This window comes from Desulforapulum autotrophicum HRM2 (assembly GCF_000020365.1).
In the GTDB taxonomy this organism is placed as follows: Bacteria; Desulfobacterota; Desulfobacteria; order Desulfobacterales; family Desulfobacteraceae; genus Desulforapulum; species Desulforapulum autotrophicum.
In genome coordinates this window covers 460,923-518,593 of sequence record NC_012108.1, presented here as the reverse complement: position 1 = coordinate 518,593, position 57,671 = coordinate 460,923, and the positions used below count along the sequence as shown (strand labels likewise).

Annotated in this window: 50 protein-coding genes, 4 tRNA genes, 1 other RNA gene, 2 pseudogenes and 1 riboswitch (1 of these 58 only partly in view); of the genes and pseudogenes, 30 read left to right on the top strand and 27 right to left on the bottom strand. The window is 49.2% G+C overall.

All coding sequences use genetic code 11. From position 1 onward, the window contains the following. From aprA to HRM2_RS02205, 5 genes are all read left to right on the top strand, one after another. A protein-coding gene (gene aprA, locus HRM2_RS02225) for an adenylyl-sulfate reductase subunit alpha (protein ID WP_012662815.1) crosses the window boundary here: on the top strand, nt 1-104 show its final stretch. Its footprint begins 1,858 nt before the window's first position; 104 of the gene's 1,962 nt are visible here — the last part of the coding sequence; its start codon lies off the left edge, out of view; it ends in the stop codon at nt 102-104. 280 nt (nt 105-384) lie between these two features. Then, the gene (locus HRM2_RS02220; protein WP_012662814.1) at nt 385-1,659 is read left to right on the top strand and encodes a CoB--CoM heterodisulfide reductase iron-sulfur subunit A family protein; all 1,275 of its coding nucleotides are present in this window, start codon (nt 385-387) and stop codon (nt 1,657-1,659) included. A 7-nt stretch (nt 1,660-1,666) separates the two neighbouring features. Next, nucleotides 1,667-4,003 carry an FAD-dependent oxidoreductase gene (locus HRM2_RS02215; RefSeq protein ID WP_012662813.1) on the top strand — a complete coding sequence of 779 codons (2,337 nt, stop codon included), beginning with the start codon at nt 1,667-1,669 and terminating at the stop codon, nt 4,001-4,003. Nucleotides 4,004-4,038: 35 nt separating this feature from the next. After that, nucleotides 4,039-5,214, top strand: coding sequence for a quinone-interacting membrane-bound oxidoreductase complex subunit QmoC (gene qmoC / locus HRM2_RS02210; protein WP_012662812.1), 1,176 nt, complete (start codon nt 4,039-4,041; stop codon nt 5,212-5,214). 198 nt (nt 5,215-5,412) lie between these two features. Continuing rightward, nucleotides 5,413-5,613: a cold-shock protein gene (locus HRM2_RS02205; protein WP_012662811.1), complete on the top strand. Its 201-nt coding sequence runs from the start codon at nt 5,413-5,415 to the stop codon at nt 5,611-5,613. A gap of 98 nt (nt 5,614-5,711) precedes the next feature. On the opposite strand, the gene HRM2_RS02200 is transcribed toward HRM2_RS02205, so the two are convergent. Beyond that, complete coding sequence (locus HRM2_RS02200; RefSeq protein ID WP_012662810.1) at nt 5,712-6,029, bottom strand: hypothetical protein; 318 nt, start codon at nt 6,027-6,029, stop codon at nt 5,712-5,714. Between the two features lie 238 nt (nt 6,030-6,267). Between HRM2_RS02200 and HRM2_RS02195 the strand changes: the two genes are divergently transcribed. The 3 genes from HRM2_RS02195 to leuB are packed head-to-tail and all read left to right on the top strand — an operon-like array spanning nt 6,268 to nt 10,288. Continuing rightward, nucleotides 6,268-7,050, top strand: coding sequence for an enoyl-CoA hydratase/isomerase family protein (locus tag HRM2_RS02195; RefSeq protein WP_012662809.1), 783 nt, complete (start codon nt 6,268-6,270; stop codon nt 7,048-7,050). Continuing rightward, on the top strand, nt 7,050-9,179 hold the full coding sequence (locus tag HRM2_RS02190; protein ID WP_012662808.1) for an acetate--CoA ligase family protein: 2,130 nt from the start codon (nt 7,050-7,052) through the stop codon (nt 9,177-9,179). Before HRM2_RS02195 ends, HRM2_RS02190 begins: the two co-directional genes overlap by 1 nt. Before the next feature lie 32 nt (nt 9,180-9,211). Next, nucleotides 9,212-10,288 (top strand): 3-isopropylmalate dehydrogenase, encoded by a 1,077-nt coding sequence (gene leuB / locus HRM2_RS02185; protein ID WP_012662807.1) that lies wholly within the window; start codon nt 9,212-9,214, stop codon nt 10,286-10,288. 58 nt (nt 10,289-10,346) lie between these two features. Here leuB and HRM2_RS02180 read toward each other — a convergent pair. The 6 genes from HRM2_RS02180 to tig form a co-directional block, all read right to left on the bottom strand. Next, a tRNA-Asp gene (locus tag HRM2_RS02180) sits at nt 10,347-10,424 on the bottom strand. 24 nt (nt 10,425-10,448) lie between these two features. Then, nucleotides 10,449-10,524: transfer RNA gene (locus HRM2_RS02175), tRNA-Val, on the bottom strand. A gap of 66 nt (nt 10,525-10,590) precedes the next feature. Then, a complete protein-coding gene (lon, locus tag HRM2_RS02170; RefSeq protein WP_012662806.1) occupies nt 10,591-12,957 on the bottom strand; it encodes an endopeptidase La in 2,367 nt (788 codons plus the stop codon). Nucleotides 12,958-13,017: 60 nt separating this feature from the next. After that, nucleotides 13,018-14,274 carry an ATP-dependent Clp protease ATP-binding subunit ClpX gene (clpX, locus tag HRM2_RS02165; RefSeq protein ID WP_012662805.1) on the bottom strand — a complete coding sequence of 419 codons (1,257 nt, stop codon included), beginning with the start codon at nt 14,272-14,274 and terminating at the stop codon, nt 13,018-13,020. 1 nt (nt 14,275) lies between these two features. Then, entirely contained in the window at nt 14,276-14,893 is a 618-nt protein-coding gene (clpP, locus tag HRM2_RS02160; protein WP_012662804.1) for an ATP-dependent Clp endopeptidase proteolytic subunit ClpP, read from the bottom strand. A gap of 54 nt (nt 14,894-14,947) precedes the next feature. After that, nucleotides 14,948-16,300 (bottom strand): trigger factor, encoded by a 1,353-nt coding sequence (gene tig / locus HRM2_RS02155; RefSeq protein WP_012662803.1) that lies wholly within the window; start codon nt 16,298-16,300, stop codon nt 14,948-14,950. Between the two features lie 370 nt (nt 16,301-16,670). Here tig and HRM2_RS02150 point away from each other — a divergent pair. Beyond that, nucleotides 16,671-16,747: transfer RNA gene (locus HRM2_RS02150), tRNA-Pro, on the top strand. A 140-nt stretch (nt 16,748-16,887) separates the two neighbouring features. Here HRM2_RS02150 and HRM2_RS02145 read toward each other — a convergent pair. The 3 genes from HRM2_RS02145 to HRM2_RS02135 all read right to left on the bottom strand — a co-directional run bounded on the left by HRM2_RS02145 (nt 16,888) and on the right by HRM2_RS02135 (nt 17,957). Continuing rightward, on the bottom strand, nt 16,888-17,181 hold the full coding sequence (locus tag HRM2_RS02145) for a hypothetical protein (RefSeq protein ID WP_148214541.1): 294 nt from the start codon (nt 17,179-17,181) through the stop codon (nt 16,888-16,890). Between the two features lie 56 nt (nt 17,182-17,237). Next, entirely contained in the window at nt 17,238-17,546 is a 309-nt protein-coding gene (locus HRM2_RS02140) for an STAS domain-containing protein (RefSeq protein ID WP_012662801.1), read from the bottom strand. Nucleotides 17,547-17,636: 90 nt separating this feature from the next. Further along, a complete protein-coding gene (locus HRM2_RS02135; protein WP_012662800.1) occupies nt 17,637-17,957 on the bottom strand; it encodes a GIY-YIG nuclease family protein in 321 nt (106 codons plus the stop codon). 121 nt (nt 17,958-18,078) lie between these two features. Then, a riboswitch (TPP riboswitch) is annotated at nt 18,079-18,196 on the top strand. A gap of 48 nt (nt 18,197-18,244) precedes the next feature. Here HRM2_RS02135 and HRM2_RS02130 point away from each other — a divergent pair. The 5 genes from HRM2_RS02130 (at nt 18,245) to HRM2_RS02110 (ending at nt 21,954) form a co-directional block, all read left to right on the top strand. Further along, nucleotides 18,245-18,997: an ABC transporter ATP-binding protein gene (locus HRM2_RS02130; protein ID WP_012662799.1), complete on the top strand. Its 753-nt coding sequence runs from the start codon at nt 18,245-18,247 to the stop codon at nt 18,995-18,997. Further along, nucleotides 18,984-19,733 carry an ABC transporter permease gene (locus HRM2_RS02125; RefSeq protein ID WP_012662798.1) on the top strand — a complete coding sequence of 250 codons (750 nt, stop codon included), beginning with the start codon at nt 18,984-18,986 and terminating at the stop codon, nt 19,731-19,733. The genes HRM2_RS02130 and HRM2_RS02125 overlap by 14 nt, the downstream gene beginning before the upstream one ends. Before the next feature lie 28 nt (nt 19,734-19,761). Continuing rightward, nucleotides 19,762-20,700, top strand: coding sequence for an ABC transporter substrate-binding protein (locus HRM2_RS02120; RefSeq protein WP_012662797.1), 939 nt, complete (start codon nt 19,762-19,764; stop codon nt 20,698-20,700). Nucleotides 20,701-20,712: 12 nt separating this feature from the next. Continuing rightward, nucleotides 20,713-21,531 carry a bifunctional hydroxymethylpyrimidine kinase/phosphomethylpyrimidine kinase gene (thiD, locus tag HRM2_RS02115; protein ID WP_012662796.1) on the top strand — a complete coding sequence of 273 codons (819 nt, stop codon included), beginning with the start codon at nt 20,713-20,715 and terminating at the stop codon, nt 21,529-21,531. 117 nt (nt 21,532-21,648) lie between these two features. Next, entirely contained in the window at nt 21,649-21,954 is a 306-nt protein-coding gene (locus HRM2_RS02110; protein WP_041272994.1) for a hypothetical protein, read from the top strand. A gap of 261 nt (nt 21,955-22,215) precedes the next feature. Here HRM2_RS02110 and HRM2_RS02105 read toward each other — a convergent pair. The 4 genes and pseudogenes from HRM2_RS02105 to HRM2_RS02090 all read right to left on the bottom strand — a co-directional run. Continuing rightward, nucleotides 22,216-22,491 (bottom strand): annotated as a pseudogene (locus HRM2_RS02105) (aminotransferase class III-fold pyridoxal phosphate-dependent enzyme); the annotation flags it as partial. 150 nt (nt 22,492-22,641) lie between these two features. Further along, nucleotides 22,642-23,550 carry a glycyl-radical enzyme activating protein gene (locus HRM2_RS02100; RefSeq protein ID WP_012662793.1) on the bottom strand — a complete coding sequence of 303 codons (909 nt, stop codon included), beginning with the start codon at nt 23,548-23,550 and terminating at the stop codon, nt 22,642-22,644. Nucleotides 23,551-23,560: 10 nt separating this feature from the next. Further along, the gene (gene hypD, locus HRM2_RS02095; RefSeq protein ID WP_012662792.1) at nt 23,561-25,927 is read right to left on the bottom strand and encodes a trans-4-hydroxy-L-proline dehydratase; all 2,367 of its coding nucleotides are present in this window, start codon (nt 25,925-25,927) and stop codon (nt 23,561-23,563) included. 37 nt (nt 25,928-25,964) lie between these two features. Next, entirely contained in the window at nt 25,965-26,573 is a 609-nt protein-coding gene (locus HRM2_RS02090) for a short chain dehydrogenase (protein WP_012662791.1), read from the bottom strand. Nucleotides 26,574-26,725: 152 nt separating this feature from the next. Here HRM2_RS02090 and HRM2_RS28240 point away from each other — a divergent pair. Beyond that, nucleotides 26,726-26,860 (top strand): annotated as a pseudogene (locus tag HRM2_RS28240) (helix-turn-helix domain-containing protein); the annotation flags it as partial. Nucleotides 26,861-27,306: 446 nt separating this feature from the next. Here the strand turns inward: HRM2_RS28240 and HRM2_RS02080 are convergent. From HRM2_RS02080 to HRM2_RS02045, 7 genes are all read right to left on the bottom strand, one after another. Beyond that, complete coding sequence (locus tag HRM2_RS02080) at nt 27,307-27,897, bottom strand: hypothetical protein (RefSeq protein ID WP_041272993.1); 591 nt, start codon at nt 27,895-27,897, stop codon at nt 27,307-27,309. A 396-nt stretch (nt 27,898-28,293) separates the two neighbouring features. After that, nucleotides 28,294-29,634: an ankyrin repeat domain-containing protein gene (locus tag HRM2_RS02070; protein ID WP_012662788.1), complete on the bottom strand. Its 1,341-nt coding sequence runs from the start codon at nt 29,632-29,634 to the stop codon at nt 28,294-28,296. Nucleotides 29,635-29,831: 197 nt separating this feature from the next. After that, on the bottom strand, nt 29,832-31,262 hold the full coding sequence (locus tag HRM2_RS02065) for a transposase (RefSeq protein WP_232364173.1): 1,431 nt from the start codon (nt 31,260-31,262) through the stop codon (nt 29,832-29,834). A 196-nt stretch (nt 31,263-31,458) separates the two neighbouring features. After that, nucleotides 31,459-32,373, bottom strand: a complete 915-nt coding sequence (locus tag HRM2_RS02060; RefSeq protein ID WP_041272990.1) for an ankyrin repeat domain-containing protein — start codon at nt 32,371-32,373, stop codon at nt 31,459-31,461. Between the two features lie 10 nt (nt 32,374-32,383). Beyond that, nucleotides 32,384-32,923, bottom strand: a complete 540-nt coding sequence (locus HRM2_RS02055) for a hypothetical protein (RefSeq protein WP_012662785.1) — start codon at nt 32,921-32,923, stop codon at nt 32,384-32,386. A 6-nt stretch (nt 32,924-32,929) separates the two neighbouring features. Beyond that, nucleotides 32,930-33,595: a histidine phosphatase family protein gene (locus HRM2_RS02050; protein WP_012662784.1), complete on the bottom strand. Its 666-nt coding sequence runs from the start codon at nt 33,593-33,595 to the stop codon at nt 32,930-32,932. Nucleotides 33,596-33,676: 81 nt separating this feature from the next. Beyond that, entirely contained in the window at nt 33,677-33,994 is a 318-nt protein-coding gene (locus HRM2_RS02045; protein WP_012662783.1) for a hypothetical protein, read from the bottom strand. 314 nt (nt 33,995-34,308) lie between these two features. Between HRM2_RS02045 and HRM2_RS02040 the strand changes: the two genes are divergently transcribed. Beyond that, nucleotides 34,309-34,587: an ABC transporter substrate-binding protein gene (locus tag HRM2_RS02040; protein WP_012662781.1), complete on the top strand. Its 279-nt coding sequence runs from the start codon at nt 34,309-34,311 to the stop codon at nt 34,585-34,587. Here the strand turns inward: HRM2_RS02040 and HRM2_RS02035 are convergent. Beyond that, on the bottom strand, nt 34,584-35,825 hold the full coding sequence (locus HRM2_RS02035; protein ID WP_012662780.1) for a hypothetical protein: 1,242 nt from the start codon (nt 35,823-35,825) through the stop codon (nt 34,584-34,586). The two genes, HRM2_RS02040 and HRM2_RS02035, sit on opposite strands and share 4 nt — an antisense overlap. Nucleotides 35,826-35,893: 68 nt before the next feature. Then, nucleotides 35,894-36,937 carry a GNAT family N-acetyltransferase gene (locus HRM2_RS02030; RefSeq protein ID WP_012662779.1) on the bottom strand — a complete coding sequence of 348 codons (1,044 nt, stop codon included), beginning with the start codon at nt 36,935-36,937 and terminating at the stop codon, nt 35,894-35,896. A gap of 391 nt (nt 36,938-37,328) precedes the next feature. On the opposite strand from HRM2_RS02030, the gene HRM2_RS02025 reads away from it, so the two are divergent. Then, nucleotides 37,329-38,564 carry a radical SAM protein gene (locus tag HRM2_RS02025; RefSeq protein ID WP_012662778.1) on the top strand — a complete coding sequence of 412 codons (1,236 nt, stop codon included), beginning with the start codon at nt 37,329-37,331 and terminating at the stop codon, nt 38,562-38,564. A gap of 74 nt (nt 38,565-38,638) precedes the next feature. Beyond that, nucleotides 38,639-39,331: a Rossmann-like domain-containing protein gene (locus tag HRM2_RS02020; protein ID WP_202944681.1), complete on the top strand. Its 693-nt coding sequence runs from the start codon at nt 38,639-38,641 to the stop codon at nt 39,329-39,331. Between the two features lie 100 nt (nt 39,332-39,431). Here HRM2_RS02020 and HRM2_RS02015 read toward each other — a convergent pair whose 3' ends face one another. Next, a complete protein-coding gene (locus HRM2_RS02015) occupies nt 39,432-40,631 on the bottom strand; it encodes an aldo/keto reductase (RefSeq protein WP_012662776.1) in 1,200 nt (399 codons plus the stop codon). A gap of 397 nt (nt 40,632-41,028) precedes the next feature. Here HRM2_RS02015 and HRM2_RS02010 point away from each other — a divergent pair, with 397 nt between their 5' ends. The 9 genes from HRM2_RS02010 to HRM2_RS01975 all read left to right on the top strand — a co-directional run bounded on the left by HRM2_RS02010 (nt 41,029) and on the right by HRM2_RS01975 (nt 52,992). Continuing rightward, on the top strand, nt 41,029-42,471 hold the full coding sequence (locus HRM2_RS02010; protein ID WP_012662775.1) for a DUF3375 domain-containing protein: 1,443 nt from the start codon (nt 41,029-41,031) through the stop codon (nt 42,469-42,471). A 12-nt stretch (nt 42,472-42,483) separates the two neighbouring features. Continuing rightward, nucleotides 42,484-43,086: a DUF4194 domain-containing protein gene (locus tag HRM2_RS02005; RefSeq protein WP_012662774.1), complete on the top strand. Its 603-nt coding sequence runs from the start codon at nt 42,484-42,486 to the stop codon at nt 43,084-43,086. Next, complete coding sequence (locus tag HRM2_RS02000; RefSeq protein WP_012662773.1) at nt 43,086-46,463, top strand: ATP-binding protein; 3,378 nt, start codon at nt 43,086-43,088, stop codon at nt 46,461-46,463. The genes HRM2_RS02005 and HRM2_RS02000 overlap by 1 nt, the downstream gene beginning before the upstream one ends. Beyond that, complete coding sequence (locus HRM2_RS01995; protein ID WP_012662772.1) at nt 46,460-47,656, top strand: DUF3322 domain-containing protein; 1,197 nt, start codon at nt 46,460-46,462, stop codon at nt 47,654-47,656. The genes HRM2_RS02000 and HRM2_RS01995 overlap by 4 nt, the downstream gene beginning before the upstream one ends. A gap of 116 nt (nt 47,657-47,772) precedes the next feature. Further along, nucleotides 47,773-47,869, top strand: an RNA gene (gene ffs, locus HRM2_RS25785) — signal recognition particle sRNA small type. Between the two features lie 196 nt (nt 47,870-48,065). Continuing rightward, nucleotides 48,066-48,668, top strand: a complete 603-nt coding sequence (gene grpE / locus HRM2_RS01990) for a nucleotide exchange factor GrpE (protein WP_012662771.1) — start codon at nt 48,066-48,068, stop codon at nt 48,666-48,668. A gap of 17 nt (nt 48,669-48,685) precedes the next feature. Next, the gene (gene dnaK, locus HRM2_RS01985) at nt 48,686-50,599 is read left to right on the top strand and encodes a molecular chaperone DnaK (RefSeq protein WP_012662770.1); all 1,914 of its coding nucleotides are present in this window, start codon (nt 48,686-48,688) and stop codon (nt 50,597-50,599) included. 103 nt (nt 50,600-50,702) lie between these two features. Next, nucleotides 50,703-52,292, top strand: coding sequence for a class I adenylate-forming enzyme family protein (locus HRM2_RS01980; RefSeq protein WP_012662769.1), 1,590 nt, complete (start codon nt 50,703-50,705; stop codon nt 52,290-52,292). Further along, entirely contained in the window at nt 52,273-52,992 is a 720-nt protein-coding gene (locus HRM2_RS01975; protein ID WP_049770386.1) for a LolA family protein, read from the top strand. Before HRM2_RS01980 ends, HRM2_RS01975 begins: the two co-directional genes overlap by 20 nt. A 51-nt stretch (nt 52,993-53,043) precedes the next feature. Here HRM2_RS01975 and HRM2_RS01970 read toward each other — a convergent pair whose 3' ends face one another. The 3 genes from HRM2_RS01970 to radA are packed head-to-tail and all read right to left on the bottom strand — an operon-like array spanning nt 53,044 to nt 55,793. Beyond that, the gene (locus tag HRM2_RS01970) at nt 53,044-53,787 is read right to left on the bottom strand and encodes a YebC/PmpR family DNA-binding transcriptional regulator (RefSeq protein ID WP_012662767.1); all 744 of its coding nucleotides are present in this window, start codon (nt 53,785-53,787) and stop codon (nt 53,044-53,046) included. 12 nt (nt 53,788-53,799) lie between these two features. Continuing rightward, the gene (locus HRM2_RS01965; protein WP_012662766.1) at nt 53,800-54,411 is read right to left on the bottom strand and encodes an RlmE family RNA methyltransferase; all 612 of its coding nucleotides are present in this window, start codon (nt 54,409-54,411) and stop codon (nt 53,800-53,802) included. 20 nt (nt 54,412-54,431) lie between these two features. After that, nucleotides 54,432-55,793: a DNA repair protein RadA gene (gene radA / locus HRM2_RS01960; protein WP_012662765.1), complete on the bottom strand. Its 1,362-nt coding sequence runs from the start codon at nt 55,791-55,793 to the stop codon at nt 54,432-54,434. Between the two features lie 191 nt (nt 55,794-55,984). Here radA and HRM2_RS01955 point away from each other — a divergent pair, with 191 nt between their 5' ends. The 3 genes from HRM2_RS01955 (at nt 55,985) to HRM2_RS01945 (ending at nt 57,224) form a co-directional block, all read left to right on the top strand. Beyond that, on the top strand, nt 55,985-56,878 hold the full coding sequence (locus HRM2_RS01955; protein ID WP_012662764.1) for a lytic murein transglycosylase: 894 nt from the start codon (nt 55,985-55,987) through the stop codon (nt 56,876-56,878). Between the two features lie 10 nt (nt 56,879-56,888). Then, nucleotides 56,889-57,101 carry a PLDc N-terminal domain-containing protein gene (locus tag HRM2_RS01950; protein ID WP_012662763.1) on the top strand — a complete coding sequence of 71 codons (213 nt, stop codon included), beginning with the start codon at nt 56,889-56,891 and terminating at the stop codon, nt 57,099-57,101. Nucleotides 57,102-57,149: 48 nt separating this feature from the next. Further along, nucleotides 57,150-57,224: transfer RNA gene (locus HRM2_RS01945), tRNA-Glu, on the top strand. Nucleotides 57,225-57,671 lie beyond the last annotated feature (447 nt).

Sequence of the window (57,671 nt, the reverse complement as noted above, 5' to 3'; positions counted from 1 at the left end):
AGAATGATGAAGAGTGGTTCTGCTTTGTCAACTCGACCTACAACAAAGAGACCAACGAGTGGTCTTTGAAAAAGGTTCCGTACCAAAAGATCATTGCTGACTAGTATCAGAAACTGATCGTTTCAGGTATGTTCTTCTGAAAAGCTGACCTCCAGGTGCGATTTGTGTGCCTGGAGGTTTTTTCAGATTCTGGTGTGCGGGAATTTTTCCACCTCCTGTCTCCTTATTACAAGCCAAAGAAAAAGAGACTGGGAAACTAAAACTGGAGGCAACGTTCGAGTTTCAGGTTTCGAGTTTCAATTTTCAAGGAGGCAGGATGCCGGATTCCCGGCATCCTAAATTGTTCATAATATTAGTAATGTACTAAATGCACGGAGGGACAGCATGACAACAGATAATTCAGCCCCGACCAGTGGAAGCATCATGGTAGTTGGCGGCGGCATCAGCGGCCTGACCACTGCCCTGGAAGCTGCCGAAGTGGGGTATGAGGTCTTTATTGTTGAGAAGGAACCTTCCCTTGGCGGAAGGGTATCCCAGCTCAAACAATATTTTCCCAAACTCTGCCCGCCCACATGCGGACTTGAGATCAACTACAAACGCATCAAGGACAACCCCAAAATCACGGTCATCACCATGGCCGAGGTGGACAAGGTCGACGGCAAACCCGGTGATTACACGGTCAAGCTCAAGATCAGCCCAAGATACGTAAACGAAAATTGCACGGCCTGCGGAGAATGCGCAAAGGTTTGCGAATCTGAGATTTCCAACGAGTACAACCTTGGCATGGACCGCTGCAAGGCCGCCTATCTTCCCCACAACATGGCCTTTCCCCAGCGCTATGTCATGGCACCTTCCATGGCCCAGGATGACAGGGACCGTTGCAAGGAAGCGTGCAAATTTGACGCCATTGATTTTGACATGGAAGAAAAGAGCCTTGACCTCAAGGTCGGCGCCATTGTCTGGGCAACCGGCTGGCGTCCCTACGATGCTGCAAGGATCGATAACCTGGGCTTTGGACGCTACCAGAACATCATCACCAACATGATGCTTGAAAGGCTTGCCTCGCCCAACGGACCCACCAGGGGAAAGATCATCAGGCCCTCGGATGACAAGGCGCCTGCAACCATCGGCTTTGTCCAGTGCGCAGGTTCAAGGGATGAGAACCACCTGCCCTACTGCTCTTACATCTGCTGCATGGCGTCACTCAAGCACGCCACCTACCTCAGGGCCCAGTACCCCGAAGCAAAAATCTACATCTACTATATCGACATTCGGACCCCGGGCAGAAAGTACGAGAACTTCTACAAGAAGCTCAAAGAGGATAAGAACATCTTTTTCGTAAAGGGCAAGGTGGCAGAAGTTGGTGAAGAAGAAGGCACCGGTAACATCACCCTGGTCGCCGAAGACACCATGTCCGGCGACAAGGTTCGACAGACCGTTGACCTGCTCGTCCTTGCAACGGGCATGCAGCCCAATTCGGCTGTTGAACGGCCCAATGCCGATCTGACGTTCAACTCAGACGGCTTTATTGTGAATGACTTTAAAAAGGGCGGCATGTTTGCAGCAGGCTGTGCCAACAAGCCTGCCGATGTTGTAACATCCAACCAGAATGCCACCGGCATGGCCCTGAAAGCTATTCAAACGCTGGTGAGGAGGTAGACCAACCATGGATAAAAAATACGGAGTATATATCTGCACAGGGTGTGGCATCGGTGATGTCCTGGACATGGAAGCCCTTGTTGACGTACCCGATGAAGAGGGTGTGTACAACAAGACCCACCCCTTTCTCTGCGGCAAGGAAGGCCTTGCCATGATCCAGAAGGACGTGGATGAGGGTAAGGTCAACGCCATGGTGATCGGGGCGTGTTCCCGCAGGGTCAACTTTGACGCTTTCAAGTTCGACAATTGCATTGTCGAGCGGGTTAACCTGAGAGAAGGCGTGGTATGGCCCCATTCCAGGGAAAAATATCCGGCCCTTACCGAAGAGCAGAAGGATGACGAGGAGCATTTTGACCGCATCCAGATGAAGGCCGAGGATTACATCAAGATGGGCATGATCCGTGTTGAAAAGGTAACCCTGCCAACCCCCTACAAGACTGAAACCTTTTCACGAAAGATCCTTGTCCTGGGTGGCGGTATCACCGGTATTTCTGCGGCACTTGATGCAGCCAAGGCAGGCTTTGAGGTCACCATTGTTGAAAAGCAACCAAAGCTTGGCGGTTATGCCGCCTGCATGAGAAGCCAGATGCCGGTGGTCGAGCCCTTTGAGGAGCTGATCCCGACAGTGATTGCCGATAAGCTTGCCGAGCTTGAGAAGTACCCCAACATTGAGGTAAAAACCGCAACCGAGGTGGCCCGTATCGCTGGTCAGCCTGGTGAGTTTACCGTCACCTTTAAGAAACCTGGTGAAAAGATTCCTTTTGACGTACCCTTTCCCCTTCCAGAAGAGATGACCAAGGATGAAAAGGGTGAAGATCTGGACGCTGAAACCCTCCACGCCAAGTTCCTCGAATACAACGAAGGCCGGGTTGACATCCTCAAGCTCGATCCCAAAGGCGAACTTTACGGTGCCGTTGTTCTGGCTGCCGGCTGGCGGGCAGATAAACTTGAAGACGAGGCCTACGCCCACCTGGGTGTAAACCTTCCCGATGTCATTACCAACGATGAATTTGAACGACTTGCCGCAAAGGGCAAGGTGGTCAGGCCCTCGGACGGCAAAGAGGCAAAATCCGTTGTTTTTGTCCAGAGTCCCGGCAAGGATGAGGACGATGCTGATTTTCCCTACTGCGGTTCCGTCACAAGCCAGGTAGCCCTGAAACAGGCCAAGTATATTCGAAATGACTATGCAGACGGCAAGGCCTACATCATCTACCAGCACATGAGAACCCCAGGACTCCAGGAAAATTTTTACAAGAGTATCCAGCAGGACAACGGAATTTTCATGACCAAGGGTGCCGTGACGGGCGTCAGCCAGAAGGGTGACTCCCTGGTCGTAGAAGCGGCCAACACCCTCCTTGGCAAAGAGATTGCCATTGAGGCCGACCTTGTTGTCCTTTCCGCTGGTATGGTACCGGTCACGGTGGATGATCCCATCGTTAACCTTGCCTATCGCCAGGGCCCGGGCTTCCGGGACAACGACATCTTTGGCGGCTATGCCGACTCAAACTACATCTGCTTTCCCTATGAGACCCAGCGAACAGGGGTCTATGCAGCAGGAACCATCCGCCGTGCCATGACCATTGAAGAGAGCATGGAAGATGCAACTGGAGCGGCCCTTAAAGCGATCCAGTGCATCGAGTCCGCCCACAGGGGGGTTTCAGTACATCCCCGTTCCGGCGACATGACCTTCCCTGAATTTTTCATGCAGCGCTGTACCCAGTGCAAACGCTGTACGGTGGAATGTCCCTTCGGGGCCCTGGATGACGATGAAAAAGGTACACCCAAGATCAATCCCACCCGGTGCCGTCGTTGCGGAACCTGTATGGGTGCCTGTCCCGAGCGCATCATCAGCTTTGCCGATTACAGCATTGACAGTATCGGCTCCCAGATCAAGGCCATTGGCGTTCCTTCCGAGGACGATTTTGATGAGCCGCCATACAGGATTCTGGCCCTTGTTTGCGAAAACGATGCCTATCCGGCCCTTGATATGGTCGGCATGAACCGCATGGATTATTCACCGGATGTTCGTATCATCCCGGTCCGATGCCTGGGTTCTGTCAATTCCATCTGGATCAAGGACGCACTGGCCCAGGGAATGGACGGTGTTATCCTCATCGGCTGCAAACACGGTGATGATTACCAGTGTCATTTCATGAAGGGCAGCGAACTTGCCGAGGTCCGTGCCAACAAGATGGGTGACGCCCTTGCAAGTCTTGCCCTTGAAGAAGAGCGGGTAAGGTTTGAAGAGATCGCCATTGATGAATATGACAAGCTTCCAGGACTTTTGAGTGATTTTGTGGAAGAAATCGAAGGCCTTGGTCCCAACCCGTTCAAGGGTTTCTGAGTTAACCGTTATAAGAACCTAGGAGGTATCGCAGTATGAGTGATAAATACCTTGTTCAACCGGATCTGGCCTATATCAATGAGCTGGAAATGCTCGGGGCAGACACGCTGAAAAAATGCTTTCAGTGTGCCACCTGCTCCGTTGCCTGCCCGATTGCACCGGAAAACAGCCCATTCCCCAGAAAAGAGATGATCGCAGCATCCTGGGGGCTGAAAGACAAGCTGGTCTCCAATGGTGACATCTGGCTCTGCCATGAGTGTGGGGACTGTTCAGATCTCTGCCCCAGGGGGGCAAGACCAGGTGACGTACTCTCCGCCATTCGTTATACGGCCATCAAAGAGTATGCCCGGCCAAAATTTCTTGCCAATGCAGTGGAAGACCCCAAAAAGCTGCCGTTTCTCATTGCCATTCCAGGACTTTGGTTTGCACTCCTTGCCTATATCACCATGACGGCAGGAGACACCATGACCAAGATCTTCAGCACCTTTGGCATTGAATGGTCCCATGGCGGTCATGGGGAAATTGCCCATGCAAACTTCTTCTCCACCTGGTTTGTGGACATGACTTTTGTGCCCATTGCAACCCTTGTGGTGATCATCTTTGCCCTGAGCCTTAAACGATTTGTCACCGACATTCATCAGAATGCCGTTGATGAAGGCAAGACAGACAAAACAAGTATCGAGATCAAGGGTTTTCTGCAGTCCCTGATCAAGGTGCTGCCCGTTGTCTTGAAGCATGACAAATTCAACCAGTGCGAAGCGAACCATGACCGGGCAACTGCCCATATGATGGTTCTCTACTCGTTCATCGGACTGTTTATTGTAACGAGTATATTCTTTGTTGTTCTTTATATCTTCAGCATTCCCGGACCCTACTCACAGCTCAACCCGGTAAAATGGCTTGCCAACATCTCGGGTGCGGCCCTTGTGATCGGTGCGACACTGATGATCAAGAACAGACTTGGGAAAAAAGATCTGGTCTCTACCTACAAGGACTGGTATATCCTTGGCATCGTCCTATCCCTGGGCGTTACTGGGCTTCTCACTGAGATGACACGTCTTGCAGGTTATGCTGGAGTGTCTTACTTCATCTACTGGCTTCATCTGATCACTATCTTTAACCTGTTTGCATTTTTGCCCTTCTCCAAAATGGCCCATCTGGTCTACAGGACAACGGCAATGGCCTATGCGGAATATGCCAACAGAAAGTAACGTTTAACGGCGTTTAACAGCGCTTGATTTTGATTTGCATCAAGGGGTTGTGGTTTTTTACCACAACCCCTTTTTTTTCCCTTGCTTTTTTTGTTTCAGAGGCTATAGTCAAATCATGGCTTGCCGTATCGGTTGTTCTGTTTTTTTCAGAACGACTTTAATAAGAGTCAAATGCTGACATTTAAGGAGGGTAAGGTTTTGGCACAAGGAACTGTAAAGTGGTTTAGTGACAAGAAAGGTTTTGGTTTTATCGAACAAGATGAGGGAAACGATGTATTTGTACACCATACAGCAATAGACATGCCCGGGTTCAAAACCTTGTCCGAGGGCGAGAGGGTCAGCTTTGACATTGAAGACAACGACCGTGGCCCCGCTGCCAGAAATGTTGTAAAGCAGTAAGTCTTTTCACATAATTTACGTCACCAAAGGCAGAAGGGTGTCTCTTCTGCCTTTCATATTTTCCACTCCCCCCTTTACTAAGAACCTAAAATTATTTACTAGGCACCTTTACGTTGAAGCAGTTCATACATTTTAAGCCGGACAATGGCACTCGTTCCCACCTTGCCCCCCGGTAAAAGCGTTAACGCCCTTTTCTCCAACAGGGCACGCTCAGCGGGAAACAGGGCATCCAGAGTATTTTTTACATCGTTCTGGGCATCAAAAATCGAATCCAATTTTCCGTTGAGCTTAAACACAAAGGGAAGCTCCGGCTCAAGAAAAAGAGTAAATGCCCTGCACCGCCTACGGTGGGAGCACTGCCTGCAATCCGCTAAATTAAAAATGGTCTGATGCTTTCTGATACAATAAATCGTCAACGCTGCGTCCTGTTCCTGGTTGTCGTTAAGCGGTATTGATTAAAAATTTTATAAGGGAACTTAGGCTTACACCCTAGCTGTTGTCAAGTATCTTTCCCATAAAAGGTCCAGTTCTTTGTTGACATTCGGTGAAATGCCTTTATAACTTTTAACCATGTCAATCGTTCTTTAAACCGTTCCTCAAGCAAGGGGCGCTAGGAATTATTTATTTCTGAGTCCCTAAATAAAGGTGTAATCCATGGACTATGAAGCCATTGTATTTAAGACTCGCAACGCCACAGCCATTGTAAGCCTGAACCGTCCTAAAGTCCTCAATGCCATGAACCAGAGGCTCTGGCTTGAGATGATGGATGCCCTGGAAAAAATCAAGCAGGATTCCGGGTTAAAGGCGCTGATCATCACCGGTGAGGGACGGGCCTTTTCAACCGGGGCGGACCTCAAGGAATCAGGAAAAAGAACGGTGGAAGCCTACCGGCACTATCTTGAATCCCTCCAGGAGGCCACAAGAACCCTTATACGATTTGAAAAGCCCACCATTGCGGCCATCAACGGCTACGCCCTCGGTTCTGGTTACGAACTTGCCCTTGCCTGCGACATACGCATTGCAGCAGATGACGCCCTGATTGGATCTCCCGAAGCCAGGGTGACCTCTTCGGTCACGGGCGGGGCTTTCCGGCTGATCCAGGACCTTGTCGGTCCCGGCAAAGCTCGGGAGCTGCTGTTTACCGCTGAAAACATTACCGGCCAGGAGGCCGCACGAATCGGTCTTGTCAACCGCAGCGTTCCACTTGACTCCCTCATGGATGAGGCCATGGGCATGGCTGAAGCGATTACCAAAAACTCAGCGTTTTCCATCGCCAGAATCAAGCGGGGACTGCTCATGGCAAGTGGAGAGGCAAGCCTTGAGTCACTCATGGATTATGAAATTGAAGCCTGCCTTGCCTGTGTCTCAACCAAGGAGAGGGACGCGTCTTTGAAAACCTTTGACAACCGAAAACGCTCAACCCAGGAGCCGAAATAATGCTTGATAAAATATTGAATGCACGATCCGTCGCCATTATCGGCGCATCCAAAAACCCGACAAAAAGGGGTTATCAGGCTATCAAGACCCTGCTGGAAGATGGGTATGAGGGAAAGATATTCCCGGTCAACCCCAGGGAGGATTCCGTCCTTGGCATCCCCTGCTATGACAGTATCACATCCATTGACCAGGAGGTGGATCTGGCCCTGATCACCACACCGGCCAAGACTATACCCGCACTTTTAAAGGAATGCGGGGAAAAAAAAGTGGCAGGTGCCGTGATTGTGGCAGGTGGATTCAGGGAGCTTGGCACCGAAGGTAAAGCCCTGGAAGCCCTTGTGGTTGAGACGGCCAAAGAATCCGGGGTTCGCATCATCGGGCCGAATACCTCGGGCATGATCAACATGAAGAGCAACATGAACCTTGTGGGCATTAAAAACGCCCCCAGGGGAGGAATCGCACTGATCTGCCAGAGCGGCAACATGGCCCTGACGCTTATCACTGAGGCCATGATCCGAAAACATGAAGGGTTTACTTATTATATAGGAGTGGGCAACGAGGCCGACATCAAGTTCCATGAATACCTTGAATTTTTAAGGAATGATCCCGAAACAAAATCCATCCTCATGTATGTGGAGGGAATGAGCCAGGGAAGAAAATTTCTCCAGCAGGCCTATGAAACAACCAAGAAAAAGCCCATTGTTCTTCTGAAAAGCGGGCGATCCGCCACCGGCAAACGATCGGCAGGCTCCCATACAGGATCCCTTGCCGGAATGAGCGAAGTTGCCAACGCCGCCTATGGTAGGGCTGGCATAACGGTAATTGAAAATTCAGATGAACTCTTTCCCGTGGCCCAGACCCTCTCCAGCCAGCCGTCGATTAAAAACAACCAGGTGGCCATCCTGGCCGACGGTGGCGGCCATGCAACCATAGGTGCAGATCTGCTGTCAGACTACGGCATTGGCCTTCCCGAACTTTCTGAAACCACACGGGCAAAACTCCGGGCCATCCTGCCTGCAGCGGCATCGGTGGTCAACCCCGTGGATGTGGCAGGCGGCACCGACTCCAACCCGGCTATTTTCGCAGACTGTGCCAATATTATCCTCAAGGACCCCAATGTGGGCGGTCTGCTTATTGTGGGGCTTTTTGGTGGTTACGGTATCCGATTTGCTGAAAGCCTTGCCATTCCGGAAGAAGACGCGGCCCACAGGATCGGAAAAATGGTCAAACAGAAGAACAAGCCCATTGTGGTTCACAGCCTCTACAGCTCATACAATTCCCACCCCATCGAACTGTTGCGTTACTATAACATTCCAGTCCATGATTCCCTTGATATCACCTGCAAATGCATTGCATCCCTGTGCCAGTATGGCGACTACCTGAAATCCTACCATGCAAAGACAAACTTTGTCTTTAACTGGGGGTTTCGGGCCAAAAAGGCAGGCAACGACATCATTGAAAAGGCAAAATCCCAGGGCCGTAAGGTTCTGCTGGAGCATGAAGCAAAGCAACTTTTAAAACTCCACGGAGCATCCACCTCTGCGGACAAGGTCGCCCTGTCGGAAGACCAGGCCGTGGAAATGGCAAACCAGATGAATGGAGCGGTGGTGCTCAAGATCGTGTCGCCGGATATTCTCCACAAGAGCGACGCCGGCGGTGTAAAGATCAATCTCAAGACCGAAGGCCAGATCCGTATTGCCTACAATGAAATCATGCTCAATGCAAAAAACTACAATCCGGATGCCGACATCATCGGCATACTTGTGACCCCCATGGCCAACAGCGGTCTTGAGGTCATTGTGGGAACCAAAATTGATGACCAGTTCGGGCCTGTGATCATGTACGGCCTTGGGGGAATCATGGTCGAAATCATGAAGGATGTCACCTTCTGGGTCCTGCCCATCTCCCCGACTTCGGCACGAAAAATGATCGGAGAGACCCGGTCATCTGTCATCCTGGACGGCATACGCGGCCAGAAGGGATACGATAAGAAAGCCCTTAAACGAATTTTGCTCTTGTGTTCGGAACTCATTGAATCCTATCCTGAAATCCAGGAGATGGATCTCAACCCTGTAATCCTGCACCACGAGGGCCTTGATATAGTGGATGCCAGAATCATCCTCAAATAGAACAGTAATAGACTCAAATAAAGGATAATCATTTGAATTACAAGGTAGCGCTACTCCCGGGGGACGGGATTGGCCCTGAAGTTATGGCAGAGGCGGTAAAAATCATTGAACGGGTTAAAACCATTTATGAATTTGACATTAAATTTTCCCGGGCTGACGTGGGCGGATGCGCCATAGACAGCTCCGGCACGGCCCTTCCTCCTGAAACACTCAAAACATGCGAACAGAGCCACGCAATTCTCTTTGGCTCGGTGGGAGGTCCCAAGTGGGAAAATCTTCCTCCGGAAAAGCAGCCAGAACGGGGAGCGCTACTCCCCTTGCGAAAGCATTTCAACCTGTACTGCAATTTAAGACCTGCCAGGATATTTAAATCCCTTGCCTCAGCATCCCCACTCAAGCCATCCATTGTAAAAGATGGATTTGACATCCTCTGCGTTCGGGAACTCACCGGAGGGATCTACTTTGGACAGCCCAAAGGCCGGGAGGGAACCGGCCCTTCAGAAAAGGCCTGGGATACCCTTGTCTACTCAAGGATGGAAATTGAAAGAATTGCACACCACGCCTTTAAGGCGGCCAAAAACCGGCGACGGATCGTCACATCTGTGGACAAGGCCAATGTGCTTACCTCCATGGTGCTCTGGCGTGAAACCGTCATTGAAGTGGCTAAACAATACCCCGGGGTCACCTTGAACCATATCTATGTGGACAACGCCACCATGCAGCTGGTCAAGGATCCCCACCAGTTTGACGTGCTGCTCTGCCCGAACATGTTCGGAGACATCATCTCCGACGAATGTGCCATGATAACGGGCTCCATGGGGCTTCTGGCTTCTGCCAGCCTCAACGAAAAGAATTTCGGTCTTTTTGAACCGGCCGGCGGCTCTGCACCGGACATTGCCGGCAAGGGCATTGCAAACCCCATTGCCCAGATCCTGTCGGCGGCAATGATGCTCAGATACAGTCTGGGGCAACCCAAGGCAGCCGACGCCATTGTGGCTGCGGTTGCAAAGGTTCTGGACCAGGGAATCCTCACGGCGGATCTTGCCCCTGACAGCCGGTCAGCCGTCTCAACGGTCGAAATGGGAGACGCCATCCTGGCAGCCATATAGATACGATACCAAATAAGAAGGGCCTTTAATCTGATCCAGATTAAAGGCCCTTCTTAAATGGCGGGAGCGACCGGGCTCGAACCGGCGACCTCCTGCGTGACAGGCAGGCGTTCTAACCAAACTGAACTACGCCCCCGCAATTTATGTTCGTTGTTGATGATGGTGGGCGAAACAGGGCTCGAACCTGTGACTTCAACCTTGTAAGGGTTGCACTCTACCAGCTGAGTTATTCGCCCTCTTGCCCTCAACAACGAGATAGTATTTACCAGTATCCTTAATGGGTGTCAAGCATAAAAGATTCTCTACACATCTTTTTTTGCAACAAGGGCGAGTTTGAGCACTTCCCCCATCTCTTCAACCAGGCAGATCTCCATCTGCTTCTGGATGGACGACGGAATTTCAGTAATATCCTTCTCGTTCTCCCTGGAGATAATGACCCTTGTAATACCTGTTGCATGGGCTGCAATGAGCTTCTCTTTAAGGCCACCCACGGGCAGCACGCGCCCCCTCAGGGTGATCTCCCCGGTCATGGCCGTCTTTCTGTCCACGGGTTGTCCTGTCAAGGCCGAAACAACGGCTGTGCACATGGAAATCCCGGCAGAAGGACCATCCTTTGGAATAGCACCCTCGGGCACATGGATATGAATATCAAGCTTCCGGTAAAAATCATCGGAAATATGGAGTTCCTTGCTCCTGGAGCGGACATAGCTGACGGCGGCAGAGGCAGACTCTTTCATGACATCTCCGAGTTTACCCGTCACCGAAACATTTCCCTTGCCCGGCATGGTAACCGTTTCAATGGTTAAAAGCTCTCCTCCGGCCTGGGTCCAGGCAAGCCCGTTCACGATACCAACCTGATCCCTTGCCTCGAGCATGGAGTCCCGAAACCGGGGCTGACCAAGGTGCTTGTGAATGGATTTGACAGAAAGTGAATGCAGCTTTCTCTCGCCTGTCTCAACAATGTTTTTAACTAACTTCCGGCATACCGATGATATCTCCCGTTCAAGGTTCCTGACCCCTGCCTCACGGGTGTAGTGTCGAATAACGGTCAGCACCGCCTTTTTTGAAAACACAGCATCGGCTGGGGTGAGACCGTTGGCTTCCAGCTGTTTGGGAATCAGAAACCCGTTGGCGATTCGTTCCTTCTCATACTCGGTATACCCGGGGATCTGAATCACCTCCATCCTGTCCCTCAACGGGGCTGGAATGCTGTGAAGGGTATTGGCCGTGGTCACAAACAAAATATCGGAAAGGTCGTAGTCAACATCAAGATAGTGATCGTTGAAACTCTGGTTCTGTTCAGGATCAAGCACCTCAAGAAGTGCAGACGAGGGGTCCCCCCTGAAATCGGTACTCATCTTGTCCACCTCATCAAGACAGAACACAGGATTACTGTAACCGATCTTTTTAAGGGTCTGGATGATCTTTCCGGGCATGGCCCCGATATAGGTTCTTCGGTGCCCCCGGATTTCGGCCTCATCCCTGACCCCCCCAAGGGAAATTCGCGCAAAGGACCGGCCTGTTGAGCGCGCAATGGATCTGGCAAGGGAGGTCTTACCCACGCCGGGCGGCCCCACAAGGCAGAGAATCGGTCCCCTGATCTTCTTGACCAGCATCTGAACCGCCAGGTATTCTAGAATCCTCTCCTTGGGCTTTTCAAGGCCGTAATGATCCTTGTCCAGGATCTGCCGGGCATCTGCGATGTCCATCTTTATACGACTTTTGCGATACCAGGGAAGGGAAAGAAGCCACTCAATGTAATTTCTGACCACCGTAGCCTCGGACGACATGGCTGACATCTGCACAAGCTTTTCAAACTCCCTGCGAACGGCAGCCGCCGCCTCTTTTGGCATTCTCTTGCGTTTAATCTTGCTCTCAAGCTCCTGGAACTCATGGGAAGCCTCCCCATCTTCGCCCATTTCCCGCTTGATGGCCGTCATCTGCTCGTTGAGATAGTGCTTTTTCTGAAGCTTCTCCATCTGTTCTTTTACCCGGCCCTTGATCTTCTGGGACATGGCAAAGACCTCAGACTCCTCCTGGATGAGCTTCACCAGCAAAAAGAGCCGCTCCTCAATGTCTGTGCAATTAAGGAGCAGCTTTTTATCGCTGATCTTGAACGGCATATGGGCAGCAATGGAATCGGCAAGCTTGCCTGGATCATCTGCAAGCCCTCCAAGGGCCTGGATCAAACCCTTGGAAATGGCACCAGAAAGCTTTGCATAAGCTTCAAAGGCATCGGTGGCCGTGCGAACGCAAGCCTTGGCTTCTGGTCCATAAACACTTATTTCTTCAACCACCGCAAACTGGGCGGAAACAAAATCTTCAACCACCCTGAGGCTTTTGAGTCGCCCCCGGCATTCGCCTTCCACAAGGGCTTTGACCGTTCCATCGGGAAGCCGCAGCATCTGGGTAATTCTTGCCTGGGTTCCCATGGTAAAAAGATCGCTGGCCATGGGTTTAATCGTATCCGGATCATTCTGGGAAACAAGAAAAATACGCTTGTCCTTTTCCATGGCCACTGAAAGGGCTTTGATGGAGCGGGATCGTCCCATAAACACCGGGGTTATCATATGGGGGAAAAGAACCATGTCCCTGAGGGGCACCAGGGGCAGATCCCTTGTTTCAACTTCAGGTCCGTCAATATTGATGTTCTTCAAATTATTTGTCATCCGTTTGTCATTTCCCTGACCCGGAGTATTCCGACCCCTGGATTTTATGGCCTTGGTTTATTATGCCTGTTTCTTGGCCTGTTCAAACAGGAGAATGGGCGGCTCATGCTTGAGAACAACCTCTTCACCCACAATGCACTCCCGAACGTTTTCCGTTGAAGGCAGTTCATACATGATGTCGAGCATGGTCTCCTCCATGATGGCCCTGAGCCCCCTTGCACCCGATCTTCTGGTCACAGCCTCCTTAGCCATGGCAGCAAGGGCCTCCTCGGTAAAGGTGAGCTTGACATTCTCAAACTCAAACAACCGCTGATACTGTTTTAACAGGGCATTTTTCGGCTCGGTGAGAATCTTGACCAGCGAGGCTTCATTGAGTTCAGACAGGGAAGTAACAACGGGAAGCCTGCCCAGGAACTCGGGGATCAGTCCGAACTTGATGAGATCTTCTGGTTTCAGTTGCTCCAGGAGTTCTCCCACGTTCTTTTCCTTTCGGCTCTGGACCTCGGCCCCGAACCCCATGGATTTTTGACTGATTCTGCGTTCAATCACCTTTTCAAGACCGGTAAAGGTCCCCCCGCATACAAAGAGGATGTTGGAGGTCTCCACTTTGACAAAATCCTGCTGGGGATGCTTTCGGCCGCCCTTGGGAGGAATGCTTGCCGTGGTGCCCTCGATGATCTTTAAAAGGGCCTGCTGAACCCCTTCACCCGAGACATCCCGGGTGATGGACGGGTTGTCGCCCCTCTGGGAAATCTTGTCCACCTCATCAATGTAGATGATTCCCCGCTGGGCCTTTTCAATATCGTAATCGGCATTCTGGACCAGGGAAAGGATGATGTTCTCAACATCCTCACCAACATAACCGGCCTCAGTAAGGGTAGTTGCATCGGCCAGGGCAAAGGGGACATCCAGAAATCTTGCCAGGGTCTGTGCCAGGAGCGTCTTTCCGCAACCAGTGGGTCCGATCAGCAGAATATTGCTCTTCTGGATCTCCACATCGTCTTCACTTTTCACCTCTGCATCCAGACGTTTGTAGTGATTGTACACGGCAACAGAGAGAACCTTCTTGGCTCTGTCCTGCTCGATTACATAGGTATCAAGAACATCCTTGATTTCCCTTGGAGTGAGCTTTTTATCGCTGGCCTCGGCCGGAGCAAGACTCTCTTTGTCCTCATCTTCAATAATCTCTTCACACAGACTGACACACTCATTACAAATGTAAACGCTAGGTCCTGCAATGAGTTTCTTGACCTCTTTCTGGTTCTTTCCGCAAAACGAGCAAAAGAACTGATCGCTCTCATCATCTTTCCGGGTCATATTATTTCTCCTTTGCTGCTTCTGCCTTTTCCAGCTCGTCCCGGCTCGCAACCACATGGTCCACAAGACCATATTCCTTGGCCTGGTCGCCTGACATGAAAAAATCCCTGTCAGTGTCTTCTGATATCTTATCAAAATTCTGGCCCGTGTGCTTTGACAGGATTCCACTCAAAACCTCTTTCATGCGCAGAATCTCGTTGGCCTGAATTTTGATGTCAGACGCCTGGCCCTGGGCTCCACCAAGGGGCTGATGAATCATTATTCTGGAGTTGGGAAGGCTGAAGCGTTTTCCCTTTGCTCCAGCAGCAAGGAGCAGTGCTCCCATGCTGGCAGCCTGGCCAATACAAACCGTTGCCACATCGGGTTTGATGTACTGCATGGTATCATACACAGCCATTCCGGCAGTGACAACACCGCCGGGGGAATTTATATAAAAATTGATATCCTTTTCCGGGTCTTCAGACTCAAGAAACAAGAGCTGCGCCACGATGAGGTTAGCAACCTCATCGTCCATGGCAGACCCCAGAAATATGATTCTGTCCTTTAACAGTCGTGAATAGATATCATAGGCACGCTCACCTCTGTTACTCTGCTCAACGACCATGGGGATTAAGGGCACGATTATCTCCTTTAATTATTTTGTTTTTCATCCATGCATGCCGGACAAAAAAAATTATTGATCTGTCTTGTCTTCGACATCAGCCGCAGATTCAGAGACCTCGGTCTCAACCTCTGGAGCGACTTCAGTCACACTGCCTTGTTCTATTATAAGACGGACAGCCTTTTTTTCAAGCTGGGTGTGTTTATAATACTCAAGCTGACGCCCATCCATCTTGAAAAAATTCTTTACTGCATCAACAGAGGCGTTCATTCCAAGGGCCATTTCAGCATACCCGGCCTCAAGCTCATCCTCTGTCAACTCAAGGTTTTCCTGGTCAATAATCTTGCCGAGAAGAATATGGCGGCGGGCCTGCTTCTCAGCCACACCCCGGTACTGGGTCTTCAAAAAATCCTGACTCAGTCCCACATCTTCAAGCTTGATATTGTTCTGTGCATAGGCCTGTTCAGCCTCTGCAATGATTCCCTGGAGCTCTGCATCCACCATTGTATCTGGAACCTCAAACTCAATTTTCTCAAGAAGGTCTGTAAAGATCTGCTCGCTCAGCTCGTGCTGGGTTCGCTGCTCATACCCCTTTTTAAGATTGTCAAGAATGGCCGCCTTGAGCTCATCAAGATTCTTGTACTGGCCCAAATTTTCCACCAGGGTATCATCCACCGGAGGCAAAATCTGCTCCTGAATCTCTTTAAGGGTCACCTTGTATATCACGGTCTTGCCAGCCAGGGCCTCATCCTTGTCATCATCTGCATAAACAACATCGATATCCATCTCTTTCACAGGGATGGCGCCCAGCAGCTTTTCTGAGAACTCAGCAGGCAGGGTGTTGCTACCAATGGCCATGACATAATTTTCAACCTTGGGGGCAGCGTCACAGGGGGCACCATCGACAAAGCCCTGGTAATCAATGAGAACAAAATCCTCGACCTTGACCGGTCGTTCCTCGGTCACCTTCTCCTTGGTTGCCATGGTTTTGCGAATCATCTGAATCTGGGCATCAACCTCCTGGTCCGTTGCCTCATACATGGTCTTTTTCAGCTCGATCCCTTTGAAATCAACAGCTTCAAGTTCCGGCATCACCTCAATTGAAATATCAAAGCTGAGGGCCTCCCCGGGGGTTAGCTCAGGTGGATCCACCTGGGGACCGCCCACCAGATTGAACTTGTGCTCGTCAAGGGCCTCGGAAAAAGCGTTCTGAACAAGATGGGGCACAAGATCGGCGTGCACATCCTTTGAAAACCGTGTCTCCAATATTTTCCGGGGAATCTTGCCCTTTCTGAAACCTTTTACCGTGGCCGTTTTTTTCAACTCATTGTAAGCTGTGTCCAGCTCCTTTGCCACATCTTCCTTAGGGATTTCAATGTGGAGGACTTTCTTTACCGAGCTTTTCTCTTCAATGTTTAATTGCATTATTCCCCTTCCTGTACCAAAAGGCTCTTAAGCACGGGGTCCCCTGGGGAACCTGAAGCGCATCAAGCCATCTCTTATTGATGTTGTTTTAATGTTGTTGCCATCGTTTCAACCACCGGGGCCATTCAATATGTGTTCCCCAAGTAAAATGTATTAAGGTAATCTTTAAATGTGCGGGTGTCAAGAAAATTGAAAAAAAGAATGCATTTCAGTACTTTGCGACACCATGGCAACCTAAAATCACCCGTTGCAGAACAAAAATGCAGCCCATGGAGAGACAGGGCCAGCCGACCGGATAATTTTTACGGGTCACTCCCGATTGGACTTGCATAATCCCGGAAACAGTGCTAAAAGCTTTGATTGTATTTTTCGGGGCGTAGCGCAGCCTGGTAGCGCGCCTGCTTTGGGAGCAGGATGTCGGAGGTTCGAATCCTCTCGCCCCGACCATTGTTAAAAAAGGGTTTCAGCAAAACTGCTGAAACCCTTTGTTGTTTCCGATCTGAGTCCCATGCCAAGCCCGTACTTTCCCCGCTGAAGTTGAATCGCCACACAATCTTCAGGCAATCACGTTGAATGAATTTTACAGACTATTGTTTTCCGAAACGGATGGTTATGATTTTTCCATTTTCATCCAGATAGGCGATCCCTCTAGCAAGGATCTTGCCTGAAGAGGAGCTCACAATATTGACATTCTCTTCAACCAGTACTTCCTTTGATGATTTGACACCCATTGAGTTGGAGGACAACGGTTTATCCGGGACTGGGGACTGTCTTTTATTTTCACTCTGTGCAAGCCTGGCACGATTCCGCTCTGCCACCAGTCGCCCGACACCCTCATACTTCCCGTTATCGTCACCACACCCAGCAACAGATAAAACCATAAACACTGCTATAATAAAGGCGGGGAACCGTCGTCTTTCCATGCGAGGCACACCCACTAGGCATTACTCTCAATGGTAAAGCGCCTGTTGAGTCGCATGGTACTGAACAGCCCAAAAACATCCTTTGAAACGTTGATCACCTTGAGAGTTCTTCCGGCCTGCTCCAGGGTGTTGTGGGTCGCAATGATCACACCAATCCCAACAGAATCAACCATCTCAACACCTGCAAGATCAATGACAAGATCACCAGGATTATCATTGATTGCAGAGAAAAGTTCCCGCTTGAAGTCTTCTGCCATGGAGGCAACAATATCAATGCCCGGCCTTACCACTGTCGTATCACCATCCCTGACAATTTCACTCATAATTCTCTCCCGTAAAAATATGATATTCGCTATTTTATGAATGTATCACAAATAGTTTAAAACAACAATCCATGAGTACCATCTAGGCTGTCACTTATCAAGTTCCTGAACCGATTTATTCACCACACCCATGTTTTTCTTAATTCTCCGACCAGAACCCCCACATTTCCCCTTCATCACCACATCACACTTTTCATGGGCTCGAAGCTGTTTTACGCGGTACTCAAACTGAAACGCCCTCTGTTTTGTAAAATCAGGGCTGACGGCAACCAGGGTCACAGGCAGCCTGGACCGGGTATATTTGGCCCCCTTTCCGTCATTGTGTGTTGCAACGCGGGCCGCAACATCCGTTGTAACACCGCAGTACAATGAACCGTCATTACACCTCAAAAGATAGACATTCCAGACCATGTAACCTCCTATACGATAATTCTATATTTATACCACCCTGGTTTTTTCAGTCAACAGGGGAAAGGGTATTTGACAGAGCTCTGACAGGCGTGCTACCTTCCCCCCAACTATTGCGGCGTCAATGGAAGGCTGGGGGAGTCGAAGGTATTCGGCTGAGAGGAAACAAAAAGCAACCCTTGTTTCGACCCCTGGAACCTGATCCGGCTCATATCGGCGAAGGAAAGCCCCTTTCCCCCATCCCACCTGCGGTCGTACGCATTTTAATAAAAAATTTCAAGGAAACGACCATGTTTGAAGTCATTGGTGCCGCCAAATCCTTTGGCAACCGACTGATTTTTTCAAATTTCACCCTCACGGTCGAACCGGGGCAGTTCAAAGTGCTGGTGGGGCCATCCGGATGCGGAAAGTCCACCCTGTTTGACGGACTCACCGGGGTGACGCCCCTGGACCGGGGCCGAATCACCTGGAAGGGAAAGCCTCAGCCCCACCTCCAGGACCTTGGGGCCTATATGCAGCAAAAGGATCTGCTGCTGCCCTGGTTCACCCTCATGGAAAACAGCCTGTTGCCGGCCAGAACTGGAAAAGACCGGCAGGACCCGACCCGGGCACGACAAACAGCCGACCGCTTATTCCACCGCCTGGGGCTCAATGGATTTGAAACCCATTATCCCGACCAGGTTTCCGGTGGCATGCGACAGCGCTGTGCCCTGGTCCGGACCCTCATGTTTGAAAGGGATCTCATCCTTTTGGATGAACCCTTGTCTGCCCTGGATGCCATTACCCGAAGGGAACTGCAGTTTCTGCTGCTCATGCTCCAGTCTGAATTCAAAAAAACCATCCTCATGATCACCCATGACATTGAAGAGGCATTGATTCTCGGAGACGAAATCTGCCTGTTAAGCCCCTGCCCCATGGTCGTCATTGAACGATTTATACCCGAATCACCCAAACCCAGAAAGTTCAGCGACCCGGAACTGCTGGGCATCAAGACCCGGGTTCTGGACCGGCTCAGGCAAGGCATGCCCCATGGCCGTGGATAATTTCAAGGCCAACGGCCTGGCAGCTCTCCTTGCCCTGTGCCTTCTTGCCATCTGGGAGCTGGGGGTCAGGATAATGGATGTCCCGGGGTTCATCCTGCCGCGACCCTCGGATATTGCGGCAACAGCCCTGATCAAGGCCCCTGTTATCTGGCCCCACGCCCTGGTCACCTTTACCGAAATCCTGGCCGGCATCGGCCTTGCCCTGGCCACGGCCATTCCCCTGGCCATTTTCATGTTTGCCATCCCTGGACTTGAACGGGGGCTGACCCCCTTTCTGGTGGCCTCCCAGGCCATTCCGGTGTTTGCCCTGGCCCCCCTGCTGGTGGTCTGGCTGGGATATGGCATGGCATCCAAGGTATTCATGGCATGGGTAATTATATTTTTCCCCATTACCGTCAGCCTTTTGTCTGGATTAAAAAGCTGTGATCCCGAATTCAGGGTATTGTTCTGCCTCATGGGGGCCAGTTTTTTCCAGAAGCTGCGAATGCTCTACTGGCCCTGGGCCCTGCCCCGGTTTTTTTCAGGCCTGCGGGTGGGCGTCACCGTGGCCACCATCGGTGCTGTCATCGGGGAATGGGTCGGGGCCCAGCAGGGCCTGGGATATCTCATGATCCAGGCCAATGCACGCCTCCAGACGGATCTGGTCTTTGCCGCCATTCTCTGGCTGACAGCCATGGGCCTGGGCCTCTGGATTCTGGTGGGTCAGGTTGAAAAGAACGTCGTAAAATGGAAGTAACTTAACCCCTATCGATAAGGAAATCACAATGAAAAAACGAATCATCCTGGTCATTTCAACCCTCATTCTCCTGGCTGCAGTACCGGTTATGGGGGCAGAACAACTAAAACTCATGTTAGACTGGTTTCCCAATGTGGACCACCTGCCCATTTACCTGGCCCAGGAATCGGGATACTTTAAAGATCAGGGGCTTACCGTGGAGATCATTACCCCGTCAGAGACATCCGATGGCCTGAAACTTGCCGCAGCAGGACAGGTGGATCTGGCCGTTTCCTACCAGCCCCAGACCATCATTGCAGCGGACCAGGGCCTTGATCTCAAGGCCGTGGCCCCCCTGGTCATCCACCCCCTGACCACCCTGCTGTTCCTGGACAAAACCATAAAAACACCTGCCGACCTGTCCGGCAAGAACATCGGATATACCGTCCCCGGCCTTATGGATGTGCTGCTCCACGCCTTTGCCAACCTCAACGGCGTCAAGAACTACACCCCGATAAATGTGGGATTTACCATTTTACCCGCCCTGGTCTCCGGCAAGGTGGACGCCGTCATGGGGCCCTTTAAGACCTATGAAACCGTGGTCATGAAGCAACAGGGATACACGGCCAGATTCTTTGAGCTGGAAAACAACGGAATCCCCGATTATGAAGAGCTGATCTTTGTGGCCGGATCAAAAACCCTGGCCAAAAAAGAGGCCGCCATCCACAAGTTTACAAAGGCCATACAGCTTGCCATGGCCCAGCTTGAGACAGACCCGACGACCGCCCTCAAGCTTTACCTTAAAGCCGTGCCAGAGGCCGATGCAAACGTTGAAACCGCAGCCTTTGAACTGACCCGGCCCTATTTTGCGGGCCAGAACAGCCACGATCCAGCCAAATGGCAGGCCTTTGCCGATTTTGCCCTGACCTATGGGCTCATTAAAAACCATGTGGACACCGCCGGGCTGATCCACACCTGGCATGAGTAAGGAGAAATGATAATGAAATCCTATTTCCGAGCACTGACCATTGCCGGTTCTGACAGCGGCGGTGGTGCCGGCATCCAGGCAGATTTAAAAACCTTTTCCGCCCTGGACGTTTTTGGCATGTCTGCCATTACGGCCCTCACGGCCCAGAACACCTGGCAGGTCACGGGAATTTTCCCGGTACCGCCCGAATTCATCGGCCGGCAAATTGATGCAGTCATGGAAGATATTGGCTGTGATGCCGTCAAGATCGGCATGCTCCACTCCCCTGAGGTCATCGAGGTTGTTGCGTCAAAACTTGAACAATGGCGTTGCTCCAATGTGGTGGTGGATCCGGTAATGATTTCCAAAAGCGGCGACAAGCTGCTCCGGGATGATGCCGTGGCCGCCTTAAGGGAAAGGCTTTTACCCCTGGCAACCCTCATCACCCCCAACCTTCCCGAGGCGTCCGTGCTGCTCGGGCAACCGGTCGAAACAGCCGACCAGATGCCTGAAGCTGCCAGGGCCTTGGCACTGCTTGGTCCAGCCAATGTTCTGATCAAGGGTGGACACCTGACCGGGCAGACCAGCCACGACCTTTTACATGAACGCACCCGGGAAACCATGGTGACCTTTGCCTGTGACCGGATAAACACCCCAAATTCCCACGGCACCGGCTGTACCCTTTCGTCTGCAATTGCCGCAGGCCTTGCCAGGGGCCTTGACCTGCACCGGGCCGTGGCCCAGGCAAAAGAATATATCACTGGGGCGCTCAAGGCCGGTGCCAAATATCAAACCGGCAAAGGCCACGGCCCGGTACACCACTTCTATAACCTATGGAATAAAAACGACTAACCAGCATGGCCGGAGCGAGTTATGGCCCCGGCCTCAACAAATTTTGAAACACCTTCATTGACAATGCTTTGACAAGCGTTTCATATAACCCACATGTCCTGGCGGACACAACGAAGCATGAAACTCGACAGTAGTAGGCCGGTGGGAACGGGTGTTGCCCTGAACGGGTTAAATGGCAACGGTGGACACGAGGTCCAAGGAGTTGCCATTTTCCTCGGAGCAGGCCATGGACGGCCTGCGAGAATGAGTGAAGGGCAACACCCGTTTCCGCCGGCCGGTCGAAGCGAGTTTCATATAAACCGGCACGGCCGGAGCGAAGTATCGGCTCTGGCCACAACGAATATAGAAACTCGACAGCAGAGGTGGGCGGGAACGGGTATTGCCCGCAGCGGATTAAACGGCAGCGGTCAGCATGGACGCTGAAGGAGCTGCCGTTTCCCTCGGAGCAGCCCAGGACGGGCTGCGAGAATGAGCGGAGGGTTATACCCGTTCCCGTCTACCGGTCCGACAAGAGTTTCATATAAACGGCCATGTCGGCCTGCCAACACAACGAATAATGAAAATGGCATTATGCCGCCCCCGACGGGCGATGGAACCGGCCCGGGACCGTCGGCGACCCTTTTACCCTGCCGGTCTAAAGCGCAGGAACTGCGGGCAAGTTTGTCCTCAAACAGCCTGCGCTTCTTAACGCCCGGCAGGGCAAAAGGGCTCATCGCCTTTGGGTCCCAATGGGCCGGTCCCATCGCCCGCCAGGGGCTCTGCTGTCGACAATTTGAGGCTACATTTTCTTATAAAATGCCGGGCAATCTTGATGGCGTTCTCCACGGCTTCCGCACCGGAATTGGCAAACATCGCCCTTTTTTCAAAAGATCCCGGTTCAAGCTTGCACAATTTTTGGGCCAGTTTTATATATGATTCACACATGAAGATGTGAAAACAGGTGTGGGTGAATTTATCGGCCTGGTCCTTAACAGATGGCGGTTGGCCGGAAAGTCAACCAAAATTGGCAGTGCCTCCCTGGGTGACAGGGAATATGGAGACCTTTTTTTGACAGCATCTGAGGTATAAAAGCTGGCTTATCATCTAAATTTAACGCTGATGGATTGATCTTTAGCCGCCTATTTGAACCGTAAATCCTTTACTCTGAAAGATTTCAGCAATGGCTTTCACCTCTTCATCGTTGGGAACTTCAAAATCAGACAAAAGAAATTCCTTGTCTAAACGGTTGTACTTTTCCGTTGCCGATTTATGCAACGGTAACAGTGAAATATATCTGATTCCAATGATCCCCTTTAGGAACTCACATAGCCTTTCCACAGTTCCAGGAGAGTCATTAACGCCTGGGATGACAACCATCCGGATGATTATTTCCTTTCCCATGCGGGACAAAAGTTCAAGGTTATCAAGGATGCTCTCGTTGCGAATCCCACAATATTTTCTATGTTCAACGGGATCAATGTGTTTCAAATCATATAAAAAAAGATCAACGTGTGGGGCAATCTCTTTTATGATATCTTCTTTGACACACCCAGATGTTTCCATGGCAATGTGTACGCCTCTTTTCCTTAAGAGTTTTGAACATTCCCTGACAAACTGCCACTGGAAAAGTGGTTCTCCGCCTGAAAAGGTAACACCGCCGCCGGATTCATCATAGAAAGCGACATCCTTCAGTGTTATATCTGCAACTTCCCTTGGGGAAAATGTTTTACCAACCATCTCAATGGCATTTGCACAACAGACGTCCACACATTTACCGCAGGCAATACACTTTTTTGCATCAAGCACAATACTATCGGATGACGATATCTCCAGAGCTCCTTGTGGGCAAGCCTTTACACATTTTCCACAACCGATACACTTTTTATCATACCTTACAATGTGCCTTTTCGTTGATAAGCCTTCGGGGTTATGGCACCAGATACAGGTCATCGGACAACCTTTTAGGAAAACTATTGTCCTGATACCCGGCCCGTCATGTATGGCAAAGTGTTCAATATTAAATATATTACCTTCTATCAATTTTCACTCTCTATGCTTCATGTGCGTAGCGTTGGATGATTTCATCCTGAAGATCTTTACCAATGGCATTGAAATAATCACTGTATCCTGCCACACGAACGATGAGGTCGTTATAATCCTCAGGTGTTTTTTGTGCGAGTTGAAGGGTTTTGGCATCACAAACATTGAACTGGATGTGGTGGCCACCATATGTGAAATAGGTTCTGATGAGACTTGCAAGTTTGTGAATACCAATGTCTCCTTTAAGTACATCTGGTAAAAACTTCATGTTAAGAAGTGTTCCGCAGGTTCTTGAGTGATCCATTTTTGCAGCTGATTTCAAGGAAGCGGTGGGGCCGCACAGGTCGGCTCCTTGAACGGGGGAAATACCCTCTGACAATGGCTTTCCTGCTCTTCTTCCGTCACATGTAGCCCCGGTTACCTCACCAAAATACATATGGCATGTGGTTGGAAGCATGTTCATTCTATACGTACCGCCCCTGCTGTCCTTTATTCCATCAACAGTGTCAATAAAAAAATCGGAAACCTCTCTCATTATGGAATCTGCATAATCATTATCATTCCCATATCGTGGTGTTTTATTGGCAAAGGTTAATCTCATCTCTTCACTCTTCTGCCAGTCAGCATTGAGCGCCTCGATTACCTCACCCATTGAATATGTACTTTCATCAAATACATGCTTTTTGATTGCTGATAAACTGTCTGTAACGGTTCCAATTCCAACACCGGGAAGTATGGATACATTATATTTCGGGCCACCATCGTTGTAATCCTTACCGCTTTCAACGCAACCTTCAATGAGTACGGATAAAAATGGCTGGGGAACATATTTAGCAAACATCTGGATCAAATACTGGGATCCCACTAATTTTGTGTCAATGATGTAACGGGCCTGTTTTTTAAAGGCCTCCATGAGTTCTTCATAGCTATTGAAATCTTTGACATTACCTGTTTTGGGGCCCACCTGCTTTTTCGTTCTTGTGTCAAACCCGTTTTGCAAAGTCAGCTCGAGGATCTTTGCAATGTTGATATAACCAATGAGAGGTGCTGCCTCCTTACCATAGCAGGTTGTTTCAACACAGCCGCAAATTCCACCCCCTCTTGCATCGGAAATGGTCTTTCCAACACGGAGCTGTTGCTCTATGACGGCTTCAGCGTTGAACATGGCAGGAAAACCTCGACCCTTTCTAATGACCTTACAGGCCTCTTTAAGAAAATGCTCAGGATTCATGCGGCTTAAAAGAACATGCACCTGTGGCTGGATGAACTCAATTTCATCAAGGATCTCAAGAAAGATATAGGACAGATCATTTACTGCATCTTTGCCATCCGTAGTGATTCCGCCAAGGCTGATATTAACAAAATCATTGTATGTTCCACTTTCAAGTGCACTTACACCATATTTTGCAGGGGCAGGATGATTATTGTACTTAATCCACCATGCACATAGAAGTTCTTTGGCAGATTCCTCATCAAGCTGTCCTGTTTCAAGGGATTTTTTGTAGTAGGGAAAAAAATGGCGATCAACATGGCCTGGGTTACATGCATCCCAGCCATTTGACTCTGTAATAACCCCAATGTGCATAAACCAGCTCATCTGTAGAACTTCCCAGAGGTCTCGGGGTTTGTTTGCAGGAACATTGCGGCAGACATCTGCCATTTTCTCAAATTCTTTTTTACGCTTTTTATTTGTTTCTTCGGATGATTTTTTTTCAAGCATGTCTGCATATCTTTTTGCATATATCATCATACCATCGCAGGTGATTGCCATGGCGGTGAGCTGTTCACGCTTGTCAATCGCTTCGAAATCATTCAAAAAGTCCAGATTTTTAATGGCCTCTTCAATTTCTTGTTTTGCCTTTTTAAGCCCCATGCCAAACATCCGCTCATCGAGGGCCATGGAGCCGGGAGCCCTTTGCTCCATGGTTTCTGTGATAAGACCGCAGTTGTAGATTGTCTGCCATTCATCGCTCAATTGGTTAAACATCCTGTCACGAAGGGCAGCACCATCCCAATATGGAATAACTTTTTTTTCATATATTTTAATGGTTTTCGGGGAGACATTGTATGGAATTCTGTTCTGAGAGTTTAAAACCTTAAGGTCCTTTATGGAATGGCACGCTATCTCTGGAAATGTCGGTATGAGTTTGGGAGCCCGTCCACGCTCCCCAACGATGAGTTCCTCGTCACCAAGGTATAATTCTTTTTTCTCCATGAGATTTTTGAAAGAGCGAGCCCTTAAAACAGGGATACTGTATTTTCCAGCATTTTCTGAATAAAAATCTGTTATGATCTGTGCCCGTTCAGGGTCAATCCAGACCTCTGCATTTCGGCTTTTTTCTTTTAGTCTTAAAATTCTTTCTGTTAGGCTGGCCATATCATTCTCCCTGATTCAACTGTAAAAGTGTCTAAATTTAACAATTATCATACATTCTTATGATCTCCCCGGTAGATGCACCTTCAACACTTTTCACAAAGCCGTTAACGACTTTGTGCATGGGAATAGGATTGTGCCCAGGGAAATATGATTCATAATGTTCAACAGCATCCTCCACGAGACCGGAAGAGACCACATTGATACGGATATTATCTTTGAGTTCCAAACAGACCGCTTTTACAAAACTGTGAATCGCACCACCGACCATGGCCCCACTCGTGGTCATCAGGACAGGATGATCGGCAAGAATCCCAGTTGAAAGTGTAAAAGACCCTCCCGGATTCATATAATTTTTTCCGATTCTAACCAGATTGACTTGCCCCATGAGTTTGCTTTTGATGCCGATGTAAAAATCATCTTCGGTTAAAGAGTCAAATTCTGCCCATTTGGCTTCGCCAGCTGTACAGACTACGGCATCTATTTTGCCGATTTTCTTGAACATATTATTGATAGATTCGGTGTCTGCCATGTCAAGGTTAACGTCGCCTGAGTTTCTTCCTGCAATAATTACTTCATGTTTTTTGGAAAAATGTGCACTGACTTTTGAACCGATTGTACCTTTTCCGCCGACAATTAATATTTTCATGTGTTTTCCTTACGGTGAATTTGTTTATGTTAAACAACAATTTAAGTTTCATTATACAATTTGTCTAATGAATTGTTTTGATGATAAGAATCAAAATCTGTTGTGTTTGTCTGTGTTGTTGGTAATTGAGAGAATGATCAAATTTCACAAAAACAGGTCAACTGGTCAACCTGTCCCAGTCTGCCGTCAGTATGCAGATCAAACGCCTTGAAAATGAGGTGGCCAAAAAATTCTTTGACCGGATCGGAAAAACTGTAAAACTGACAACTGAAGGCTGTAACCATTGAAATGAGATGCGAAAACAGCGATGTTATAAAAGCGGCTGTAGATGTCGGAAAACTTGATGTGGGGATCTGTACCTAGATCAGCGAAGGTGGGCAGGTGATTGCCCACGCCCCTGTGGTGTGGGCAGCCAATCCTGTTTTTGTACTGCAAAAACATAAAATCCTTGCACTGGCCACATTTGAGGAGGGCTGTATTTTAAGGAACTGGGCACTGGAGGGGCTGGAAAGGGCGGGGATAGATTACAAAATCGTTTATGTAAGCCGAAGCATATCAGGACTATTGGATGCTGTAAAGGCAGGCTTTGCCATTCACCCATCATCGGCAATAACGTTCCTTCCGATTTAAAAGTTTTAGGAATAGAGGACGGTCTTCCGGTATTACCTGTCTCAAACATTGTATTACACAAAGGGGTGTTTCTTTTTAAACCGCTTGTTCTGTCCCTTAAAATTTATTGAACCAAATATGATCTTGCAGTCTTGGCAGAATGCTTCCAGCTTTCTAAAACATGATCCATAAAATCCAAATCATCATCGTCGTCGAGCCTGTTCCAAAAAATTGTTTCACTAAATATTACTTTATCCTTTTGAATAAAATCGTACTGGTAATATTTGGATTTATATCGTCTCCACCATTCATCCCCACCTTCATATCTTTGTAATTTTTCTATATTTTTATAAAACACCAAGGTTCTTTTGGGGTGTTTAACACTGAACCTAAACCCGTATACGATAAGACCATTGACGCCTGCTATCTTGACATCACTTTTCCAGAAAAACCATTTTATAAAAAAAATGATCCCCGCAACATATATCCAGAACATTAACATGAAAGAATGAATGTCCCAGGAATTATCGTTTGTTTGCAGATGATATTTTGTATTCAATATCAAACTGATAATTCCAACCAAATAAAACAATTTCAGATATGTAAAATTTTTCAAAAGGGTGGGGTTGAACTTTGAAACAAATGTAACCTCGCCGATCCCTTTTGGCAAATCAACACCGATTGCTATCAGTTTCTTTTCTATCTCGTTGTTCATATGATTTTCCATAAACCTATAAATTGAATCAACACCATGAAAAAAGCCACAACCATGGAAAACAGCAGAAAGTGAAGGCTGGCGGATAAAAACCGGAATTGGATCGGGTTTCGGTGCCTGGTGATAGACCTCCTGCTTGAAGGATAAATTCCCGTAACAAGCCACCATGCATAGCACAGCTGCCTGACAACTGGAATCGCCGGTAACATAGGGCTGTTCACCATCATGCCGTAGGACTTATTTTTTCGGGAGATCTCTTTTCTCAGCCAAAAAATAACCGCCGCAAAAAATATCAGCGCCCAAAAAAGTCCCAACCTTGAATAGATAAATGTTAGCATGATGCTTTATTTATCATGGGTGCCTTTATCGGCTGAATCAATCAGATCAAGCCTGATCTCAATAAGCGTCTTGATTGCCACTCCCCTTATAAAAAATGACAACCCTGTGAAAATCTTCATACCCTTTTTGTTTGGCATAGTCTGCAAGCTTTGAGTGGTCAAAGGCATACGAGTTCCAATAGGCAATCTCCATCAATTTTTCAACCCGTTCCGGGTATTTGGGTTCATAGGTAATGGGATCTCGTTTTTTAAGCAGGTCTATTGCCACATCAGCCAGGTCTGAATTACGGTATAGCTTTTCCATTACCGGCTGAAAAAGCGGATCATTTACGACAAGAGTATAGGTACCATGATCGTAAAGCGTATATATCCGTTTTAATGCAAAGGCCGGATCCCCGAAATCAGCACCCCGGTCAATCATTGCTTTAATAAACGCCAAGTCCGGATCCCTGTCAAAATCATCTATTATATCCGTCAGAGGGGTTATGCCTTCCGGGGCAATGTTAATATCCATCCCCCTGTCCACAAGGCCCATGAAAAGTTCTTTGTTTGTGATAAAGGGTCTAGGTTGGTAGAATTTTGCAAGCCTATTTACAATGGTTTGGTTACGGCTATTTTTATCGGTTCTGTTAATATCAATTTCAAAATCATCAATCAAAGGCAAAATAAGATTTTCCTGGTCAAAGGAAACAGCATAAAATGCCGCATTCGGGCAATTTTCGGGGATATTGACCCCCCTGTTTTTTATTTCTTTTAATTTTTCCAGATCCCCTTGCTTCAGGGCTTCAAGAATCAAATCCTTTGTGGTTTTCTTTTCAACAGGCGTTTCATCTTTAGGGGATTGAATCTCATTTTTGTATTTCCGGTCAAGGGCCTCACTGTTTTTAAATCCCCATTCCCTCATTTTTACCAATGTTTTATTAAATATTGTGGGAGGGCCAACTTCGGTCATCATCATCAAGTTGATGTAAAAAGGATCTTTTTCTATCTTGGCATATTGCCTGGATTCTGGCAGATCCAGCAGATATGCGATCATCTTTTCACTTCTGTTTTGAGAAATTACAGCCAGGCTCAAAAGAGTATAGGAACCCGAAGCGCCGGCAAAATAGGCAAGCCCGTAATCTCCCGCAGGATTGCTGTTTGTGTAACGTTTGTAAGGCGTGGCACCTGAATCCAGCAGGAGTTTCAATGTATCGGCATGGCCGTAAAATGCGGCAAAGCCTGCAGCATCCAAATCAAAGACGTCTCCATTGGGAGAAGAGATATCGGCTCCTTTATCCAGCAATGCCTTAGCAACCCGTGTCAGCCCATGGGCTGCAGCCATGTGAAGATAATTGTAATGGCGCTGGCCTGGCCTTGCTCTTTTAAAGGGTGTTGAAACCGGTTCTGTTTTTAACACATTATCAAGACACCTTGTCTTTTTGATCGGAATTTTTTTATTTTTTTGCCCACGCGGATCGTAACGCGAACTATTTTTGTTCTTTTCCCCTTGCAAAAGCATTGTCAGAGTTACATTTGAAAAACATCAGACAATAACAGGGCAAGCCAGCAAACCGGTTTAAAAATCTTTCAAATTTCCAGGTACGTGTACGAGGTTTATCCAGCAACCTTGAATAAATCCAGTTGTCCATCTTGCTTTTTGCACCTTTTCCGTCTTGTATCAGCCATTTCTATCAGTAATGTTGCGATTGTTGTAAATGTTGAACGGGCAACAACCCCATGCTGACTCCTTACCCTCGTCTGTTCAAGGCCTTCTCTTTTTTTTATAAGATTAAATGGTCGCTCACAATTTTTGCGAATATCTATTGCCCTTTGAGCCTCCTCATGAAAAGTTGGTATCGGTTGAAAACACCCATTGTCAAATGCAATGGTTCGATATTTTGGACAATTTGATTCGTATATGCATTCTCCAGGGGCGGCCGTACAGCCAAATTCATGACCGTTTCCTGAGCACCCCATAATTTTCATTGGAATATCACAAAAGTCGTTGCAAGTTACCCTCACTGGAAAATCCAAAACATTGTCAGGCAATTTTGCCTTTTCAGACGGGGGTGCTACGACATAAACCCCGGTCTTCTCAAGAACAGACCCATTACTATCGTGGTAGGCTTGGTCAGCTGTGATCAACTTCATATCAATGCCCAATGCCTGGGCAAGTTTAATCACTGGCGTTAAAAACAGGCTATCATGATGATTGGCTGCTCCGATAAGAGAAACCAATGGAAAACAGTGACCGGTTAAAGGATTGATTGCAGAAAGCGTATGCATGCGGTAACCAATAACGTACTGTGATTTATCTCGTTTCTTTCTTCGCCTGCCGCAATCAGCGTCTATATCCGAATAAATGCGTATTTTCTTTCCCTCAACCTCAACTGTACACAGTGGATAATTGATTTCCGAGGGAAGCTCAGTAGAATCAATCGCATGTATGACTGAATTTGCCAAACAACCAGATTGATATAAATGGTGAAGGATATAAACAAGGATATTCATCAAATTTGTAAAAGATAAACGGCTCCTGAAGTGGCTCAACTCTGTATGATGAATCTGCTCTTTTGTGTTTAAAGGCAATCTCACAAATCTTCTGTTTTGTTTTCTTTCTCTGCCAAAATACTCGTCGGTACAAAACTTCCTGTAACTGATTTCGGGATATTTTATAACCTTCAAAATTTCCATACGAAAAAGCTGATATGGCTGAACATACCTATGGCAAGGAGAATAACCTTCAGGCGCTATAAGACTGTTGATAATTGCATCATCAAAAAGGTCATCAATAAATTTCAGTTCTTTATCAATTATCTCCGGAAACGGCTTTCTTTTTTTATCGAAATCAAAAAGTTTATCGTTGTGGAAGTTGCTGACATATTTAGCCATTTCCTCAATAGTTTTGATTCCTTTTGTGGGCGTTTGACCTTCAATGCCTGTAAGTTCTTCTATGGGAAGGGTCACCGTTTGAGAAAAATCATAGCCATTTATTACTTCATCCATCACTTGTTTGATCAGCCTTTTTTTCGCTTTCCTTTTCATATTCTTCCAGTGAGGATGATTATATTTCAATTGCTTTTTGACCAAAGCCCTGATATTTTTTGTGTGCATAAGACCTCTGTTTTTTTGTGTTGTTTCGATGAGTGATGTTGTCGAAAACTATACTCTTAAACAGAGGTTTTTTTCAATATAAATATTTGAAATAATAACATTTATATCGAAAATTGAGGTGTCGATTTCAACACCCTTTTTTAATATCGTATTCATAAACAACCGGTTTTCCTTTAAAAATTTTATAGGTAACCTGTGTGTCCAGGGGAATACCCGAGGTGATGGCCTGTAACGCCAGATCCTCTTTCTTTGCTTTCATGGCGTAGCTCAAAAGGGTATTTCCCGCCCTGTCTTTTGCATCAAGCATTGCCCCCTTGGATATGAGATATTTTGCCGTCTCATACTTGCCGTTCCTCATGGCTGAAAGAAGCGGTGTTTCTCCCCTTGAATTTGCTTTTTGAATGTCAGCCCCTTTTTCAACAAGCAGTTGGGTCACTTCAAAGGGGCTGTATTCAATTGATTGCAGCAATAAGGTTGTTTGCGTCCGGTATGTATCGTTTTCCGGTTTGATCACATAGGCTGTGTCCACCCCGGGAAAATGCGCAAGAAGCAAGTTTAGAACAGGCAGGTTTTCACTATATACGGCCTGCCATAATGTATCTTTACCATCCTTGTACCGGCCGGGAAGTACATTCAGGGCAAGAAACTTTTTAACCAGCCCTGGATTTTTATTCTGCACCGCATAGGAGAGAATATTTCTTCCGCCAGGGCTTAGAAAATGACAGTCAGCGCCCTGGTTGATAAGGTACTCAACAACATCTTCCCGGTCTTTAAATGCTGCCAGCATCAGTGCGGACATTCTTTTTTGATCTTTTGAGTTAATGGCGGCATGTTTAAGGGCATGTTTGACTTTTTTAAGATCACCAATGTAGGCATACCGGTGCAGATTAAAATCCCAGGCAGGTTGATTGCAGGGAGCTGATGCCTTGTCTTTTTGTATATTTTTATTACCGGAATAGTAATTATTACAACCGGCCAAGAGGACTATTGATAAAATTGCCCCTACTATTTTTATGCGAACCATCATTTTCCTTTCAAGCATACCAGAGCGTTTATGATAAAAATGCCCCCAGGATCTGAAATAAAATCCCTCCGCCAAAGATAATAACCGGGATTAACGCAATCAGTGTTTTTCGCTTTCTTACCACGGGCAAGTGTCCCAAATGGATCAGTACCAGGATTGGCCCCCCCAGGATTAAAGAATAACCCGAAATACCCAAACCATTGCGAACATTGAGATTCAATCCAAAACCGCCGCCCTGAGATTCAGGCACCGGGATACGGTGGACCAGGGTATCCCCGGATCGATAATATTCAGGCTTTTTCGGCAGCTCGTTGTCAAACAGCATCCGAGTTCCATACTGCCTTTGATTTTTAACACCCTGAAAGGAATAGGCCATTACCCACTCCCGTTTAATCCTGCGTTCCCCCCATTTATTTTCAACAAGGGATTCCTTTTTGTGCATCCGCTCAATGGTAATCAGACGGTTTGCAAAATAACTGGGACCTTGTAATAGGCCATCAATTGCGAAATACAGGCCAATGGCAACTCCCGTCAGGAATAAAACACTGATTGCCGATTTAAAAGACATACCCAATTATCCCTTGGTGTTCATATCATCAACTGACTGCCCGGACCTGTTATCCATTGAAATTGAATAGGCATCGGTGTCCTTGTTCAGCATTAAAACAATATAACCGCAATTTGAAAACCGATCCGCAGTCTCATACGCCTCATATTTCCAGTGAAAAAATCTCATCAGAAAAATCAAGGAGGTGATGCCGTGGGTACTTATCAAGACGGTCTGGGTCCAGTCATCTTTTATGAAATCCCGGTAAAGGGTTTCCAGAAAGGTGGAAATCCTGTCATATACGTCTGCGCCGGATTCACCGTCTTTTATCCGGTAAAAAAAATAACTATGCCGTTTCCGGTCTTCATTTTCTTTTATCGCCCGGTCAAGGGTATAAAAATTGCCCCACTCCTGCTCTCTTAACCGCGGGTCTTCTTTTATTTTTATTTCAGCAGCGTCAACCTGTGACAGGACAATTTCCGATGTCTGCCGGGTTCTTGTGTAAGGTGAAGTCCATACAGTGATCCGTTTACCATTCAATAATGATTTTAGGAATTTGCCGCATTCAATGCACTGTTTTCGGCCTTTTTCAGTCAGCTCCATTAAATGGTCCGGGGTGTCCTCATACAGAACTTTATTGACATTTGCTTCAGATTGCCCGTGTCTGAGAATGATTATTTGCTGTGGTTTCACATTCCCTCTCTACTTTTCAATAATTTTTTTCACAGACATCTTTTCATCAATTCCTTTTGATCTTTTTCCCTGCCTGTCAATTTAGCCATTAATTAAAAATATTGCCCCCAAAATCAGGGGAATAATAAAGGCCCAGTATTCCGCCTTTATCCAAAAAAAAGTATGGGTGTCACAAAGCAGCATTTCCTGCCCGGTTTCCGCATCAAATACCCGTTTTGCTTTTGAAGGGTCATTAAGCTTCCGACCGGCAAACCAGACAAGTACCGCTGACAAGATTACTCCTGCCCAAATGGCAATGTTATCAGAAATCCCTGCTGCCCTCGACGCTTCCCGCGCTGCAATGACAACACCCACATAAACTAAAGGGACAACAATTCCCCAACCTTTCCATACCAGCATTATGTTTCTCCTTTGTACCGGGTATTGCCCGGAGTTTGAACGGTTACCGTTTTTAATTTAGAATATCAGTCGCTGCTTTTCATGTATCTTTTTTTGATTTTCCCGATCCCTGGATATTCTTCTTTTTAAGCCGCCTGCTCATGGCCTGCGTCATGGATGGCCCTGGCAAATAATTCCTTTCCCAGTTCTGTTTTGGTTGTAAAAGAAGGCGGAAATATCTTTGATAACAAATGTCCGGGAATTCCGCAACCCGTGTCCTTTATGGCCAGAACAACATTCTGGCCTTGAGTTAAAATGGACAGGTCAATCAGGCGGTGAAAATTTTTGTTCCTGGCCTCATGGATGTACGGCTCCACGCCTTTGCCGACCTCAACGGAATCAAGAACGACACCCCGATAAATGTAGGATTTACCATTTTACCCGCCCTGGTCTCCGGCAAGGTGGACGCCGTCATGGGGCCCTTTAAGACCTATGAAACTGTGATCATGGAACAGCAGGGATACAAGGCCAAATTCTTTGGGCTGGAAAACAACGAAATCCCCGATTATGAAGAACTGATCTTTGTGGCTGGAGCAAAAGCCCTGTCATCTTAAAGCCCATGTAGAGGATGACCGTTATGAATAAATATTTGAGCGGTTTCACCGGCATCTTTTAACCCATACCCCATCAACCCTTTGGATTTCCACGGAAAAAGAACAACTTTTTTTCCCCCTTGATCGGGAAGCAGTTTCAGGGTGAGCAATTCCTCTGGCTCCTGTTTTTGTTCCACGATTGTTGCGCCGGCACAGCACCAGCTCACATGGGATCGACCCTGAATTTTAATGGAAAAAACACCCCTGAGCGACGCAATCCTTGGAATCTGGTCCAGATCGATGACAATCTGGTTATTTTCATTTTTAATTTCAGCAAGATAACAGGCAGCTGCCTGCCGCCAGCAGTCGGCTGCATCTTCAGCCAAAATACGGTCTGGGCCGGATGTTCTAGCAATCAGCATATCTGCCCAGGGATCAACAATTTCAAGATTTCGTTCCGGCTGAGCATCTAGCAGGTTTCCCCAATGAAGCGGCAGAATCGGCTGGGAATCATTCCAGACAGGGGGGCTTGCCATCACATTCCATGCAACTGGAGCAGAACCTCTCTCCAGCAGCACAACCCCGGATTCCCAGGTCAATTTCGGATGACTTGGCCGTTTAAATTGACGTGCACGGGAAAACTTGGTGGTCACATAATCGATGCCAAAGCGCCTGAGCAGGGTTTGAATCGAATGGTTGCCAAAGCTATGATTCAAAGCAGGAGGGATGAACAATCGTGGAGACGCATGTATGTGGTTCTGATCAAGCAGCCGACCAAAGGCTTCCAAATGACGAACAATGATATTCTCTGGCCTCATGTTGCCGTCTCGATCATGGAACTCGGATCGTTCCATCTGCCCGTTATGCCAGAATTCATGCCCGACACCATGCAGGGCGATCTCAAGCAGATGATCATGGGCGTTTAAATAATCAGCGGCACGGTCAAGGCTGGGACATCTGTTTTTCTGATTATTCCATGACCTGCCCATCCAGGTAGCCCCGGGAATATCTTTTAAAAAATCGGTCCTGTCCCATTCGCACAGCACCATTCCAAGGACAATTCTCATGGAAAGCCTTTTCGCCAGATGGGCGAGGGCCTGGTAATCTTCAAGGCAGTGGGGTCTTATCAGATCGTTACGATAGGGCTCTTGACAGGAAGATCCATCAAATCCCTGCCACCAGCCAACATCCTCGATGACCAGAAAAACCGGCATGGGCAGAGAGACTGTAATATCTCCGGACTGAATCCTATTCACCATCACTTCCCCTGAGGCTCCTACTCAAAATAAACCCTCCATATATTTTGTCTTCTCACCTGAACATGGGCCTAGAGGCTGATCCACCGCCTGATGGCTGGGCCAGACATCTGGGACTTTTCAATGGTCAGGCGTTTCCATTGTTCATCAACAAGGGTTTCACATTCCGGCTTCCATGGCCGGGTTGTCCGGGAAAAGACATGCCAGGTCAAAGGCTGGAATTCAGCCCCCCACTGGCACTTAAAACGGCAGGTGGAAGCATGGGGAGATGAACGGCCAAAATCAAACCGGCGACATCCCTTTGTGATTCCATGGGACAGCATTCCCCAATAGAGCAGCATATTGGGACAATCGGGCCGGTATCGCCGCAGTGATGAGGCCCAGGGGTTGAACAGGGTTGAGTTGTGGAGAAAAACCATGGCCACTGCAGCGGGGATGCCTTCCTTGGTTATAACCAGAATCTGCATCTGCTCCTTCAGGTTCCGGGCCATCTGTTCAAACAACATCCTGTGGTGGACAGGCGATCCAAGATCCCGCATATTTTCAGAAAAAACCCCATAGAATTCAGATAAAAGCTCAGACCCGCCAACAATGATTTCAGCCCCGCTTTTTCTGGCCTTTCGCACCTGATTTCTAACCTTTGCACCAATATCACACCAGAGTTCTTCTTCCGTGTCCGGCAGGCTACGGGTTAAACCGACCTTAAACCGGTTAGGTGTATGGGTCAGGCAGCTGTTTAGTTTGGGGATGGCAAGCCCTCCCGGCTGGCGAAGCTCAAGGTGATCTGCCCTGAGGTCTTTTGCCAGGCCCAATGCTGCCACGAGCAGTTTTTCCTGGACAACGGCATTGTCTGCAAGAATTCCTGCGGCATCACTATAAGGTAACGAAACCAACCGGGGATCCCGACCCGGTGCAGGGAAAAAAACAAGCGGCAATATGCCCACAATTGCATCGTGTTTTTCCGAGTCCCTGGCCACCAGGCGAAAAATCTGCAGATCATAGACCGATACCAGGGTTTCACCCCAGCCATGCAGGTGGGAAAAAACCCCCTGGTCATTTTGGGACACATAGGCATCCCATTCTTCTTTTCCAGAAAAAAGCCGGGTATCAATCATCCATGGAGGATACCCCTGTTTTTGTGTTTTTGCAAAAATAAAACCGTAAACATAAAATCTGTAATTCCATATTTTTATGACCGCTGATGTAAATTGGTAGACACAATATTATATTACATTTACGTATAAAGACACTGATATAAAAACATAAATGTATTTTTTAAATATAAGCTTATTTTTATTACGTAGATGTATGAGACCTTTTTTGTATTGATATTAAAGGTTAACAAATTAAGCATCATCGATCAGCCCCATTAGGCATGTTAATTGCGTTGTATGGTTTTCGAAATGAAAGCAAAGCAACTTTGCAGCCCAGTATAAAAAGAACATGCAGCTTTTAGGTACCAATCAATCGTACTGAAATTTTTCGATGCATAGTAAGGAAGCAGAAATGAAACTAAGTGAAATGAATCATCCTTGCTTTAACGCAAAGGTTCGCCACAAGTTTGGGCGTGTACATCTCCCGGTAGCGCCCCGCTGCAACATTCAATGTAATTATTGCAACCGCAAGTTTGACTGCGTCAACGAAAGCCGTCCCGGGGTCTGCAGTGCAATTTTATCACCCTTCCAGGCAATGGCGTATCTTGAGTATGTTTTTGAGGAGAAAGAAAATATTTCAGTTGTGGGTATTGCAGGTCCTGGAGATCCCTTTGCCAATCCCCAGGAGACCATGCAGACACTGCGGCTGGTCCGGGAAAAATATCCAGATATCATGTTGTGCCTGGCAACCAACGGCCTGGGCATCGGTCCGTATATTGATGAACTGGCCGATTTGAATGTCGGCCATGTGACCATTACTGTGAATGCCGTTGACCCGGATATTGCCGCCAAAATTTATGCCTGGGTGCGTTACAAAAAAAGAGTGAGGCGGGCCAAAGAAGGCGTAACCATACTGATGGACAAACAGATTGAAGCGATCAAAAAGCTCAAGGCACACAATATAACCGTTAAGGTCAACACAATACTGATTCCCGGTAAAAATGAAGGCCACATCGAAGCTGTGGCAAAACGGATGGGGGAACTGGGCGTTGATATTTTCAACTGCATACCCTATTATCAGACCAAAGAGTCACATTTTGCCGATATCCCCGAACCCTCAAAAGAACTGTTGAGCCAGGTGCGTACAAAAGCCGGCCAGTATATCACACAAATGAAACATTGCGTCCGGTGCCGTGCGGATGCCGTCGGATGTCTGGGGGATAAAGAAAGTGAAAGATTGATGACAAGGTTGAATGAGTGTGCGCAACTGGCCAAACCCCTGGAGCCTGTCAGAACAAAAAAACTCAGGCCCTATGTGGCGGTGGCAAGTTCAGGAGGGGTGCACATAAATCAGCATCTTGGCGAAGCCTCCCGGCTGTTGATTTACAGAAATAACAATGGCTGTGCCACCCTTTTGGAGACGCGTTTGACCCCTGAGCCCGGCGGCGGCATAAAACGATGGGAAACCCTTGCCGATCGTCTTGCAGACTGCGGAACGCTGCTGGTCAACGGAATCGGCGAAACGCCTAGAAAAGCCTTGTTGAAAAATGGTATCAACGTTCGAGAAACAAAAGGCCTGGTTGAAACCGCAATCAATGCGGTATACAATGGCGGGGAAAGGCCTGCTGGAGAATCAAACCCTGATTGATTTGATAATGGAGAAACAATATGTATGAGAAACTGAAAACAGCGCTGGTTGATTTATCCGGGGAAACCGGACTTTTGGAAAGCCAGGTCAAAATCACGGCTAAAATTTTGACCCCCAAAGAGGCAATCGGCGAAACGGAAAGAAAGGACTATCCCCTGCTTCAGGGAAAAGAATACTTGATGCAGGCTGATTTTAAAGGCGCTTTGGGGCAGGCGTTTACCGATGCCCCTAAGAATTTTACAGGCAGGGTTAAAGATATACTGAATCTGAAATTGGCAGACAATGGTGAACGTGCGCTTTTTATTGCCACGCTGAATGCTGTCATGCGCCACCTGGGCGTGGTCGACAAAACAATTCATTGCAAGAACGAAAGCCCGGAATTATGTGCTGGAGAAATACAAAAAACCATTATTGAGAAGTATGGCGCTGATGTCCGCGTTGGAATCATTGGATTTCAGCCGGCAATAATCGATAACTTCTCTAAAAAAGTCCCCCCCTGTAATGTCAAGGTAACAGACCTGGACGAGGTGAATGTCGGCAAGGTGAAATACGGTGTGACCATCTGGGACGGTCGGAAAATGCAGGAAGAAATCTTTAAACGATGTGATGTCATTTTAGCTACAGGATCTACCGTGGTTAATAATACACTGTCCTATTTAATCTCTCTTTCACAAACATACCAAAAGCCATTCTATGTATACGGCACAACCGTATCCGGTCCTGCTAAGATTCTAAATCTGGAAAGATTATGTTTTCAGTCGTCCTAGTATCGCCTTTTTACAAGCCCGCTCAACCACACAATTCCTTGCCGGCCCAGGTCGCCTGAACTCTTTAACGCAGCTGGGGGGGTGAATTTTCGTTCAAACATTAACTAATCTTAAACACCTTCCTTGCCATGGCTTCCCTCTCCTTGAGATCTGGCCCCTCCAGCTCTTCTACGACATTGGCAAGGAACGTCGGAATTTCAAGGTGCTGGGGACATTTCTCCAGGCATTCGCCGCACTCGACACACAGGGAGGCATAGGCGGGTTCACCGTCTTTGAGCATTCCGCTCATGCGAACGGCGTACATGAACTTTGCCTCTTCGGTGTTGCCGAACAGGTGAAGCTTATTGTACACCTCAAAGCAGCCCGGGATTGACACCCCTTGGGGGCAGGGAAGACAATATCCGCATCCCGTGCAGCCCACCTTCATCAATTCTTTGTATTTCTGGCTCACCTGGGCCACAACCGCCAGTTCCGCCGGGTCGAGGGAATTGGCCAGGGCCTTTTCTGCAATGGCCAGGTTCTCTTTGAGGTGGGCCTCTTCGTTCATTCCAGAAAGCACCACCGTTACCTCGGGACGGTTCCAGATCCAGCGAAGTGCCCAGGCCACAGGGGTTCGGTTTATATTTGCCGCCTTCCAGATCGGTGCAATGGCAGGGGGCGGTTCCGGCAGGCCAAGGTTGCCGCCCCGCAGGGGTTCCATGATAATGATGCCAAGGTTTCTTTGTGCGGCATATTCCAGGCCCTCGGTGCCTGCCTGGTTCTCTTCGTCCAGATAGTTGTACTGAATCTGGCAGAACTCCCAGGGATACGCATCCACAATTCGCTTAAAATCCGCCACCGTACCGTGGAACGAAAAACCGACGTTCCGGATGCGTCCCTGATCCTTCAGCCTGTCGAGAAACGCCATGACCCCCAAACGGCACAAATTGTCCCACACCCCACCGGCAAGGGCGTGGAGCAGGTAATAATCGATATGGTCCGTGTTCAGTCGCTCAAGCTGAGCGGTAAAGAAACGGTCCATATCTTCAGTCGTTTTGATCATCCACGAGGGAAGTTTTGTGGCAATGTTAACCTTTTCCCGGTATCCACCGGCCAGGGCTTGTCCCAGAAAAGGCTCGCTTTCCCCCCCATGGTAGGGCCACGCCGTATCCAGGTAATTAACGCCCCTGTCTATGGCAGACCGGATCTGGCGGGTTGCCCGCGCTTCATCAATTCTGCCAGCCTTGACCGGAAGGCGCATGCAGCCGAAACCAAGTATGGAGAGCCGGTCCCCTGTCTTGGGTATTTTTCTGTACAGCATCGTTGTTTCTCCTTATGATAATTGCACAATTATTTACACAGGAAATAATACTCAAAATTTTTAGTAGGATCAACCAACATTAATTTTCCGTTCAGTCAATGATAGATTATTACAAAAGCCGTTCAAAAAAAGACAAAATAGGCCCTGATCATAATGTCGTCCATTTCTTAATATACAAAAATATAGGTCGCTATACTTCGACCTCAGCCATCCGGTAGTTGCTGGTTCAATGGGGGCAGGCTTTTTTGATTGCCTTTTTAGCAACACCCCATTACAAAAAGAATGCAACTTTCAGGTGTAAAGGCAATCAAGAAACCTGCCCCTGGAAATCCAACAACACCCTGCAAGCCTGATACCATGGGGCTTTTGCAGGGACGGCAAACAGGGAAAGGAAGATATGGCACTGGACTATTCCACGTTAAAGACATTGCGGAAAAACCACCCGGCATGGAAACTGCTGGTGGCAGACCACAGTCCCCTGATTGCCGGCTTTGTCCATAAAATCTTTATTGCACCCAACCGCAGACGCATGGGCCAGGCAGATCTTGCATCAGCCCTGGAGGATTATCTGTTTACCCTGCGGGAAACCGAAGGCCAGGACGCCTTTCCCAGACGGGCCGAAGCCTACCTCGACGAATGGGCCAGCCAGGAAAAGGGATGGCTGAGAAAATTTTATCCCCAGGGATCCGATGAGGTACACTATGACCTCATGCCCTGGGTGGAAAAGGCCTTGGCCTGGCTTGAAAACCTGGTTCAAAGCCCCTTTATCGGTACGGAATCCAGGTTGATGACCATCTTCGATCTCCTGCACCAGATGGTCCAGGGCACAGAGCTGGACGCCCGTTCAAGGATACAGTCACTTGAACGACAAAAGGCGGAAATTGACGCCCAGCTTGCCCGTGTCCGGGAAGGTCACATGGATATGCTGGATGACACGGCCCTCAAGGACCGATTTCTGCTGATCAACAAGACCGCACGGGAACTGCTGGGTGATTTCCGGGAGGTTGAGTATAATTTCAGACGCCTGGATCAAAAAACCCGGGAGCAGATCGCCCTGTGGGAAGGCAGCAAGGGAACCCTGCTCGAAAATTTCTTTGGAGAAAGGGATGTTATTGCCGAATCTGACCAGGGAAAAAGCTTCAATGCCTTCTGGGACCTTTTGATGTCACCGACCCGGCAGGATGAATTATCCACCCTGCTCCATAAGGTGTTTGAACTCGGGGCCGTCAAAGAGCTATCTCCGGACATGCGGCTGAAACGAATTCATTATGACTGGCTGGAAGCCGGCGAACAGACCCAGCGAACCGTAGCCAAACTGTCCGGGCAGCTGCGCCGTTACCTGGACGATCAGGCGTTCCTTGAAAACCGACGGATCATGCAGGTGATCCAAAGCATTGAAAGCCAGGGGGTTCAAATCAAGAACAACCTGCCTGGAAACGATTTCATGACCATTGACGAATCCTCTCCCGGGGTTTGGCTGCCCATGGAACGTCCCCTTTACACCTTTCCCGTAAAACCGGTGATCGAGGAGATTGTCTCCCTGGGGGATGGGTCGGATATCCCTTCGGATATTCTCCATGCAGCCGTGTTTGTGGACCGGCTCAAATTAAAGGGGATTATCCGCAACTGCCTTCAAACCCAGGACCAGGTGACCCTTGAACAGATCCTTGAAGCACACCCCCTGGAACAGGGCCTGGCTGAACTTGTCACCTACCTGAGCCTGGCCGGGGATGATGAAAAGGCATTGTTTGACGAATCCCGAAACCACAGGGTATCATGGACAGATAAACGCGGGGTGACCCGTGGGGCACAATTTTGTGCGGTAATTTTTAACAGGTAAACGGTGGATTTAATGGACATCCTTCTGGAAAGCATGTCAAAACCGGTGATCGCATTGATGAAAGGGGTGGTCTTCCGGGAAAATGATGAACGGTTGTGGCAGCAGCTTGAAGACGGCCAGTCCGCACTCAGGGATTACGTTCAGGTCCTGGGCCTGGAACTGATTGTTGATGCATCAGAAGGCTATGCCTGGCTGAAAACCCGAGAGCCCCTGGAGGGCGAAGAGCCCCTTCCCCGGCTGGTGGGCCGCAGAAAATTATCCTATCCCGTGAGCCTTATCATTGCCCTTTTGCGCAAAAAACTGGCGGAGAATGATTCATCCGGGGAAGAGACCCGGCTCATCCTGTCCGTGGAAGAAATTACAGATATGGTCAAGGTGTTTTTCCCTGCCGGCGGCAACGAGGCCCGCCTCGTGGACAGGATCAACAGCCACCTGAACAAAATTGCCGACCTGGGGTTCATCCGCCGCCTCAAAGGTCGAAACGACAAGATTGAAGTAATCCGCATCCTCAAGGCCTTTGTGGATGCCCAATGGCTCCATGACTTTGATGAACGGCTCAACCAATACCGTGAAACCATTGGGGCAGGTTCTAACGACCAGGGACATGAAAACTGATGGAACAGGAACTGCTCGACTTTTCAACGGACGACGCCCTGGCTGGATTCCGCCTCCAGACCCTGGAGGTTTACAACTGGGGCACCTTCCATAAAAAGGTGTGGCGCCTGGAGCTCAACAGCCGGAACGGCCTGCTCACAGGAGACATTGGTTCAGGCAAATCTACCCTGGTGGATGCAGTGACAACCCTGCTGGTCCCAGCCCACCGGGTAGCCTATAACAAAGCTGCCGGGGCCGATACCCGGGAACGCAGTCTGCGCTCCTATGTCCAGGGATCCTACAAGTCCGAAAGAAGCGACATCGGCCATGCGGCAAAACCAGTTGTTCTAAGGGAAAACAACAGTTTCTCCGTGATCCTGGGGGTGTTCAAGAACCAGGGCTTTGTCCAGGAGGTAACCCTGGCCCAGGTGTTCTGGATCAAGGACAATCAGGGGCAACCAGAGCGATTTTACCTGGTCGCAGACAAACCCTTGTCCATCACCAGTCATTTCAGTGACTTTGGACCGGATATCGGACGGCTGAAAAAACGGCTTAAAAAGCTGTCCAGTGTGGAGATCTTTGACACCTTTCCCAAGTATGGCGCAGCATTCAGGCGGCGGTTCGGCATTGAAAACGAACAGGCCATGGACCTGTTTCACCAGACCGTATCCATGAAATCCGTGGGAAACCTCACGGATTTTGTTCGGGAGCATATGCTCGAATCATTTGATGTGGCCCCCCGCATTGAGTCCCTGATCCATCATTTTGACGATCTGAACCGTGCCCATGATGCCGTACTCAAGGCAAAAGCCCAGATCCAGCGCCTGACGCCCCTGGTTAAAGACTGCGGGCAGCAGCGTGTTCTCCTGGATGAAAAAACCGGCCTTCGGGAATGCCGGGAGGCCCTGACCCCCTTTTTCGCATTCCACAAACGTGCCCTGCTCAAAAAAAGGATAAAAAACCTGCTCCAGGAACAGGAACGCCTGGACCACAAAATCGAGACCCTGACGATAAAACACCAGGAAGAAACCGGCGAACGGGATCGATTAAAGCAGGACATTGCAGACAACGGCGGTGACCGCCTGGAGCGTATCCGCTCGGACATGGAACGCCTGGGCCGGGAAAAGGAAAAACGCCGGCACCAGGCTGACCGGTATGCCCGCCTGATACAAAATCTCCCCCTTAAACCGGCGGCCACCCCGGATGATTTTTACGATAACGCCCAGCAGATCCAGGACCAGCAGCAGGCCCTGGGCCAAAAAGAGGCTGACCTGCAAAACCAGCGCACGGATACCGAGGTCGAATTCAGGGCACTCACATCACGCCACCGGGAGGTGACCCTGGAACTTGAATCCCTGTCAAATCGGAAGAGCAATATCCACGTTCGCCAGATTCAAATCCGGAAAGACCTGTGCACCCACCTTAAAATTGCTGAAAAAGAGCTGCCCTTTGCCGGGGAGTTGATCCAGGTACGGGAAGATCAAAGGTCATGGGAAGGTGCAGCCGAACGCCTGCTTCACAATTTCGGACTCTCCCTGCTCGTCCCCAGGAACCATTACAAGGCTGTGACGGCCTGGGTCGATGTCACCCAACTGAAAGGACGGCTGGTGTATTACCTGGTGCACCCGGAGGTTCAAAACAAGGGGGTTGCCCTTCATCCGGCTTCCCTTGCTGTAAAATTGTCGATCAAACCCGATTCCATCTTTTATTCATGGCTGGAACATGAGCTGGCCAGCCGCTTTGACTATGCCTGCTGCACCGATATCCATCAGTTCCACCGGGAACCCATGGCCGTTACCCAGGCAGGCCAGATCAAATCAGGCGGCAAACGCCATGAAAAGGACGACAGAAAAGACATCAAAGACAGGTCCAACTATATTCTGGGCTGGACCAACACGGCCAAGATCCAGACCCTGAAGTTGCGATGCCAGGAAATGGAACAAACCATGCAAACCCTGGCCGCCCGGATGTCAGACCTGGACACCCAAAAAAAACAGGTCCAGGAACAACGAAACGACCTGATCCGTATCGGCGAATACAGAACATTCAATGATCTTGACTGGCAATCAGTCACCCTGGAACTCTCCCACCTGGACCAGGAAAAACGAGAACTGGAGGCGGCTTCCAACCTCCTCAAAACCCTGGGCCTTCAACTTGAGACCCTCCAGGGAACAATCAATGCCACGGAACAGAGCCTTGTGCAGACCCGGGATTTTCGGTCGAAAAACGAGGAAAAACAGCACCAGGCAAACCTGGACGTCCAGACCTGCGAGACAGACATGCAGCCTGCCCGGGACATGGCAACAGATCAGAGATCGACTGTGTTCAAGCGCCTGGAAGAGATGCGCCGCAATCTGCTTGAGAAACACACCCTGACCATTGAATCCTGCGCCGGCCGGGAAAAACAACTGAGGCAGATCATCCAGGGCAAGCTCGACAACCTGGACAGCCGGATTAAAACCATAGAAAGTCGTATCATAAAGGCCATGCACAGCTTCCGCAACGATTTTCCCCTGGAAACCCGGGAGGTGGATGACACCCTGGCCTCGGGTCTGGAATATCAGGAAATGCTTACCCGGCTTGAAACCGACAACCTGCCCAGGTTTGAACATCGCTTCAAGGAACTGCTCAATGAGAACACCATCCGGGAAGTGGCAAACTTCCAGTCCCAGCTGATGCGGGAAAGAGAAACCATCCGGGAACGCATTGAACGGATCAACCTTTCCCTGTCAGAGATTGAATACAACCCCGGCCGCTATATTGTTCTTGAGGACCAGTTCAACCCGGATGTCGATATCCGGGACTTCCAGCAGCAACTCAGGGCCTGCACCGAAGACGCCCTGACAGGGTCGACCGAAGATCACTATTCCGAGGGCAAGTTTCTCCAGGTACGGTTGTTGATTGAACGATTCCGGGGCAGGCAGGGCACAAGCGATATCGATAAACGATGGCGCCAGAAGGTCACCGACGTCCGGAACTGGTTCGTGTTTGCCGCATCTGAACGCTGGCAGGAAGATCACACTGAATATGAGCATTATACGGATTCAGGCGGGAAATCCGGCGGGCAGAAAGAAAAACTGGCCTACACGGTTCTGGCCGCAAGCCTTGCCTATCAGTTCGGCCTGGAATGGGGAGCGGTCCGTTCCAGGACCTTCCGGTTTGTGGCCATTGATGAGGCCTTTGGCAGGGGATCGGATGAATCCACCCGGTACAGCCTTGAATTATTCAAACGACTCAACCTCCAGCTGCTCATTGTCACCCCCCTTCAGAAAATCCATATCATCGAGCCCTATGTGTCTGCAGTGGGGCTGGTATACAGCCGGGACGGTCGCGTCTCCCACCTCAGAAACATGGGTGTCGAAGCGTACCGAAACAGCCGGGAGAAAAAAACACCATGACTGCCTGGACCCGGGACATTGACATCCGCAAGCGACTTGAAAAAAAATGGAACAACGGCCAACTGCTGGCACAGTGCGTCAGCCCCGGCCCGTTTAACCCCCTGCGCATCCCCCTGAAACACCCCACCGCCAAAGAACTTACCCATGAATTTGATGCGGCCCGCACCTGGATCGGGCATCTCATGGCCCATGCCGGAAAACAGAGTTTCAAAAAATTTACCATTGAATGGCAGGAGTCCAACCACCGAACCCTGGGCAGGAACCAGATACCCAGGGCGGTTATCTTCCACACCCTTGACCAGATCCTTCACTATCTTGGAAAAACCGTGGCAGCAGAGCGCTATCAATCCCTTTTCAGGGAAATCACTGCCCTGCACCCTGAACTTGCCGAACTTTTAATCGAAAGGCCCCTGGACGTATTGGCCCACGACACTGTATGGCCGTCACTTCTGGCCATTGTGTCGTTCATCCGACAGACCCCCTGCCCCGGGATCTATCTTCGCCAGCTGGAAATCCCGGGCGTGGACACCAAGTTCATTGAGACCCACAAGGCTTGGCTGACACGACTTTTAATCCAGGTGCTTCCCGGGTCAGCCGTCAATGAACAGGCCAGGGGAGCTTCAGCCTTTGAGCGCCGTTTCGGTTTTCTGTCCAAACCGGCCCGAATCCGGTTCCGCACCCTTGACCCGGATTTTACCATCATGGGTTTATCTGACATGGAGATTCCGGAACATGACTTCTGTCATTTGCCAATAATGCCTGACACCATATTTATAGTAGAAAATGATATCAATGGGCTTGCCTTTCCCCGTTTTCCAAGGGCATTGGTGATATTCGGACTGGGATACGGCCTGTCCGCACTCTCCAATGCCCATTGGATGCAGGACAAACCCATCTGGTACTGGGGAGATATGGACACCCACGGGTTTGCCATGCTCGACCAGATCCGGCACTATTTTCCCCAGACCCGTTCGTTTCTCATGGATTATGCCACACTGCTGTCCCACCGAGCCCTCTGGGGCCGGGAGACATCCCCGGCCACCCGGGATCTGCCCCTGCTGACCCCGGACGAAGCCAGGGTGTATGACACCTTAAGGCACAATCTCCATGCCCCAATGGTGCGACTGGAACAGGAACAGATCTCTTTTTCCCAGGTGCGCAGTGTGGTAAAGGCCATTCAGACGAACGGCTGATCATCCCTGCCCGACTTTTTTTAGAGCCCCTAATTTTTTCCCTTGAATCCCGTTCCCGATTGAGGTATAAAATGAAGTTCCCGGCTGTACTGTGGAGAGTGTCATTGTGGCACTCTGACCGGTCGCTGCGTAACAGAAGGTCATGAACCTCGTCAGATCCGGAAGGAAGCAGCGATAAGTGATATCATCTGTGTCGCGGATCGATCCCGGTCATGGAGTGTCCGATACCTCCACGGTCAGCCGGGTTTCTTTTTATCCCCTGCCCCATTTCCCTCCTCCTTGCGTTTTACCGGTTATTTATATCTTGACATGGGACCAAACGGTCTTACTTTTCCTCTGAATTTGATCATGGCTTTGTTCAATTTATTAAACACTTAGGCAGAAAAACATATTTTACCGGGAGATTGCATTGGCTGACAAAGACGAACCTGTAAAAAAAACAGACTCTGATGAATCGAAAAAAGAAGCACCCAAGGCAGAAAAAAAAGGTGCCAGGGAAAATCCGGACACCAACTCCTGCAAACAGGAAAAATCTGAGATCGAAGAGTGCCAGGACCAACTTACCGCTGAGAAAGACAAAGTTTTAAGACTTTCGGCAGAATTTGAAAATTACAAAAAGCGGTCATCCAAGGAGTTGAGTGAATTTAGAAAATTCGCCAACGAAACCTTGTTAAAGCAGTTCCTCTCCGTGGTTGATAATATGGAACGGGCCATCGACGCTGCCAAAAAAAACGGGAACGACGGCAAAGCCCTTCTCGAGGGCATAGAGTTGACCTACAAGGAAATGCAAAGAATTCTGACAGCCTTTAATGTTGTACCTGTTGAGGCCCAGGGTAAAGACTTTGATCCGGTCTTCCACCAGGCAGTGACCCAGCAGGAATCAGTCGATCATCCCGAAAACACCGTGGTTGCCGAGCTTCAAAAGGGCTACCTGTTCCATGACAGACTCATCAGGCCGTCCATGGTTGTGGTTTCAAAAGCAATGACAGAAAACGAAACAGAAAAAAAATAGATATCGGAGGAAAAAAAATGGGTAAAATTATCGGAATCGACCTTGGAACTACCAACTCATGCGTTGCAGTCATGGAAGCAGGCGAACCAAAGGTCATCACAAACTCTGAGGGAAACAGAACAACCCCTTCAGTTGTGGCTTTAACAGAAGGCGGAGACAGGCTTGTGGGGCAGACAGCAAAACGTCAGGCCATCACCAACCCGGAAAACACCGTATTCGGTGTAAAGCGCCTCATCGGAAGAAAATTTGATTCCCCACAGATTCAGGGAGACAAGAAAGTCCTGCCCTACAAAATCGAAGCTTCTGCCAACGGGGACACACGGATCAACCTCAGGGGGAAACAACACAGCCCGGCAGAAATCTCTTCATTTATTTTGGCCAACATCAAGAAGACTGCCGAGGATTACCTTGGCGAAGAGGTCACAGAGGCTGTCATCACGGTTCCGGCCTACTTTAACGACAGCCAGCGCCAGGCAACCAAGGATGCTGGAAAAATTGCAGGCCTGACGGTTAAACGAATCATCAACGAGCCCACGGCCGCATCACTTGCCTATGGTCTTGACAAGAAAGGCGAAGAAAAAATCGTTGTATTCGACCTTGGCGGCGGCACCTTTGACGTATCAGTGCTTGAAATCGGGGACGGCGTATTTGAAGTAAAATCAACCAACGGCGATACCCATCTTGGCGGCGAAGACTTTGACCTTAGAATCATCGATTATATCGCAGACGAGTTTAAAAAGAGCCAGGGCATCGACATTCGTGGAGACAAGATGGCCCTCCAACGGCTTAAAGAAGCTGCTGAAAAGGCAAAAATGGAACTTTCCTCAGCCGTTGAGACCGACATCAACCTGCCGTTCATCACGGCCGATGCAAGCGGACCCAAGCATCTGGATGTAAAGCTCACCCGGGCAAAACTTGAATCCCTTGTGGCGGATCTCCTTGACAATCTTGTGGCCCCCTGCAAAACAGCCCTTAAAGATGCAGGCCTCACCTCCAGCGACATCAACGAGGTGGTACTTGTGGGTGGCATGACCCGAATGCCGGCTGTTCAGGAGCGGGTGGAAAAGATATTCAGCAAAAAACCCCACAAGGGCGTTAACCCGGACGAGGTGGTTGCCATGGGTGCCGCCATCCAGGCAGGTGTTCTCCAGGGCGATGTCCACGATGTCCTTCTTCTCGACGTTACCCCCCTGAGCCTTGGTATTGAAACCCTTGGCGGTGTCATGACCAAACTCATTGACAAGAACACCACCATCCCGACCAAGAAGAGCCAGGTCTTTTCAACGGCGGCAGACAGCCAGCCGGCCGTATCCATCCATGTTCTCCAGGGAGAACGGGAGATGGCTGCAGGTAATAAAACCCTTGGCCAGTTTGAACTCACCGACCTTCCGCCCGCACCCAGGGGTGTACCCCAGATTGAGGTCACCTTTGACATTGACGCCAACGGCATTGTTCACGTTGCTGCCAAGGACAAGGCAACGGGCAAGGAACAGTCCATCCGCATCACTGCGGCAAGCGGACTGTCCGAGGAAGAGATCAAGAAAATGGTCAACGATGCCGAACTCCATGCCGACGAGGACAAAAAGAAACACGAGCTTGTTGACGCAAAGAACACGGCTGAGTCCCTGATTCACCAGACAGAAAAGACTCTGAAAGAGCATGGCGACAAGGTTGATGCTGCAACCAAAACAGCCATTGAAGCCGCCTGTGAAGAGTTGAAAAAGGTCAAGGAAGGTACAGATGCGGCGATCATCAAGGAAAAGAGCGAAGCCCTGACCCAGGCATCCCACAAGCTTGCCGAAGCCATGTACCAGCAGGCAGCCCAGGAGAGCGGGCAGACCGAAGGTGCAGCCCAGGACCCCAAGGGTGCAGCCCAGGACGACGATGTGGTTGACGCAGATTTTGAAGAGGTCAAAGACCACAAGAAATAAATAACAAACCCCCTTGAAATAAAATCCCACTGTGCTTTATACTGCCCAGTGGGATTTTTATTAGCGCAACCTTCATGGAATCTGGACGACAGGGACGACAGGAATGATAATAACAGAAATTTTAGCAAGAAACAGCCGGATGTACCCCAAAGACATCGCCCTTGTGGAACGGGTGCCGGACAAGGAGCTACGCAGGGAGATCACCTGGAACGCGTTTTACCAGGCCTCCAACCGCATGGCCAACGCCCTTGCCCAAAGGGGAATCAAAAAGGGGGACCGGGTCGTCCAGCTGATGACCAACAGCATTGAATGGCTGCCCATCTACTTTGGCATCCTCAGCACCGGGGCATGGGCCGTCCCCCTGAACTTCAGATTTGAATCCGACAAGATCCGGTTGTGCACCGAGGTTGCCGAGGCCAAAGTGTTTGTCTTTGGCGAGGAGTTCATCCAACGCATCGAACAGGTCAAGGTCTTTCTTGACACCACCGTGCACCTCTGGATCTTCACAGGTCCCCGGGAATTATGCCCGGACTGGGCCATCCAATATGAAACATTCATCCATGCCCAGGACGATCAAACTCCGCCAAGTGTTGCAATCTCCATTGAAGACGATGCAGCCCTCTACTTCACCTCCGGCACCACCGGCACCCCAAAGGCCGTACTTCTTTCCCATCGCAACCTTGAGCACGCCTGCTATGTTGAGAACCGCCACCACGGCCAGACCCACGAAGACACCTTTTTATGCATCCCTCCCCTGTACCACACGGGTGCCAAAATGCACTGGATGGGAAGCTTTGTGGTGGGCGGCCGCTGCGTCATTCTCAAGGGCGTCAAGCCCAGATGGATCCTTGAAGCCGTGTCTGAAGAAATGGCCACCATTGTATGGCTCCTGGTTCCCTGGGCCCATGACATCCTCATTGCCATTGAAAGCGGCAAGGTGGATCTGTCCCATTACAACCTGGACCAGTGGCGGCTCATGCACATCGGTGCCCAGCCCGTGCCCCCAAGCCTGATCAACGAGTGGAAGCAGTACTTTCCCAACCACGACTACGACACCAACTACGGACTCACCGAAACCACGGGACCCGGCTGCGTTCACCTGGGCATTCAAAATAAACACCAGGTCGGTGCCATCGGTGTTCCAGGGTTTGACTGGGAATGCGCCATTGTGGATGCTGCCGGCAACAAGCTTCCAGGCGGCGAAAGCGGCGAGCTCATCGTCAGGGGACCGGGTGTAATGAAAGAATACTACAAAAATCCCGAGGCCACGGCCAAAACCATTATCAACGGCTGGCTCCACACCGGCGACATTGCCCGCTACGACCGTTCGGGTTTTATCTGGCTGGTGGACAGGAAAAAAGATGTCATCATCTGCGGCGGTGAAAACATCTTCCCCGTTGAGATCGAGCACTTTTACATGCAGCATAAAAAGATCCAGGATATTGCCGTGATCGGCATTCCGGACGAACGGCTAGGCGAGGTCCCTGCCGGCATCTTTGCCGTAAAGCCAGGGGCTGAACTGACCAAGAAAGAAATTGTGGAGTTTGGTGAAGCCCTTGCCCGTTACAAACGGCTGAGGAAAATCATCTTTGGGGATGTCCCCCGAAACGCCACCGGCAAGATTGAAAAACCCAAGCTCAGACGCCTCTACGGCAAGGATACGAGGAAAGACATTGCAAAACTCATCAAATAACAACCGTCAAAGGCCGGGGACAAATTCCCCCTGCCCCTGGAAGCGTTTTTGCCTGGCCATGGTTCTTTCCGTGGTGCTTTTTTCCTTTGCAAACGCCCAGGCCGATACCCAGACCCCTGACCTTGAAACCGTCCTCACGGGCATCGAACACCGGTATTCAGGCCAGGATTTCACGGCCAATTTTTACCAGACATCCCGCCTTGCCGCCATCGAAATCACGGAAACAGCAAATGGACAGGCATTTTTCAGCCACCCGGGCCGGATGCGGTGGGAATACCAGGAGCCGGAACGTCAGGAAATTATAACCAACGGTAAAACCCTGTGGATATACCGAACCGAGGAAAACCAGGTGGTCAAGGGGGATGCGGCAGCATTTTTTAAGACAGGGGGCGGCGGCGCTTTTCTGTCGGACATCACCCTTATCAGGATCGACTACACCATCACCCTTGGCAAGTTTGACACCGATTTTGTGACCCTTGTCCTGGTTCCCAAACGCCAGAACCCTGAAATCACAACCATTGACATCAGGGTATCACGAACCACCTTTGACGTTGACCGGGTGGAGACCACAAACACCTATGGAGACACCACAATCCTTGAATTCAAGGAAATAACCTTTCACAAACTGGAAAAAGCCCTGTTTGAATTTACGGTCCCAGAGGGAACCGATCTTTTATTCATGAACCCCAATGAGGGCTAAACCACGGTTGATCGACCCTTCAACCGTGGTATAATTCAGGAGGGTTGACGCCTACATGGCGTCATAAACTTCGTCGGGAATATCTGCGTTGGAGTAAAACTTCTGGATATCGTCACAGTCATCCAGGGCGTCCATGAATCTGACCATCTGCTCGGCCTCTTTTCCCTCAAGGCGTGTCTGGGTCTGGGGAATCATGGTCACCTCGGCCATTTCGATCTTGATGCCGGCCGCTTCAACCGCTCCTTTAACGGCATCAAAATCAGCCGGATCTGTGATGATCTCAAAGCAGTCGCCCTCATCCGTCACATCCTCGGCACCAGCCTCAAGCCCGACCTCCATGAGGGTATCCTCGTCCGACTCTTCCTTTGAAATGGTGATAAGGCCCTTTTTATCAAACATCCAGGCAACACACCCGTCGGTGCCAATGTTACCACCGGCCTTGCTGAAGATATAGCGCACATCGGCAATGGTCCGGTTCTTGTTGTCGGTCAGACACTCCACAAGAATAGCAACCCCGCCAGGCCCATACCCCTCGTATAGGATCTCCTCGTAATCAACCCCCTCAAGGTCTCCCGTACCTTTTTTAATGGCCCGCTCAAGGTTATCCTTGGGCATGTTCTGGGCCTTGGCTGCGGCAACGGCACCCCTCAACCGGGGATTACTGTCAATATCCCCTCCCCCCATCCTTGCGGCAACAGTGATCTCTTTGATCAGTTTGGTGAATATTTTACCCCGCTTTGCATCTGCGGCGCCTTTTTTATGTTTAATGGTCGACCATTTACTATGTCCTGACATTGTACCTCCTCGTTATTTTTTACCTAATCCGATGATATATATCTCTTTGCTCGATTTTCTGCAACTGTCGGGCTTGAAAATCTTGTGACTGGTAAACCTTGATTTCACCTGATTTTCAAACTGTTTAAACTCTGCTCCCTGGAAGATCTTGCATACGAAATTGCCACCGTCGGCCAAAAGCCCACACGCTACCCTGAGGGCTGCCTCACAAAGGGCAAAAGACCGTGCCGCATCAATATCCTTTCTGCCGGTGGTGGCAGGCGCCATATCACTGATAACGGCGTCATAGTCCTGTCCCACGGCCTCGCCAAGGGTTGATTCCATCTCAAAGATATCCCCGGTATGGGCAATGGCATTGGGGGGAAGCGCAGCATCCACAGGCTTCAGATCAATGCCCACGGCCCTTCCGGAAGGTCCTGTAAGTTCTGCCGCATGGATCAGCCATGACCCTGGAGCACACCCGAGATCAAGGACACTGGCACCTTTTTTAATCACCTGGAACCGCTTCTGAATCTCCATGAGTTTATAAACCGACCGGGCGGGATAATTCTCGTCCCTGGCCTTTTGGGTATAATGGTCAGCCCATTGATTTTTCTTTGGTTTTGTCCGGCCTCTGTTTTTCATCTATTCCTTTGTCTGGTCGTTTAGAAAACTAACGCCATGATCTGTTTCAGGGAACTCACGCCGTCAATCCGGGTCCCTGCTATCTCTGGTATCTGTTTGAGGGAGTTTGCCGGCACAAGGCAACGGGTAAACCCCATTTTTACCGCCTCTTTAATCCGCTGCTCCACATGGCTCACCGCCCGGATTTCGCCTGTCAGCCCCACCTCCCCAAGCACGGTAGTGCCTTCGGGAACAGGCCTGTCCAGGAAACTTGAAGCAAGGGCAATGGCAACACCCAGGTCAGCAGCAGGCTCAGTCACCTTTACCCCACCTGCCACGTTCATGAAGATATCAAGCCCGGAAAGGTTCATTCCCAGTCGTTTTTCCATGACAGCGGCAATCAGGGCCACACGGTTGGGATCCAGCCCAAGCACGGTCCGCCGGGGCGTACCAAAACTGGAGCTTGAGGCAAGCCCCTGGATTTCAACAAGGATCGGCCTTGTACCCTCCATGCTTGCAGTGACCACGGACCCGGGGGTATTGACCGGCCGTTCCGAAAGAAACACAGCCGAAGGATTTGGCACCTCTTCAAGGCCCTGGCCCTTCATCTCGAAAACACCGATCTCGTTGGTGGATCCAAACCGATTTTTCACGGCCCTCAAAATCCTGAACACATGGCTTCGATCCCCCTCAAAATAGAGAACCGTATCCACCATGTGCTCCATGATTCTTGGCCCTGCAATGGCGCCGCCCTTGGTCACATGGCCCACAAGGAAAAGGGGGATACCGGTTTTTTTAGCCATGGTCATCAGGCGCATGGACGCTTCCCGTATCTGGGTGACACTGCCAGGGGTGGACGCAATTTCCGGACTGTACACCGTCTGAATGGAATCCACCACCATTGCGGCGGGCATTTCATGCTCGGCCATGGCCAGAATATCGTCAAGGTCTGTTTCCGCAGCAACAAGCATGGAAATAGTCTCGGAGGCAAGCCGTTTTCCCCTCATCTTGAGCTGGCGTATGGACTCTTCACCTGACACATAGAGAGTCTTTTTCCCGGCATTTGACAGCATGGCAAGAACCTGGAGCATGAGGGTTGATTTCCCGATACCTGGATCACCGCCAATGAGCACCAGAGTTCCAGGAACGATGCCACCCCCGAGCACCCGGTCAAACTCACCAATGCCCGTCTGGATGCGGGGCTCCTCCTCAAACTCAATGGCGGCCATGGGCACGGGTCTTGTATAGTTGGAAGAAAGCTTTCCCCCAGCCCCTTTCACCGGACGCTGCCGTTCAGGTGTAAGGGTGTCCCACCCGCCGCAATCGGGACATTTACCAATCCACTGGGGGCTCTGAAACCCGCAGTTCTGGCACCTGAATATCGATTTTTCTTTTTTAGTCACAGCCGGTTTGATCCTGTTCAGTATCCTGTTTATCCTGCCTGCATTGACATTAAAATTTCGATCCGTTTATAACACGTTGTTTTTACAGTATCAAGCTCAGGATAGGGTCGCCATTTTTTTTTAATGCAATCCAGGGAAAAATAGGCTATAAAAAACGCACAGACAACTTCGACCCAAGGAGAATACATTTTATGAAAACCCTTATTCACAAAGCCCATGATTTCTTTTTCCCTGTGCTGATACTCCTTCTCCTGCTCATGTTTTCAGCCCTGCCCAATGTGGTGCAGGCCCAGGAGAATCTGCCCAAACAAGAATTTAAAAATTTAATACAACGCCTTATAAACGACGGATTCTCCCAGGAGGACATCCACAAGATTTTTGACAATCCCAAGGTTACCTTTGACCCAAAAGGGGTTTCTCTGTTTTTCATCCATTCAGAATCAAGCCTGGACTATGACCAGTTTCTGTCATCAGATTCCATCAGCAACGCCCGGGCCTATATGGAAAAACACAGGGAGGATCTTGAGAAGGCCCAGGAAGAGTATGGGGTGGACAAAACCATCATCACCGCCATCATTCTTGTGGAAACCCGGCTTGGCACCTATGTGGGCAACCGGCCCATCCTAAACACCCTGTCCACCATGGCCGCCATTGCTGGAAAAACCGAAAGAGAAAGCCTGTGGAACGCCATTTCGGATTCAAGACGCCTGACAAAGATCAAATTTGAACAAAAGGCAAACAAAAAATCCGAGTGGGCATATAAGGAACTCAAGGCCCTGCTGAAATTCTCAACCCAGGAGTCCATCGACCCGTCAACCATAACGGGTTCCTATGCCGGTGCCATGGGCATCAGTCAGTTCATGCCAAGCAATGCCCTGACCCTTGCCAAGGACGGCAACAAGGATGGTCACGTCAACCTATTCACCCATGCCGATGCCATCCACAGCATTGCAAATTATTTAAACCATTATGGATGGGAACCTTCTGTCACCCGGCAGCAGGCCCACAAAATCCTCTACAAATACAACCACAGCAACTACTATGTGGATACACTCTTAAAAATATCCGACAAGTTAAAAGGATAACAAATACCCCATGGATACATTTGCAATTGTTGCCGGGATCGCTGCCATTTTCTGGGCATTGACCATACTTGCCGTCGTCGATGTCCTTTTAAAGGATTTCGGATCAACCAAAACCAAGGCCATCTGGGGGTTTACAGCCCTTCTCCCCTTTGTGGGATGGCTCATCTACCTTTTATTCGGATTCCGCAAGGGTGTCAAAAAAAATGACACCGACCCCAAATAATGATTGACAAAACCGCATCATTATTATAGATAGTACTCGTTTTTATGTGGTCCCATCGTCTAGCGGTTAGGACGCTGGCCTCTCACGCCGGAAACTCGGGTTCGATTCCCGGTGGGATCACCAATAGAAATCAATAAGTTACACACCATATATAAAAGCTCTCCGAGAGGCAGAAGGCCCTTTGGAGGGCCTTTTTATTTTGAGCCCCTATCAATCCAACCCATAGATTGTAAAAAACATTGTTCCCATATCTCATATTTTGTTTAATCGGAAGATTTTATTGGCTGGGTCCTGTGGGGATGTTCGTGCTCTGTTACGATCCAAATTTTCCCCTGAGCAAATGAAGATGAATTCTGCCTGGTAGGTTATAGCTTACTATGGATATCCTTGAAAAATTACAGTCTATTAAAAATTCAGGATAATTAGTCACAACTGCAATCAATCCTTCATTTTTTTTATTATCAGGTTGATTGTCTGTTTGATCGATGGAATTCCCATCAACCGAAAGATGCGGTACTTGGTTACAGTTTGAAAACCCCCAGACTTTTAATAATAGTCTGGGGGTTTAAA

Bases quoted from the DNA above. Each gene is read 5' to 3' on its own strand.
- HRM2_RS01970 (WP_012662767.1), bottom strand. From the start codon at position 53,787: ATGTCAGGACATAGTAAATGGTCGACCATTAAACATAAAAAAGGCGCC.
- HRM2_RS02030 (WP_012662779.1), bottom strand. From the start codon at position 36,937: ATGATTGATACCCGGCTTTTTTCTGGAAAAGAAGAATGGGATGCCTAT.
- qmoC (WP_012662812.1), top strand. From the start codon at position 4,039: ATGAGTGATAAATACCTTGTTCAACCGGATCTGGCCTATATCAATGAG.
- dnaK (WP_012662770.1), top strand. From the start codon at position 48,686: ATGGGTAAAATTATCGGAATCGACCTTGGAACTACCAACTCATGCGTT.
- HRM2_RS02220 (WP_012662814.1), top strand. From the start codon at position 385: ATGACAACAGATAATTCAGCCCCGACCAGTGGAAGCATCATGGTAGTT.
- HRM2_RS01995 (WP_012662772.1), top strand. From the start codon at position 46,460: ATGACTGCCTGGACCCGGGACATTGACATCCGCAAGCGACTTGAAAAA.
- HRM2_RS02130 (WP_012662799.1), top strand. From the start codon at position 18,245: ATGTTTGAAGTCATTGGTGCCGCCAAATCCTTTGGCAACCGACTGATT.
- HRM2_RS01950 (WP_012662763.1), top strand. From the start codon at position 56,889: ATGGATACATTTGCAATTGTTGCCGGGATCGCTGCCATTTTCTGGGCA.
- HRM2_RS02090 (WP_012662791.1), bottom strand. From the start codon at position 26,573: ATGAAAATATTAATTGTCGGCGGAAAAGGTACAATCGGTTCAAAAGTC.
- HRM2_RS02190 (WP_012662808.1), top strand. From the start codon at position 7,050: ATGCTTGATAAAATATTGAATGCACGATCCGTCGCCATTATCGGCGCA.
- HRM2_RS02110 (WP_041272994.1), top strand. From the start codon at position 21,649: ATGAAACTCGACAGTAGTAGGCCGGTGGGAACGGGTGTTGCCCTGAAC.
- HRM2_RS02055 (WP_012662785.1), bottom strand. From the start codon at position 32,923: ATGTCTTTTAAATCGGCAATCAGTGTTTTATTCCTGACGGGAGTTGCC.
- lon (WP_012662806.1), bottom strand. From the start codon at position 12,957: ATGACAAATAATTTGAAGAACATCAATATTGACGGACCTGAAGTTGAA.
- HRM2_RS02015 (WP_012662776.1), bottom strand. From the start codon at position 40,631: ATGCTGTACAGAAAAATACCCAAGACAGGGGACCGGCTCTCCATACTT.
- HRM2_RS02080 (WP_041272993.1), bottom strand. From the start codon at position 27,897: ATGAACAACGAGATAGAAAAGAAACTGATAGCAATCGGTGTTGATTTG.
- thiD (WP_012662796.1), top strand. From the start codon at position 20,713: ATGAAATCCTATTTCCGAGCACTGACCATTGCCGGTTCTGACAGCGGC.
- HRM2_RS02140 (WP_012662801.1), bottom strand. From the start codon at position 17,546: ATGAGTGAAATTGTCAGGGATGGTGATACGACAGTGGTAAGGCCGGGC.
- HRM2_RS01965 (WP_012662766.1), bottom strand. From the start codon at position 54,411: ATGAAAAACAGAGGCCGGACAAAACCAAAGAAAAATCAATGGGCTGAC.
- HRM2_RS02065 (WP_232364173.1), bottom strand. From the start codon at position 31,262: ATGAAAAGGAAAGCGAAAAAAAGGCTGATCAAACAAGTGATGGATGAA.
- HRM2_RS02010 (WP_012662775.1), top strand. From the start codon at position 41,029: ATGGCACTGGACTATTCCACGTTAAAGACATTGCGGAAAAACCACCCG.
- HRM2_RS01955 (WP_012662764.1), top strand. From the start codon at position 55,985: ATGAAAACCCTTATTCACAAAGCCCATGATTTCTTTTTCCCTGTGCTG.
- HRM2_RS02045 (WP_012662783.1), bottom strand. From the start codon at position 33,994: ATGCTGGTATGGAAAGGTTGGGGAATTGTTGTCCCTTTAGTTTATGTG.
- HRM2_RS02135 (WP_012662800.1), bottom strand. From the start codon at position 17,957: ATGGTCTGGAATGTCTATCTTTTGAGGTGTAATGACGGTTCATTGTAC.
- HRM2_RS02025 (WP_012662778.1), top strand. From the start codon at position 37,329: ATGAAACTAAGTGAAATGAATCATCCTTGCTTTAACGCAAAGGTTCGC.
- HRM2_RS02195 (WP_012662809.1), top strand. From the start codon at position 6,268: ATGGACTATGAAGCCATTGTATTTAAGACTCGCAACGCCACAGCCATT.
- HRM2_RS02145 (WP_148214541.1), bottom strand. From the start codon at position 17,181: ATGGTTTTATCTGTTGCTGGGTGTGGTGACGATAACGGGAAGTATGAG.
- HRM2_RS01980 (WP_012662769.1), top strand. From the start codon at position 50,703: ATGATAATAACAGAAATTTTAGCAAGAAACAGCCGGATGTACCCCAAA.
- clpX (WP_012662805.1), bottom strand. From the start codon at position 14,274: ATGACCCGGAAAGATGATGAGAGCGATCAGTTCTTTTGCTCGTTTTGC.
- HRM2_RS02005 (WP_012662774.1), top strand. From the start codon at position 42,484: ATGGACATCCTTCTGGAAAGCATGTCAAAACCGGTGATCGCATTGATG.
- HRM2_RS02035 (WP_012662780.1), bottom strand. From the start codon at position 35,825: ATGGTGAATAGGATTCAGTCCGGAGATATTACAGTCTCTCTGCCCATG.
- HRM2_RS02125 (WP_012662798.1), top strand. From the start codon at position 18,984: ATGGCCGTGGATAATTTCAAGGCCAACGGCCTGGCAGCTCTCCTTGCC.
- hypD (WP_012662792.1), bottom strand. From the start codon at position 25,927: ATGGCCAGCCTAACAGAAAGAATTTTAAGACTAAAAGAAAAAAGCCGA.
- HRM2_RS02120 (WP_012662797.1), top strand. From the start codon at position 19,762: ATGAAAAAACGAATCATCCTGGTCATTTCAACCCTCATTCTCCTGGCT.
- HRM2_RS02215 (WP_012662813.1), top strand. From the start codon at position 1,667: ATGGATAAAAAATACGGAGTATATATCTGCACAGGGTGTGGCATCGGT.
- HRM2_RS02000 (WP_012662773.1), top strand. From the start codon at position 43,086: ATGGAACAGGAACTGCTCGACTTTTCAACGGACGACGCCCTGGCTGGA.
- HRM2_RS02060 (WP_041272990.1), bottom strand. From the start codon at position 32,373: ATGCTTGAAAGGAAAATGATGGTTCGCATAAAAATAGTAGGGGCAATT.
- tig (WP_012662803.1), bottom strand. From the start codon at position 16,300: ATGCAATTAAACATTGAAGAGAAAAGCTCGGTAAAGAAAGTCCTCCAC.